Origin of the sequence: Anaerococcus sp. HMSC075B03, from assembly GCF_001815585.1 — a bacterium.
Lineage (GTDB): Bacteria > Bacillota > Clostridia > Tissierellales > Peptoniphilaceae > Anaerococcus > Anaerococcus vaginalis.
The window spans coordinates 57,672-115,342 of the sequence record NZ_KV821168.1 but is presented as its reverse complement, the minus strand read 5'-3'; the positions used below and the strand labels follow the sequence as shown (position 1 = coordinate 115,342).

The window sequence follows — 57,671 nt, the reverse complement described above, 5'->3', positions numbered from 1 at the left end:
TAATTTTACTGATTTCATTGGAAATATATGTCAAATCTTATAAAAATTCATAATAAAATGTTTTCAAATTTATAAATAAATATCTTTTTAAAAGAAAAATATTAAAATTTAAAGAAAATAATTAAAAATTTGTAAAAAACTTTAAAAAAGACTTAATAAGTAATCAAAAAAATGGTAAAATATAAAAGTACAGCTTTAAGGAGGAGTTATGGATATTTTAGTAATAGGATTTGCATTATTTGCAATGTTTTTTGGAGCGGGGAATTTAATTTTTCCACCAATGTTGGGATATACTTATGGAGATAAGTGGTTATTGGCATCTATTGCCTTTACAATTGTGGGAGTCGGATTAACTTTGCTTGCTGTAGTTAGTATGGCAAAAAGGCAAGGAAATATTTTTACTTTTACTTCACTTGCAGGAGATAGGCTTTCAAAAGCAATAGTTTTAATTATTGCTCTTTGTATTGGACCTTTAGGAGCAATTCCAAGAACTGCAGCTACAAGTTTTGAGATGGTACAATCAGCAGGCTTTAATGTAAATATTTGGGTCTTTACTTTAATATTTTTTGGATTATCATTGTTTTTGTCTTTGGCAAAAAATTCTGTTGTAGATTTAATTGGAAAATTTTTGACACCACTTTTATTAATTTCTTTATTTATAATGATAATTGTTGGAATGTTAAATCCAATTGGACAAATAAAAGAAATTAATATAGATTTAAGTAAAATATTTTCTGATTCAATGCTTGAAGGATATAATACAATGGATGCTTTGGCAGCTCTTGCATTTACACCAATAATTGTAGAAAGCGTGATAAAAAAAGGCTATAAAAATCAATTATTAAAAAAGACTATTCAAGCATCATTGATTGCAGTTTTTGGACTTGCTTTTGTATATATTTCACTTACATTTTTGGGAGCAAGTGCATCAACAAGTATTGATACAGATTCAAGAGTTATTTTATTAAATTATATTTCAGAAAAAATTCTTGGAGATAAGGGCAAATTTGTTTTATTGCTTGCGATTATTATGGCATGTTTTACAACATCTATAGGTTTGATTTCATCAATTTCTAATATTTTCGCAGAATTTTCTAAAAATAAATTTAATTATAGTTTTCTTGCAATAGCAATAGCTTTAGTGTCTTTGTTATTATCTGTTCTTGGAGTGGAATCAATAGTAAAGCTTACAGGACCATTTTTACAATTTGTGTATCCTTTAGCAATTGTTTTAGTAGTATTTAATTTGATTGGGAAAAATTCTCTCGATAAATTAGTAATTAGAAATTCTTTTATTGTGGTAACAATAGTTTCATTTATGGATGCTCTAGTAAGTTTGATAGACATTTTAAAAGAAATGTTTAATGTAAATGTTTCTTTGTTAGTTGGTTTAGAATCAGTATTGAAAAAAATTATACAAGTTATCTCCTTAAATATTGTAGATTTTCCATGGATAATTCCTCTAATTCTTATAATTATCCTAACTAGCCTATATTTAAAATTAAATAAAAATAAATAAATTTTTGCATCCAAATTAATTTTTGGATGTTTTTTATTAGAAATTTTTTGCAATTATTTTTTTATCCTGTATATTTTTATTGTAAGTAAAAATATTAGAAAAAGGATTTCAAAATCCAAATAAAAAATATTAGAAAATGTTTGATAAATTTTTAACTACATGTTATAATCGTATTGTAAGTTAAGATAACAATTTATCAGATATAAAATCGAAAGGGGAAATTATGACAAGAAAAGTAGTAATTGCAAGTGCAGCTAGAACTCCAGTAGGAAGTTTTGGTGGAGCTTTAAAATCACAAAGCGCAGTTGATTTGGGCGTTGTTGCAGCTAAAGCAGCTATCGAAAGAGCTGGAATTAAACCAGAAGATGTTGAAGAAACTGTTTTAGGATGCGTTTTACAAGCAGGACTTGGACAAAACGTTGCAAGACAAATTTCATTAGGAGCAGGAATCCCAATAACAACACCTGCAATGACAATTAATAAAGTTTGTGGATCAGGACTTAGAACTGTTTCACTTGCAGCTCAAATGATTTTAGCAGGAGATGTTGACGTTGTTTTAGCAGGTGGTGCTGAAAGTATGTCAAACGCTCCATTCTTATCTAATGAATCTAGATGGGGAGCTAGAATGGGCAACAAAAAATTTGTTGACGAAATGATTACTGATGGTCTTTGGGATGTTTATAATGACTACCACATGGGAGTTACAGCTGAAAATGTAGCTGAAAAATATGGAATCACAAGAGAAATGCAAGACGATCTTGCAGCAGTAAGCCAACAAAGAGCAAGCAAGGCTCGTGCTGAAGGAAGATTTAAAGATGAAATCGCTCCAGTAGAAATTAAAGATAGAAAAGGAAATGTTACAGTTGTTGAAGATGATGAATATATCAGAGACGGTGTAACACAAGAAGGAATTTCTAAATTAAGACCAGCATTTATAAAAGATGGTACAGTTACAGCAGCTAACGCATCAGGAATCAATGATGGAGCAGCTTGTCTTGTAGTTATGAGTGAAGAAAAAGCTAAAGAATTAGGCGTTAAACCATTAGCTACAATCGTAAGCTATGCATCTGCAGGAGTTGATCCAAAAGTTATGGGAACAGGTCCAATTCCATCAAGTAAAAAAGCTCTTGAAAAAGCAGGATGGAAAGTTGAAGATCTTGACTTAGTTGAATCAAACGAAGCTTTCGCAGCTCAATCATACGCTGTAAGAAATGAAATGGGATTTGACCCAGAAAAAACAAATGTAAACGGTGGAGCAATTGCTATAGGTCACCCAATCGGAGGATCTGGAGCAAGAATTCTAACAACACTTTTATACGAAATGGAAAAAAGAGATTCTAAAAAAGGTCTTGCAACACTTTGTATAGGTGGAGGAATGGGAACAGCTCTAGTAGTTGAAAGATAATAATTAAATAAAATTAAAAAATAAGGTTGTTAGAAATAACAGCCTTATTTTTTTAGAAATTTTCAGATATAAGTTATAAAAAATAAAAACTGCTCAATAAAGAGCAGTTTAAATTTCGTCTAGTGATATTTGATTTTTATTTTTTTCTCTATCTTTCATTTTTCTATTGTAGCATGATCTGCACAAAGGCTCGTATGAATCTTGAGCTCCGATTTCTATTCTTTCTTCATTGTAAGATTTTCTAAATGAAACCCAAGCATCTTCTCCGCATGATGCACAAATAGCATGGTGTTTTATTAATTCGTCAGCTATTGGCATCAGCTCTTTTACAACTTCAAATGGTTTTGTTTTATAATCCATATCAAGACCTGAGACAACAATTGTAATATGATTTTGCATAAGTTCTACAAAATAATCTACAATTTTTGATGGCTTATCCGGAAAAAATTGAACCTCGTCAATTCCTATAGCATCAATTTCATTATTTTTTGCATAATCCAAAATTTCTTTTATAGATTCTATTTTAATCGCATCAAGCTCCAAATTATCGTGGCTTATTATTTTTTCATCTTCATGTCTTGAATCGACTGATGGTTTGAATGCAATTGTTTTGTATCCTGCAACTTTCATCCTATAAAGCTCACGCCATAGGGAAGTGGTTTTGCCTGAAAACATAGAACCTGTATGAACAATAAGTTTAGCTTGTTTTTTCATATCTCACCTAAACATTAAATTTAAAATTGGTAATATCTCCATCTTTCATAACATAATCTTTTCCTTCCATACGAAGTTGACCATGTTCTTTTACTTTCGCCATATTACCATATTCTTTTAGAGTATCAAAACTTACGATTTCTGCTTTTATAAAACCTCTTTGTATATCTGTGTGGATTTTTCCAGCAGCATCTACAGCTTTTGTTCCATTTGTAATTGTCCAAGCTCTTGTTTCATCTTCTCCTGTTGTCAAAAATGAAATTAAATTTAAGGTTTTGTAAGAATCTTTTATAACTTGATCGCAACCTGATTCGCTAAGACCAATCATTTCCAAAAATTCTTTCTTTTCTTCTTCGCTTTCAAGCTCTGATATTTCTTGCTCAATTTTTGCGCTTACTACAGAAACTTGGGCGTTTTCTTCTTGGGCAAATTCTCTAACTTTTTGAACAAATTCATTATCATCGCCGTTATTTGCAACATCACTTTCATCGACATTGCAAACATAAATTATTGGTTTTGTTGAAAGAAGTTGGTAGGTTTTAAGAAGAGCTTTTTCTTCATCGTGCAAATTTAAAACTCTGGCAGATTTTCCTTCTTCCAAAACTTCTTTTATTCTTTTTAATAATTCAACTTCGCTTCTTGCTGATTTATCAGATTTTGCAACTTTTTCTCTTTTTACCAAAACTTTTTCAACAAGCTCAAGGTCTGAAAGTATAAGCTCAAAATTTATTGTTTCAATATCTCTTAATGGGTCAATGTTACCATCGACGTGAGTAACATTTGGATCGTTAAAACAACGCAAAACTTCTACAATTGCATCTGTTTCTCTTATATTTGATAAAAATTTATTTCCCAATCCTTCGCCCTTGCTTGCACCTTTTACAAGTCCTGCTATATCATAAAATTCTATAGCTGCTGGTACGATTTTTTTTGAATTGTGCATTTTTGCAAGATAATCAACTCTATAATCTGGAACATTTACAAGTCCTACGTTTGGATCTATTGTACAAAAAGGATAATTTGCAATTTCTGCTCCAGCTTTGGTTATCGCATTAAATAAAGTTGATTTGCCTACATTTGGTAGGCCAACTATTCCTAATTTCATTTAATCACTCTCTCTTTTTTATTCTTTATTTAGCATTATTAATTATATAGAAAGCGCCTAAAAAAATCAATTTTTATATTATGCAACAATGGTATAATATGAATAAGATTATAAAAATAAAGGAGAAATTATGAATATTGATCAAAAACTAGAAAAGCTTAGAGAGCTAATGGCTAGCAGAAAAATAGATGCTTATATTATTAATACATCTGATCCTCATCAATCAGAATATATTAGTGATTATTATAAAACTCGCGAATTTATTTCAGGTTTTACTGGCTCTGCGGGAGTTTGCGTTGTTACAAAAGATAAGGCAAGACTTTGGACAGATTCAAGATATTTTTTGCAAGCTGCAAATGAATTAAAATATTCAGAATTTGAATTTTATAAACAAGGTTTTGATGAAGATCCAACTATGGAAGAATTTTTGTTGGAAGAAGTTGGAGAATTTGGAAAAATTGGTTTTGATGGTACTTGTTATTCAGTGAAAGATTACAAATCTTTAAGTGAAAATATGGCATCACGTGCTTTGGTTTATGACATAGATTATATTTCTCAAATTTGGGAAGATAGACCAAGCCTTCCAAAAGAAAAAGTTTGGATTTATGATCAAAAATATGTTGGCGAAAGTTTAGAATCAAAAATAAATAGATTAAGAGAAGAATTAAAGAAAAAAGATTGCGATTATAATTTTATTGGTTCTCCAGAAGATATTTGTTACCTTTTAAATATTAGGGGAAATGATATTGGATATACTCCAGTAGTTTTGTCATATTTGTTGGTTTCAATGGATGAAATTCATCTTTGCATAGACCAAGATAAACTTGACGATGAAGTTTTGGAGTATTTAAAAGAAAATAAGATAAAAGTTCATTCTTATGATTATATTTACTCCTTGTTAAAAAATATTAAGGGAAAAAATAGAATTTATATAGATCCAGAAAGAACTAACGTTGCAATTTTTGATTCTATAAATTCAAATGTAAGAATTACTAGCGGTGTAAATATTTCAACTCAAATGAAAGCGGTTAAAAATGAAACTGAATTAGAAAATGAAAGAAAAGCTTATATTATTGATGGTGTAAGTTTAATTAAGTTCTTTAATTGGGTTGAAGTTGGAACAAGTACGGGTTCTTTGACAGAGCTTATAGCTAGCAAAAAATTGCAAGATTTAAGAAAAGAAAATGAATCATATATTGAAGATTCTTTTGAAACAATTGCAGGCTACAAAGAAAATGGAGCTATTGTCCATTATGAACCAACTTCACTTTCATCAAAAACTCTTGAAGAAAAATCACTTCTGTTGGTAGATTCAGGCGCTCATTATAAAGAGGGAACTACAGATATAACAAGAACAATTGCCCTTGGAGAATTGACTGATGAAGAAAAAGAAGACTATACCCTAGTTTTAAAATCTCATATAGCCTTGATGAGTGCAAGATTTAAAGAAAAAACCAAGGGACAAAGACTAGATGCAATTGCAAAATATCCATTGTGGAAAGCTGGAAAAGATTATTTCCATGGAACAGGCCACGGAGTTGGATTTAGCTTAACAGTTCACGAAGGCCCAAATAATATTTCTCAATTTAATGATGTAGAATTATTAGAAAATATGACAACATCAATCGAACCAGGTCTATATATAGCAGATAAACACGGAGTAAGAATTGAAAGCGAAGTTTATGTGAAAAAAGATTTGGAAAATGAATTTGGTAAATTTATGAAATTCGAATGTCTAACTTACGTGCCAATTGATACTAGACCAATAAATATGGATATGATGGATAAGTGGGAAATAGAATGGCTAAATGTATATAATAAAAAATGTCAAGAAGTTTTATCTCCATATCTTGAAGGATCAGATTTAGAATATTTGATAGAAAGATGTAAAGAGATTTGATGAATAATCAAATAAAGGAAAAATTAATAGAATTACCAGACCTACCAGGCGTTTATATAATGAGAAATAGCCAAGATGAAATAATCTATGTTGGTAAGGCTATAAATTTAAAAAAACGTGTAAGCCAATATTTTGACAATAATAAAAACAAGGGCAGAAAAGTCCTTGCCATGGTAAGTCACATAAATCATTTTGAATATATAATTGTAGAAAATGAAGTTGAAGCTCTTGTACTAGAATCAAATCTAATAAAGAAAAACAGGCCAAAATATAATATTGTACTAAGAGATGATAAGCAATATCCATATATAAAAATTACTAATGAAAAATTTCCTAGAATTCAAAAAGTAAGAAATGTAAAAAAAGATAAGGGCTATTATTATGGCCCTTATCCTGATGCTTATGCAGTAAATGATGTAATAGAATTATTTCATATACTTTATCCAATAAGAACTTGCAATCTAAATTTTGATAAGGGACAGCAATTAGATAGACCTTGTCTAAATTATTATATAAATAGGTGTAAAGCTCCTTGTGTTGGCAAGGGAAATGAGAAAGAATATATGGATAATATAAATAAAATCAAAAATTTTCTAGAAAATAAGTCTGATTATATTCCAAATTTAGTTATAAATAAGATGAATAAGGCAAGTGAAATTTTGGATTTTGAAAATGCTGCAAAATACAGAGATTACCATAGGGCCTTGTCAACCATTTCTCAAAAACAAAAAGTTACTACAACAAATGGTGATGACATAGATATAATTGCAATGTCCAAAGGAATATTTTATGTTACCATGCAGGTATTTTTTATGAGAGATGGAAAAATTGTCGATAGACAACATTTTATTATAAAAGATGATTACAGAGAAAAAGATGAAGATATAATTTCATCTTTTATGAAGCAATTTTACTTAAACCTTATGTATATACCAAAAGAAATTTTAGTTCACAAATTGCCATCAGATCTTGATGCCCTTAATTTATTTATTGAAAAGAAAAAAGGAATTAAGGTAAAAATTCATTGTCCAAAACTTGGCAAGAAAAAAGAATTAGTAGATATGGCTTTTAGAAATGCAAGCGATATGATGAAAAAATATGAAAAAAGGCTTGAAGAAAAAGAAAGAAAAAAGCATTCTGGCTTGAATGGATTAAAAGAAATTTTGAATTTGAAATCTTTAAACAGGATAGAAGCTTACGATATTTCTAATACATCGGGGGTCCAATCAGTTGGATCAATGGTTGTATTTCAAAATGGGATAGCAGAAAGAAAAGAATACAGAAAATTCAAAATAAAAACTATAGAAGGGCCAGATGATTATCATTCCTTGGAAGAAGTTCTTACAAGAAGATTTGAAAGAGCAAAAAAAGAAATTAAAAATAATAACACTTACACAGGTTTTGGAAAACTTCCGGATTTAATATTAATGGATGGGGGAAAGGGTCAAGTAAAGTCAGCAAAAAAAGTTTTGAAAGATTTAAATTTTTCAATAGAAGTTGCAGGACTTGTTAAAGATGACAAGCATACAACAAGAGCAATTATATATGAAAATGAAGAAATACAAATAAAAAAACGAGATCCAGTATATAAATTAATTTACGAAATCCAAGAAGAAGCCCACAGATTTGCCATAAATTATCATAGAAAATTAATGACTCAAACTATGAAAAAATCTGAACTTGATAATATTAATGGCATAGGAAAAAGAAAAAAAGAAAATCTTCTAAAACATTTTAAAAGCGTAAAAAATATAAAAAAAGCAAGCTTAGAAGAACTTATGGAAGTAGATTTGATTGGGGAAAGCCAAGCACTTGAAATAATTAAATATTTTAAATTAAACAATTAAAGAGGATAAAATGGGAAAACAAACAAGCGTAAAATTAAAAGACGTGGTTGAAATTTTAGGTCTTGAAATAGTTCACAAATCCACAGATTATGATGAAGTTATTTTGCAAAGTCCAGATATTAATAGGCCAGGTCTTCAACTTACAGGATATTTGGAAGAATTTCCTTATAAAAGATTACAAATAATAGGAAGCGTAGAATATACCTACCTAACAAGTCTTGACAATAGAATGCAATATGAAAGATTTAGGGGAATATTATCATACAAAATGCCAGCTATACTTTTTTCATACAATGCAGGATTGCCAAAAGATATATTAGATCTTGCTGATTATTATGATATTACAATTTTAAGGTCAAAACTTCCTACGACAAAATTAACATCAATAATTTCGCAAGAATTAGAATATATTTTTGCAGATAGAACTCAAATTCATGGAGAACTTCTAGAAGTTTTTGGTGTTGGAGTTTTAATTAGAGGAGAAAGCTCTGTAGGAAAAAGTGAAACGGCTTTAGATTTAGTAAATCGTGGTCACAGACTTGTCGCTGATGATGTTGTAGAAATGGCTGCTTATGATAATAAACTTGTAGGACAAGCTCCAGAAAATATAAGGCATTATACAGAAATAAGAGGTCTTGGAATTGTAGATGTAAGAAGACTATATGGTACAGGCTCTGTAAAAGTTTCAACTGACATAGATTTGGTAATAGAGCTTGAACATTGGAGAGAAGATTATGAATATGATAGGTTGGGACTTGACGAGCATTATACAGAAATTTTAAATGTTCAAATTCCAAAAATTTTAATTCCAGTAAGAGCAGGAAGAAATTTAGCAATGATTATTGAGGTTGCAGCTATGAACCAAAGAGAAAAATCTATGGGATATAACGCAGCAAAAGTAATGACAGACAATCTATTTAAAAATTCTGACAATGATAATTAGCTTGTGAAATTATTTGATATTTGCTTGACTAATGATGTGATATTTATTATACTAAAAATAGTGTTGACGATAATTGATTCATATAATTTTTAGGAGGTCTTAAATGACAATTAAGAGAGCTATGAAGACTATGGATGGTAATACTGCAGCTGCTCACGTATCTTATGCGTTTACAGATGTAGCAACAATCTATCCAATAACACCTTCATCACCAATGCCTGAAGCAGTAGATGTTTGGGCAGCAAACGGTAGAAAAAACGTATTTGGAAGACCAGTTGAAGTAAAGGAAATGCAATCAGAAGCTGGTGCAGCAGGAGCAGTACACGGAGCACTTGCAGCAGGAGCACTTACTACTACATACACAGCAAGCCAAGGATTATTATTAATGATCCCAAATATGTATAAGATTGCTGGAGAAAGATTGCCAGGTGTATTCCATGTTGCAGCAAGAACACTAGCAACTCACGCACTTTCAATTTACGGTGACCATTCTGACGTTATGGCAGCAAGACAAACAGGATTTGCTATGCTATGTTCAGGATCAGTTCAACAAGTAATGGACTTAGGACCAGTTGCTCACTTAGCAGCAATTGAAGGAAGAATTCCATTCTGCCATTTCTTTGATGGATTTAGAACAAGTCACGAAATTCAAAAAATACAAGTTTGGGACTATGATACATTAGCTCCATTAGTAAACTACGAAGCTGTAGATAAATTTAAAAATGAGTCTTTAAATCCAGAAAGACCAAAAACAATCGGTACAGCTGAAAAGAATATTTTCTTCCAAAGAATGGAAGCTTCAAACCCTGCATATACTGATATAGTAGGTATAACAGAAAACTACATGAACAAAATCAATGAATTAATCGGTACAAATTACGGATTATTCAATTATTATGGTGCAGATGATGCAGAAGAAATCATCATTGCTATGGGTTCTGTTTGCCAAGCAGCTGAAGAAGCTATTGATAAATTAGTAGAAGATGGCAAAAAAGTTGGTATGGTTGAAGTTCACTTATTCAGACCATTCTCAAAAGACCATTTATTAAAAGCTATACCAAAAACAGTAAAGAAAATTGCTGTTTTAGATAGAACAAAAGAAAAAGGTTCAGTTGGAGAACCATTATTACTTGATGTTAAATCAGCTTACTATGATGTAGAAGACAAACCACAAATTATAGGTGGTAGATATGGATTATCTTCAAAAGATACAATCCCTGCAGACATTGAAGCAGCATTTAACAATTTAGCTGGAGAAATGAAAGATGATTTCACATTATCAATTACAGATGATGTTACAAATAAATCACTTGAAAGAACAGATTTAAGAATCAGACAAGAAGGTACAAGCAGATGTAAATTCTGGGGATTCGGATCTGATGGAACAGTCGGAGCTAATAAACAAGCTATCAAAATCATCGGCGATAATACTGATATGTACGCTCAAGGTTACTTTGACTATGATTCTAAAAAATCTGGTGGACTTACAGTATCTCACTTGAGATTTGGTAAAAATCCAATTAGATCAACATATCTATTAGATGAAGCTGACTTTATTTCATGTTCAAAACCAGCTTACGTTAATCAATATGATTTATTAGCTGGACTTAAAGATGGTGGTACATTCTTATTAAACTGTCCATGGTCAGAAGATGAACTTGAACAACATCTACCAGCTTCAATGAAAAAATACATTGCTGAACATAATATTAACTTTAATATAATAGATGCTTCTCACATTGCTGCTAATATTGGATTAGGTTCAAGAACAAATATGATTATGCAATCCGCATTCTTTAACCTTGCAAATGTAATTCCAATAGATGAAGCTATCAAATACCTTAAAGATTCTATAGTTAAGGCTTATGGACACAAGGGTGATGATATAGTAAATATGAACTACAAAGCAGTAGATCAAGGAATTGATGCAGTAGTTAAAGTTAATGTTCCAGATTCATGGAAAGATGCAAAAGATGAAGTTAAAGAAGAAAAAGAACTTCCAGAGTTCATCAAAAACATCGTTAAACCAATGATTGAACAAAAAGAAGACGAACTTCCAGTTTCAGTTTTCAAAGATAGAACAAATGGAGACTTTGAACCAGGTACAACTCAATATGAAAAGAGAGGAATTGCTCTTAACGTGCCAGAATGGCAAATTGATAATTGTATCCAATGTAACCAATGTTCATACGTTTGTCCTCACGCTGTAATTAGACCTTTCTTATTAACAGAAGAAGAAAAAGCTAATGCACCAGAAGGATTTGAAACAAAGAAAGCAATTGGTAAGGGAATGGACGGATATGATTTCAGAATCCAAGTTTCACCACTTGATTGTACAGGTTGTGGAAACTGTGCTGATGTATGTCCAGCTCCAAAGAAAGCTCTACTAATGAAACCTTTCGAAGAAGAAGTTGAAAAAGAAAAAGATAATTGGGAATATGCTCATGAAGAAGTTGGATACAAAGAAGATGTTATGGATCCAATGACAATTAAAGGTTCTCAATTTAAACAACCATTACTTGAGTTCTCAGGTGCTTGTGCAGGATGTGGAGAAACACCATACGCAAAACTTGTTACTCAATTATTTGGAGATAGAATGTATATAGCTAATGCTACAGGTTGTTCATCAATCTGGGGAGCATCATCACCAGCTACACCATATACAACAAATGCTTGTGGACAAGGTCCAGCTTGGGGTAATTCATTATTCGAAGATGCAGCAGAATATGGTTATGGTATGAAACTTGCAGCTGATTCAAACAAACACCTTCTTGAAACATATATGAATCAATTCAATGAATTAGAAGCTGATAGTGAATTAAGCGAAGCATTCAAAGCATGGATTGAAGGAAAAGAAGACGTTAAAGCTTCAAAAGAAGCAACAGCTAAAATTCTTAACCTTGAAGAAAAAGCTAACAGTGTAAGTGATGAAAAACAAAAAGATTTACTACACAAAATATATTCACTAAAAGACTATATGATTAAAAAATCAGTTTGGATATTTGGTGGAGACGGATGGAGCTATGATATAGGATTTGGTGGAGTAGACCACGTACTAGCTAGTGGAGAAAACATCAATATCTTAGTATTCGATACAGAAGTTTACTCAAATACAGGTGGACAATCATCTAAAGCTACACCATTATCAGCAGTAGCACAATTTGCTGCATCTGGTAAAAAGGTAAGAAAGAAAGACCTTGGTTTAATGATGACTTCATACGGTTATGTTTACGTAGCACAAGTTGCTATGGGCGCAAACCAAAACCAAACAATCAAAGCTATGAAAGAAGCTGAAAGCTATGATGGACCATCTCTAATCATCTGCTATGCACCATGTATCAACCACGGTATAAGAATCGGTATGGGTAAATCTCAATTTAGAGAAAAACAAGCAGTTGATGCTGGTTACTGGCACTTATGGAGATTCGATCCAAGACTTGCTGATGAAGGAAAGAATCCATTCCAATTAGATTCAAGAGAACCTAAGGAATCATTCCAAGAATTTATCCAAGGAGAAGTTAGATACTCTTCACTCAAGAGATCATTCCCTGAAACAGCTGACCAATTATATCAAGAAGCAGAAAAAGCTGCAAAAGATAGATATCAAACATATAAGAGATTAGCTGGAAAATAAGATAAATTAAATAAAAATTTTAAAGGATGAGCTTGCTCATCCTTTTTTTGTGCGTAAAATTAATTTTGAAGATTTTATTTTTAAAATTTTACACAAAAATTTATATTGAAAACTTTTAAAACTTTTAAAAATTTTAAATTTAATTTTGCTAAAAGCGTACAATTATAATTATTTACTATTTATGGTATAATAAATTATATATAAAAAAATAAAATGGAGGAGTTTATGGCAATTAAGTATAAAAACAATTACGGTAAAGTTAGTATTTCAGAAACAGTAATTGCAAATATTGCTGCAGCTTCTGTTATGGAATCCTATGGTGTTGTAGGTCTTGCTAGCAGAAGTACAAAAGATGGATTTTATAAACTTTTAGGCATTGATAATATGAACAGAGGTGTAAAAGTTTTAAGAAATATAGATGGAACTGTGACTATAGATATATCATTGTTTTTAAATTATGGTGTAAGAATTGCAGTTGTATGCCAAAATATAATTGAAAATGTGAAATATAATGTTGAGCATTCTCTTAATGTTGGTGTATCTAGTGTAAATATTTTAGTTCAAGGAATTAGAAGTTAGGTGAAATATGAAAAAAATCGATAGTAATAAGTTCAAAAGCATTATTATTAAAGCTTTTGAACTACTTAATGAGAAAAGGGATGTTGTCGATAGCTTAAATGTTTTTCCTGTTCCAGATGGGGATACGGGAACAAATATGACTATGACAATGAAATCTGGTGTAGAAAGAGTGAAGGATACTGAAACTTCATCTTGTTATGATGTTGCTAAGGCTTTAAGCCAAGGCACTTTGATGGGAGCGAGAGGAAATTCTGGTGTAATTTTATCACAACTTTGTAGGGGAATGTCTAAAGCTATCAAAGGCAAGGATATTATTGATGCAGAAAGTATAAGAGATATTTTTACAGTTGCAAATAAAACTGCTTATAAGGCAGTAATGAAACCTACTGAGGGAACAATTTTAACTGTTTCAAGATTGATGGCAGAAGAAGCTAATAACGCTTTTGAAAATAACATTGATATTGATAAGTATTTATATAAAATTATTGCAGCAGGTCATAAGGCTTTGCTTGATACTCCAAATTTATTGCCAGTTTTAAAAGAGGCTAAGGTTGTAGATTCTGGTGGACAAGGATTGATGTTTTTGCTTGAAGGAGCTTTAAAAGCCTTAAATGGAGAAATTGATATTGAAACTGATTTATCAGAAATTGAAATTGAAGATTTGCCATCAAAAGACTATAATATCGACCTATCAGTAAGCATAAGTGAAGATGAAAAAGATGATTTACTTGAAAAATTAAATGAGCTTTCTACATCGTTGACAGAAGATTTTGATAATGGAATTTTGAGACTTTCATTTGATTGTGATGGTATTAAGGAACTTTTAGAAGTGGTTTCAAAATATGGACAAGTTTTGACGATGAATGTTGAAAATACTAATCCAGATGTATTGAATGATATAAAAGTAAACAAAAAACCATCTAAAAAATATGGATTTATAGCTGTTTCAAGGGGAGAAGGCTATGATAAAGTGTTTGAAAGTTTAAATGTTGATAGGATTATTGCTGGTGGGCAAACTATGAACCCTTCAACTGAAGATATTTTTAAGGCAATTGAGAAAGTAGATAGCGAAAATATTATTATCTTCCCTAATAATAAAAATATAATTATGAGCGCTAAACAAGCTTGTCAATTGTCTGATAAAACTTGTAGAGTAGTTGAAACTAGGTCAATTCCAGAATCTTTTTCTGCCCTACTCTCATTTGATGAAGATGAATCATTAGATGAAAATATGGAAAATTTCAACGATGCGATTGAAGATGTAAGAGTTTTGGAAGTTACTATAGCAGTTAGAGATACAAATGTGAACAATGTAGAAATTAGAAAAGATGAATATATTGGAATAGTTGATAATAGTATTGTTACAAGCAAAAAAACAATAGAAAAAACTGCTAGAGAAACTTTGGAGAAGGCGGTCGATGAGGACACATCTCTTATAACCATATATTATGGAGAAGATATAGAAGATAAAGAAGCCAGAAGACTCCAAAAATTTGCTCAAAAAAAATTCAAAGATTGCGATGTAGAATTGATTTATGGTGGACAACCTTTATATTATTACACTATTACCTTGGAGTAAAATAGATGGATCTTTTGGACCTAAAAGGTTTAGGCAAAAAGAAAAAAGAATATTTAGAAAAATTATCAATTTATAAGCTAGAAGACTTATATAATTATTATCCTAGGGAATATGAGGATAGGTCAAAAAAGTACGACTTATCCCATGGTCTTGATGGAAATAAACATTATTTTGAATGGAAAATAGAATCAAAGCTTTATACAAATTATAGTAAAAAATTTTCTATCTCTTATCTTTATGCGAGTGAAAATGATAAAAGAATAAAAATAGTATTTTTTAACGACAAATTTTCGCCAAGATCCTTGAAAATCGGACAAACATATAAATTTTATACAAAAATCGTAAAAAATGGTTATGAAATTGAATGCCATAATCCAGAATTTAAAGATATAGATGACGATAGAATTGGAAATATTGTACCTATATATCCGCTTACAAAATCTTTGACTAATAAAAATTTATCTGATTTTATAGGTCAAGCCTTGGAATTTTTTGATGAAAATGAAGTTTTATTAGATAAAAAAGTTCTTAATGACTTTAATTTTTCGGATAAACTTTCAAATTTGAAGGAAATTCATTTCCCAACTAGCCTTGAAAATTTAAAAAGTGCTAAAAGTCAAATTAAGATTATAGATTTATTAAAGGAATTGATTTTTATCTATGTAATGCAAAAAGAAAATTCCTACCAAGATTTAAATTTAAAATATAATCTAAATGATATTTTAAATAAGCTTGATTTTAAATTGACACCAAGTCAATATAAGTCTTTGATTGAAATTTTAAAAGATTCTACAAGTAAGTCTATTATGAATAGGCTTTTGTGTGGGGATGTTGGAAGTGGTAAAACAATTATTGCACTAATTGTAATGATTATTTTTTCTATAAATTCATACCAAACTTGTATGATGGTTCCTACTGAAGTTTTAGCTATTCAACAATATGAAAAAAATAAAGAATTTGTTGAAAGTTTTGGCTTAAAAATTTCTTTACTTACATCATCAACAAAAAATAAAGAAGACCTTAAGAATAAAATCAAAAATGGCGAAATAGACATTGTTATTGGTACACATGCACTTATTGTAGATGATGTGGAATTTAAAAATTTGAAATTAATTGTTGCGGATGAACAGCATAGGTTTGGAGTTAGACAAAGACAAGCCCTATACGAAAAAGGTAATGATGCAAATTACCTAACAATGACAGCAACTCCTATTCCAAGGACACTTTTTTTGAAGATGAAAAAATTATTAGATTTATCTCAAATTACTGAGCTTCCAGAAGGTAGAGGAGAAATTATAACTGAACTTGTTCTTTTGTCAATGGAAAATATCCTGTTTTCTAAAATAGAAGATTTTATAAATAGTGGTAGGCAAGTTTATGTTGTAAGTGATTCTATAGAGAGTGATGATATAAATTCTTTAGAGAATTTATATAAACGCTATAAAAAAAGATTTAAAAATATTAGAATTGAAAAACTTCACGGAAAGTTAAAGGCAAGTGAAAAAGAAGAAATTCTTAGAGATTTTTCTGATGGTAAAATTGATATTTTAATATCTACTACAGTTATAGAAGTTGGAATTGATGTATCTAATGCAAATTGTATGATAATTTATAATGCCAATAATTTTGGTTTATCATCACTACACCAACTTAGAGGAAGAATAGGTAGGGGCTCTTATAAATCATTTTGCTATTTGATTAGCGAAAAAGTTGATGAGAGAAGTAAGCTAAATATAATAAAAAATTCAAACGACGGTTTTGAAATTGCAAAAAAAGATTTGAAACTAAGAGGTGCTGGCAAGATTCTATCAACAATTCAACATGGAAAAAATCTTGATGATGTAAATTATTTCAATTTAAAAGAAGATGAAATAAATCTTTGCTTTAAAATATTTACATATCTTAAAGATAAAAATTTCGAAGGAGTTAATTTTTCTTATTTAGAAAAATATTTTAATATAGACAAAAGGATTGTGTTAAATTAATGAGAGTAGTAGCTGGAAAGTATAAAGGATTTAATATAAAATCTCCAAAAGCTAACAATTCAAGACCTACAGATAACAAGGTAAAAGAAGCAGTTATGGCTATGCTTTATCCTTACAAAAAAGATTTTACAGCCTTAGATTTATTTTCATGCACAGGACAAATGGGAATAGAATTTTTATCTCATGGTGCAAAAGAGGTTGTTTTTGGAGAATTAAATAATTCAAATTATAAAATACTCAAGGAAAATATAGAAAAAATTCAAAGTCAAAATGCTTTAACTATAAGAGGGGATTTTAGAAAAGTTTTGGAAATTTTAAAAGAAAATAATAAAACTTTTGATTACATATACCTAGATCCTCCTTATAAAGAAGATTATTTGAAAATTAGTCTAGAATATATATTGACCTATCATTTATTAAATAAAAATGGTATAATAATAAGCGAATCAGATAGGAATATTGATTTTTCTGATATGACTAATTTAAATTTGATTAAAGAAAAAAAATATGGAAGGAAAATCATAAAAATTTATTGCTATGAAAGTGATATATCCAGGTAGCTTCGATCCTATTACAATCGGACACTTAGACATAATAAAAAGATTAAATAAGATGTTTGATGAGGTAGTCATTGCTATATTGATAAATGAAGCCAAGCACTCTCTTTTCTCAATTAAAGAGAGAAAACAATTAATAGAAAATGAAATTAAAGAATTTCAACTAGATAATGTCAAAGTCAAAACTTTCGAAGGTTTGTTAGTTGACTTTGCAAAAAAAGAAAATTCAAAAATTATAGTGAGGGGTTTAAGGGCAGTTACAGACTATGAGTATGAAATGAATATTGCTCAATTTAATTCAAGCCTATATGAAGATCTTGAAACTATATTTCTACTTTCTGATCCGAAATTCTCATTTATAAGCTCAAGTGGAGTAAGAGAGCTAGCTAGTTTTGGTGGAGATGTATCTAAATTTGTATCAAAAAATGTAAAAAAAGCTATATATGAAAAAAATAAACTAGGAGGAAAAAACTAATGGCAAATATTAATGAACTAATTGATGAAATTGAAGATATAATGGATAATGCTAGTTCTGTTCCATTTTCAAGAAAGGTTTCAGTTGATCCAGATGAAATTTTTGAAATTGTTAGAGATATGAGAGATTCTCTTCCAACAGAGATCAAAAATGCTCAATGGATTAACGATGAAAAAGAAAGAATTTTGCAAGAAGCAGAAAACGAAGCAAGATCTAAAGTACAAAATGCAAATAATGAAATCAAAAATTTCAAAGAACAAGCTAAAAGCCAATATCAAAGAATGATTTCAGAACATCAAATAACAGCAGAGGCTAGACAAGAAGCACAAAGAATTCTTGAACAAGCAAACCAAGAAGCAAATAAAATAAAACAACAATCATACCAATACATTGACCAATTGTTTACAAAATCATGTGAAAATTTCAGCCAATTGGCTCAATCATTGGAAAAAAATAAACAACATATATTAAATCAAAAATAAAATTTGTAAAATAAAAATCCTCTAATATGAGGATTTTTTTATTGAGATTTTTTCTCTATAATCAATATCAAATTGTCTTCCTATAACCATTGAATATAAATTTGATGCTTTAATCATTTGCTCAAAAATTATTTTATTTTCTTTATTTAATTTCTCTATATCTTTTTTTTGCATAATTATATTAAGATTTGTTTCTTTAAATAATTTTGTAGCGTTCTCATTAAAAGCTAAAACTTTTATAAAATTTATATCCACTTCATTAAGTAAAGTTTTATTTTCTAATAGGTAATTTATCATAAGCCTTTTTATCCTAGATTTTGTAAATCTTTGGCTTGTAGAATTTTTAATAAAATCTTTATAAAATATTTCATCTTTTGCTATTTTTTTTAGATAATTTTCCATACCATTTTCGTAACATAAAATATCATCCATATTTTTTTCTTCTATTAGAATTTTATACCTAAAAATCTCGTACAATAAATCATTTTGTGGAAAAATATTGTATTCATTCTTAAATTCTTTTATATAATTATAAGAAAGACTTGGAAGATAATCTTTAATTTTTATATTTTCAATATTATTTCTAATAGAGCTAGAAGAAGAAAATGAATCTTTTCTTAATTCAACATCTTTATTCATAGAATTTTTTCTCTTGATTGGCACAATTTCAATATTTGCTTTTAAATTTTTTATAGCTCTGAGATATTCTAAAGCAAGTATATTATTTGCGGAAAAAAATTCTTTATTTTCTATATATTTAATTGAGGCAAGATATGATGCTTTTGCAAAAGACATTCCCTCATCTAGAAAATTTTTTGTATCAATATTTATTCTATTTTCATTTTCAAATATCTTATCACAAGTCTTTAAAAAATTATTTTCACTAATATTTTCAATTCCAAATGCAAGATAATCAATTTCTAATTTATTTAAAATTTCTATATTTTTTCTAGCAAAAAGATTTGCTGCTTGTAAAGAAATAAATGAAGGCATTTCAATAACTAAATCTGCAGAAAGCATTGCAGAATTTGCTCTTTTATATTTGTCTATTAGGCTTATTTCTCCTCTTTGAACAAAATCTCCACTCATTATTGCAATAACTATATCTGCATTTGTTATCTCTCTTGCTTTTTTTTGTATATAATTGTGTCCATTATGAAATGGATTATATTCTGAAATAATTGCTAATTTTTTCATGACAACTCCTTTTATTATTATATCAAATTGTAAAAAATAAAGTGAAAATTTATTTTGGATTATTACATAATTTTACATTTTTATTTAAAAAATAAAATATAAGTGGTATAATATTAGAAAACAACCTATTAGGAGGATATATGATATCAGCAAATGATTTAAGAAAAGGAATAACTTTTGAATATGATGGAGATGTTTATCAAGTAATAGATTTCCAACACGTAAAACCAGGTAAGGGTGCAGCTTTTGTAAGAGCAAAAATAAAATCTGTTATGCAAGGCGGAAATAAAGATGTAACTTTCAACCCAAATGAAAAGTTTGAACAAGCTATTATTTCTACAAAAGAAATGCAATACTTATACAACGACGGACATTTATATTATTTTATGGATCCAGAAACTTTTGAACAAATTCCTGTTGATAAGGATGCAGTTTCTGAAGCAATTCCTTATATAAAAGAAAATGATACTGCTACAATGAGATTTTATAAAAACAATCCATTTTCAATTGAGGCGCCTAATTTTGTAGAACTTGAAGTTGTAAAAACTGAACCAGCAGTTAAGGGAGATACAGCAACAAATGTAACAAAACCTGCAGAAGTTGAAACAGGTGCAATTATAAATGTTCCAGTTTTTGTAAATGAGGGAGATGTTATAAAAATTGATACTAGAAAAGGGGAATATTTATCCAGAGTATAAAGGAGATAAAATGACAAGAGCATTTAAATTTGGAAGTGTTAAAATTGCAAATGAAACTATTGAAGAAATAGCTAAAAAAGCTTGTAGCGAAGTAAATGGTGTAATTGAATCAAACACAAAATCCAATAAGGAAGCAAAAAAAGATACAAGAATTTCTGTAATGGATGGCTTTGTAATTATAGATTTAAATCTTGTACTTAGTGCAGATGTAAATGTGAGAAAAACAATAAAAAATGTCCAAGAAAATGTAAAAAGACAAGTTGAAACTATGACTGGCTTATCTGTAAAGAGAGTTAATGTCGAAGTAAATAGTTTAGTAATATAATGAATAGGGCAAAACAAAGAGACTGGGTATTTAAGTTGATATTTGAAAATCAAATAAAAAATATTGACGATATAGACCAAGCTTTTATTAATCATGAAATAGATTTAAATAAAGATTCTTTTTTATATAAGTCATTAAAATCATATATAGAAAATTACGATAATCTAGAAAATATAATTGCAGAACAAATAGGCTTAAAATCTTTACAAAGAATGGCAAAAGTTGATAGGTCAATTTTATTTTTGAGCGTTAATGAAATGGAAAATTTAGATATTCCTATAAGTGTTTCTATAAATGAGGCTGTAAATATTGCAAAAGAATATTCAACAAGTGATGGATATAAATTTATAAACAGCGTGTTAGGTAAAATTGCAGAAAAGAGAAAATAATTGAAATCTTTAAGCGTAAAACAATTTAACCAATATATAAAAACTTCTTTTAAGCACGATCCTTTATTTCAAAACGTAAGTGTAAAAGGTGAAATAGCCAACTACACAATATCTCACAATCACATATATTTTTCCTTAAAGGAAGAAAATGAAATTATTGATTGTGTGATTTATTATTATGAACAAAAGGATATAGAAGACTTTAATAATGGGGATGAGGTTATTGTAGATGGAAATTTGATTTACAATAGCTTTTTTTCCAAAATATCTATATCTGTAAATAATATAGAAAAAAAAGGCTTGTCAGAAGAATATTTAAATTTTCTAAAGATCAAAGAAGAATTTTTTAAAAAAGGTTATTTTGATAAAGGTACCAAAAAAACTATTTGCGATTATCCCAAAGATATAGGCCTTATAACTTCAGATAAATCAGCGGCTATAGTAGATTTTTTATCTGTAATAAATAAAGAAATTTCAGACATAAATATTTATCTTTATCCAGTAAAGGTTCAAGGACTTAGTGCAAAAGATGAAATAATTAATGCAATAAATGTTCTTGATAAAAAAAACTTAGATGCAATTGTTATTACCCGTGGAGGTGGTAGCAAAGAAGATTTAAAAGTTTTTAATGAAAAAGATATAGTAGAAGAAATATATAAGGCGAAAAGTCCAATAATTTCAGCTATAGGACACAAAATAGACTTGTCTTTAGCAGATTTAGTTAGTGATTTGTCCTTACAAACGCCAACAGAAGCAGGCTCATATTTGGTAAGAAATTATAAAAAAATCAGACAAGATATAAATAAAATATTTATAGACATCCAAAAAACTTTAAATAGAAATATTGAATTAAAAGAATTAAAACTTAATAATTTAAAATATAGCTTAGATTCTTATAGTTTAGATAAATTACTTGATGAAAAAACTAAAAATGTAAATGAAATATTTGAAAAAATCAAGAATAATTTAAATTTAAACATTGAAAAAAAAGAAAAAGATTTAGAAATTTTAAAATACAAGCTAAATTCTTTAAAATCAATTTTGGATATTAAGAAAAAAAGTATTTTTATTAAGGATTTTGATGGCAATTTTATTTATTCTAAATATTCCTTAAAAAATAAGGATAAGGTAAATATAGTTTTTAGTGACGGAGAAGTGAAAGCTGAGATTTATGATGGATAACACATTTGAAGCAAATTATAAAAAAATGGAATCTTTGTTAAAAGATTTAGAAGAAAATAAAGATAATATAGATAAAAGCCTTGAAATTTATAAAGAGGCTAAAGAAATCTATGATAAACTTAATAAAAAAATCAATGATTATAAGGCAAAGGTTGAAATAATAAATAATGACAAAAATGAATAAGGAAAAATTTGATAAAATTTTAATTGCTGACAAAAATATTATCGATAGGGCAATGATAAAAAAATTTGATGAAGATAATCCTTTAAGTAAGGCCTTGATTTATGCAAGTGATTCTGGAAAAAGAATAAGACCTGTAGTTTTTTTGGAAACTATAAAAATGCTTTTGGGAGAAGAGTCAGTTGATGAAAAAATAATTGATTTATCATTGGCACTTGAGATGGTTCATGCCTATTCTTTGGTACATGATGATATGCCTTGTATGGATAATGATGATTATAGGAGAGGAAAACTTACAGTCCACAAAAAATATGGAGAAGATCTTGCGATTTTGGTTGGAGATAGTTTATTGTCCTATGCTTTTGAAATCATTCTTGATTTGAGTATATATGACCAACGTTTTCTTGAAGCTGGAAAATATTTGGCTAAAGCTTGTGGCAAAGATGGAATGATAAAAGGGCAAGTTTTTGATATAAAGGCAAAAAAGGATGAAAATATAGAATATATTCTTGATGTTTATAAAAATAAAACTGCAAGACTTTTTATGGCTGCAATTATGATGGCAGCTTTGTATGCAAATGTTGAAAAAGATAAGCTAGAAAAATTAGAAAATTACGCATATTATCTAGGACTTGCTTTCCAACTTCAAGACGATATTTTAGACAAATATGATGAGTTTGAATTAAATATTTTATCATGTATTTCTATTGATGATGCAAAAAAATTACTACTAGACTTTAATAGAAAAGCTAAAGAAAATATTAATGACTTTAAAAACAATGATTTTCACATTTATTTAATTGATTATTTAACAGAGAGGATCAAATGAAAAAATACACTAGACAAAGACTTATATTAGATATTATTCAAAATAATGAAGTAAAAACACAAAGTCAACTTTCTAAATTATTAAGAGATCAAGGAGTAGATGCTACTCAAGCTACAATTTCAAGAGATATAAAAGAGCTTAGAATATCAAAAGTACAAACAGATGATTATGAATACAAATATACAGTAATAGATACTGTTTATGATTCATTAAATGAAAGAATGGAAAAAATATTTAAAGAATCTGTATTATCTGTAGAAAGATCTTACCAATTAGTTGTTATAAAAACTATTTCTTATACTGCAACAGTTTGTGGTTTGTATATAACAAATGCAAAACTTGAAAATATTGGTGGAATTGTAACAGGACTTGATACTATATTTATAACACCAAAAAATATAGATGAAATTGACGATTTGATTGAAACAATAAGAAGTATGGTGAAATAAGTGTTAGCTGAGTTATTTATTAATAACCTAGTGATTATCAAAAGAGATCACTTATTTTTTGATAGCGGATTTAATGTTTTATCTGGAGAAACTGGTTCTGGAAAAAGTTTGATTTTAGAAGCTATCAATATTGTCTTGGGAAAAAGAACAAATAAAGATATAATTGGAAAATTTGATGATAAAACAATTATAGAAGCAGTTTTTAATTTGGATGAAGATACAATAAAAAAATTAGAAGATAAAGATATTACATTTGATGATAATAAACTTATTATTACAAGAACCATAAACCAACAATCTTCATCAATTAGAATAAATGGAAGAGTAGCAAATCTTTCGTTGATAAAAGAAATTTCTTCATTATTAATTGATATTTACAAACAAGGCGATTCAAATATTTTTATGGATAAGGGAAATTATCTTGATATTATTGATGCCTACAAAAAAGATAAAGAAACTATCAAACTAAAAAATGAAATTAATAAATTATTCAATGAAAAAAATAATTTGCTTAAAAAGTTTGATGAATTTAATTTATCCCAAGAAGAAGTTTCAAGAGAAAAAGAATTAATTAATTATCAACTTGATGATATTGAACAAATTGATCTTTTAAATATTGATGAAGAAAAGATTGACCAAGAATATAAAAAATTAAATTCTATAACTGAGCTTAGAGAAAGTATTGAAAGTAGTGAAGAATTAATTTCTTCCTTTGATTATGACAAAGCATCTATTAGCTCATTACTAGCTAATTTATCTTCAAATTTATCGGATTTTTCAGAAATAGACAAGAGTATTGAAGAAGTTAATGATAAAATATATACTGTTATAGACTTAGTAAATGAAATTTATTCTGAGCTTGATAATTATAAGGATAAGCTTGATCAAAATCCTGAAAGATTATACGAGCTTGAAATGATTAATCAAAAACTTTTCGATTTGAAAAGAAAATATGGAAATGAAATTGAAGATATTATAGAATACTATGATAAAATTTCTTTGAGATTAAAAGAATTAGAAAAAATAAGTGATTTAAAGAAAAATATTGACAAAGATATAAAAAATATAAATAAAAATTTAGAAGAAAAATCCCTAGAACTTTCAAAAATTAGAAAAGAAAAATCAAAAAATTTGGAAAAGGAAATAAAAAATGAGATACAGTCTTTAAATATTATTAATGGGGATTTTAAGGTTTTATTTAAAAATAAAAATAAAATTGATTCTAAGGGAATTGATGATATAGATTTTCTCATTAAAACTAACAAGGGAGAAGATTTAAAATCTTTATCAAAAACCGCATCTGGCGGAGAAGTTTCAAGGATTGTATTGTCATTTAAAAAAATTTTTGCAGATTATGATAAAATTGATACCATGATATTTGATGAAATCGACCAAGGAATTAGCGGTAGAACAGCCCAAATTGTTGGAGAAAAAATTTTAGACTTATCAAAAGAAAGACAAATTTTAGCTATAAGCCATCTTCCACAAATAGCATCTTTATCTACTAATCATATTCTTATAGAAAAATTTGACCAAAAAGATTTAACTATATCAAAATCTACAAATATTAAAGGAAATGATAGGGTAAAAGAAATAGCTAGGCTTTTGGCTGGCGTTGATATTACAGATAAAACAATGGAATCTGCAAAAGAAATGATAGAAATGGCAGAAGAGTTAAGAAAAGGAAATTAGTATGGATAATTATGAAAAAACGATAAAAGTTGACAACATTTACGAAGGAAAAATTCTTTCTTTGAGAGTTGAAACTGTGGAAATGCCTGATAAAAAGTATTCAAAAAGAGAGATAGTTGATCACGTTAAAGGCGTAGGAATAATTGCTTTTGATGGGGAAGATTCTATTTATTTGGTACGTCAATATAGAAAGGCAATCGATGAATTCACTTTAGAAATTCCTGCTGGTTTGGTTGAAGTAAATGAAAAACCAATTGAAACTGCAAAAAGAGAATTGCAAGAAGAAATTGGTTATAAACCATTAGATATTGAATATTTGTTTGATATGCACGCATCTCCTGGTTTTACAAACGATAAATTATCATTCTTTTTGGCTAAAAATTTGGAAGAATCAAAATTAGAATTAGATGAAGATGAATTTTTAGAAAAAAAATCATATAAAATTGAAGATGTTTATAATATGGTAATTAATGGTGAAATCACTGATGCTAAAACAATAATAGCAGTAATGTATGCAAAAAGATTGATTGATGAAAAGTAATAGTTTAAATATTGATTTAGAAGTTTACACAGGACCATTTGATGTCTTGTTAAGACTTATAGAAAAACAAAAAGTAGATATTTATGACATAAAAATAGAAGATATAACAAGCCCTTACATGGAGGCTATCAATGAAATGGATATTCCTCTTGGTCAATTAAGTGAGTTTATTTATATATCTTCTATTTTGTTATACATAAAATCTAGTAAATTGATGCCAAAAGATAAAAATGATACAGTAGAAGAAGATTTTATTTCATATCTTATAGAATATAAAAAAATAAAAAGCGTAGAAGATGATTTAAAAATTCTTGAAAATGAGGCGAAATCTTATTATACAAAATACCAAGAAGATTTATCAAAATATAAGTCAAACGATGAAATAATTAGTAAAGATGTAAATATTTTAAAAAATGAATTTACAAAATTAATAAGAGCTTACAAGAATGAAAAAATAGAAAAACCAGATCTTATTAAATCGATTAAAAGACTTGATGTAAATGATTATATAAAAAAAATAAGAAATACTTTAAAATTTACAAAATCAATAAGGCTAAATAAAATTACAGATGAAATAAAATCAAAAGATGCTTGTATAGGAACATTTTTAGCACTTCTTGAGCTTGTAAGATTAAAGGAAATATACTTGGAAGAAGAAAATATAAATGAATTTTTGATAGTAAAAAGGGATAAGAATGAATAGTGATTACTTAAAGGGAATTATTGAAGAAATTTTATATATTTGGGGCGAGCCGATTGACATTAACGATCTTGGAAAAATTATATTTGACGCCGAAAAATCTGAAATAAGAAAGGCAATTAATGAGATGGTTGATGACAGGAATTTAAAATCTTCGGGACTTATTATAAAAAAATATGAAGATAAATACCAATTTGCAACCAGACCAGATCACGAAAAATATATTTCAAATATAGTAAAAAAATCGGAGAAAAATTTATCTAATTCTTCTTTAGAAACCCTATCAATTATTGCATACAAGCAACCAATAACAAGAGCAGAAATTGATAAAATAAGAGGAGTCAAATCCCAATCAACAATAGATTCTCTTTTAGATAAAAAACTTATAAAAGAAAATGGCAGACTTGATAAAATCGGAAAGCCTATTATATATGTTACAACTGATCTTTTTTTAAAATATTTTAATATTTCAAATCTTGACCAATTGCCAAAAATTGATGAAAAAATAGATGGAGAAATTGATGAGGATTAATAAATATATAGCAAAAACAGGATTTGCATCAAGAAGAAAAAGTGAAGAATATATAAAAAATGGCAAAGTTTTTGTAAATGGAAATAAATTAGAAGACTTATCATATCAGGTAAAAGAAACAGATGAAGTTAAAATTGATGGAAAAATTTTAAAAATCCAAAAAAATTTCTACTATAAATTAAATAAACCTCTTGGATATATCTCATCAAATTATGATCCTCACAACGAAAAAGATTTAAATAAGTTGCTTAATATTGATGAGAGATTTTTTTGTGCAGGAAGGCTTGACAAAGATAGCCATGGTCTTATGATAATTACTAATGATGGTAAAATAACAAATAAAATAATTCATCCAAGTAAAAAAATTGATAAAATTTATATAGTTAAGGTAGATAAAAAACTTACAGCTTACCAAGAAAAAAATTTTATGGATGGGGTAAAATTATCGCAAAAAGAAATAACATCGGATGCAAAAATTTCTTTAATAGATAAAGAAAAAAGTACTTACAAAGTTACAATTCATCAAGGTTACAATAGGCAAATTAGAAGAATGTTTGCATATTTCAAAATAAAAGTTTTAGATTTAAAAAGAATAAAAATAGGACAAATTTGTCTTGATGATTTAAAAGATGGAGATTATAAAAAATTAAGTAAAAAAGAAGTGGAATATTTAGAAAGTTTATAAAATGGATATTGGAATAATCGGAGCAGGTGCAGGCGGGATTTTTACTGCAATAAATGCTAAAAACGAAAAAAATAAAATAACTTTAATAGAAAAAAATGACAAAATTGGCAAGAAAATATTTATAACCGGAAAAGGCAGGTGTAATATTACTAATGCCAAATTTTTTGATGAATTTTTGGATAATATTCTTGTAAACAAGAAGTTTATGTATTCGTCATTTACAAATTTTGATAATTATGCTCTTATTGATTATTTGGAAAATAAGGGATTAAAACTTACAACCCAAAGAGGAGATAGGGTTTTTCCAAAAAGTGAAAAATCAAATGACGTGATTAAATTATTTGAAAAACTTATTAAAGAAAAAAATATAGATTTGAAATTAAATGAAAATGTAAATAAAATCTATAAAGACAAAGATTTAAATAAATTTATTGTTCTTACCCAAAAAAATTCTTATGAATTTGATAAAGTTGTAATTGCAACAGGAGGTCTTTCATATCCGTTGACAGGTTCAACTGGCGATGGTTATAAATTTGCAAAATATTTTTCCCATAAAATTATTAGTACAAAACCGGCTCTTTGTCCAATTAAATTTTTAGATGATGACTTGGATAGCTTAAATGGAATTTCCTTAAAAAATGTAAGCTTGAATGTGGAGTGCGAAGATAAAAAAATTAGTGAATTTGGAGAAATGCTAATAGGAAAAAAATTTATAACTGGACCTATTGTTTTAACTATGTCATCACTAATTAATAGAAAAAAAGTCAAAAATATGTATATTGACCTTAAAGCAAGTCTAGATTTTGAAAAATTAGATAATAGGCTTTTAAGAAATTTTGAAAATAATTCCAATAAAGATGTAGGAAATATTTTAAAAAAACTATTGCTAAATGCTTTTGTAGATGTAGTTTTAAAAAGATCAGATATAGATTTTCATACAAAAGCAAACCAAATTACAAAAGATGAGAGATTTAGATTAATAAAAGAAATTAAATATTTTCATTTAAAATTTAATGGATTAAGTGAAATAAAAAATGCTATTATAACCTCAGGTGGAGTTGATTGTAAAGAACTTGATCCGAAAAATATGCAATCAAAAATAGTTTCTGGTCTGTATTTTGTTGGGGAAGTTACAGATGTTGATGCTCTTACAGGAGGATATAATTTGCAAATTGCATTTTCACAAGCCTATGCTTGTGCTAAGGATTTAAGGAGGGAAAATGAGTAATTTTATTATAGCTTTAGATGGACCTAGCGGCTCAGGAAAAAGCACAATAGCAAATATTTTGGCTAAAAAATTAAAAATTTCATATTTAAATACAGGTTCAATGTATAGGGCAGTAACCTTATTTTTTTTAGAAAATAATATAAAAAAATCAGACAAAATTGATATAGATTTGCTTAGAAAAATTAATATCGACATAAAAGGTGACAAGGTATTTTTAAATGAAAAAGATGTAAGCGATAAAATTAGAAATAAGGAAGTAACTGAAAATGTATCATGGGTATCATCCATTTCATTAGTTAGAAAATATTTAGTAGATATGCAAAGAAAAATTTCTCAAAATAAATCAATTATTCTTGATGGAAGGGATATAGGCACAGTAGTTTTCCCTAATGCAAAATACAAATTTTTTCTAGTAGCATCAAGTGAAGTTAGGGCAAAAAGACGCTATGAGCAAAATGAAATTGATAAACCTTTAGAAGAAATTCAAAAAGATATAGAAAAAAGAGATTACTTAGATTCACACAGAGAAATTTCTCCATTAAAAAAAGCAGAAGATGCCATAGAAATAGATTCTTCAAATTTAACAATTGATGAAACTATAGAAGAAATTATAAATAAAATGGACAAAGAAGATGTTTTATAGATTTATATATTTAATATTAAGATTAATAGCAACACCTTTGTTTAGGATAAAAGTACACGGTTATGAAAATATTCCACAAGATAGAAAATTTATTGTTTGTGCAAATCACAAATCTTTTCTTGATCCGGTTTTTGTAGCAATGGCTTTAGATAGGCAGATTCATTTTATAGCAAAAAAAGAATTATTTGAAATACCAATTTTAAAAAATATATTAAAATCTTTAAATGCAATACCAGCTCAAAGAGATGGAAAAGATTTATCGGTTTTAAGAGATTCAATAAAATTAATAAAAACAGGAAAAATTTTAGGAATATTTCCTGAAGGAACAAGAGTTAAGGAAATAAAAAGAGAAAATATAAAAGATGGTGCAGGATATATTGCACTTAAATCAAAAACTGATATATTAACAATAGAAATTATATCTTCTTATAAGCCATTTTGTAAAACAGATTTATACATTAAAAATCTTATACAAATTGAAGATTTTGAAAAATATAAATCAAAAGATGCAATGGAAAAAATCATGGATGAAACTTATGAGAAAATGTATGAAAATCACAAATTTTTAAGAAAGGTTTGAGATGAAAGTAATAGTAGCGAAAAATTCTGGCTTTTGTAACGGGGTTAGAAGAAGTGTTGACCTTGCAAATAAAGCAAGCGAAAAAAATATAAAAACATATACACTAGGGCCTCTGGTTCACAATCCAACTCAAGTTAAAATGCTTGAAAAAAAAGGCGTAAGTGTGGTAGATGAAAATGAAGTTTTAGAAATAAAAAATTCACAAATAGTAATAAGAAGCCATGGAGTAAGTGAAAATCTAAAAGAAAATCTTAAAAAAAATTCTAATGAAGTTGTTGATGCAACTTGTCCAGTTCTTTTAAATATTTACAAAAAAATAATCGAAAAAGAAAATGAAGGATACACCGTAGTAATTATTGGAGATAAAGAACATCCTGAAATAAAAGCTATGGCATCTTACGTAAATAATGGTATAATAATAAAAGATGAGACTGAAGCAAAAAATATTACAAATATGTCAAAACTTTATGTTGTTAGTCAAACAACAAACAGAATTGATTTTTTTGAGAATATTGCTCATGAGTTAGAGAAGACGAATGATGATGTAGTAATAGAAAATACAATCTGCAATGCTACAAGATTAAGGCAAGAAGCATGTAAGAGCCTATCAAAAGAAGTTGATTGTATGATTGTTGTTGGTGGTTTTAATAGTTCGAATACAAACAAGCTTTATCAAATAGCACAAAAGTATTGTGAAAATGTTCAAAGAATAGAAACTGTTAAAGATCTACCTTTGCAAAAGCTCTCAAATTTTAATATAATAGGGGTAATCGCTGGTGCGTCCACACCAGATCAGGTTATCGAGGAGGTAGTTAATAGGATGGATGATTTAACAAATGAAGAATTAATGAACAGCATTGAAGATAGTATGAAAAAAATATATCCTAGAGATGTTGTAAACGGAACAATTATTGATGTGAAAGATGATGAAGTTTTCGTAGACATTCAATATCGTGCAGATGGTATTGTAAAATTAGATGAAATGACTGAAGAACAAAGAGAAAATCCAAAAGATAATTTTGAAATCGGTCAAGAAGTAGAAGTTTATGTTATAAAACTTGATGATGGAGAAGGCAATGTTTCATTATCTACTAGAAGAGTAGAAGGAATGAAAAATTGGAAAAACCTTAGAGAAGCTTACGAAAATGACCAAACTGTTGAAGGTGATGTAACAGGAGCAAACAAAGGTGGTCTTACAGCTAGAGTTATGGGAATCAATGGATTTGTTCCTGCAAGCCAAATAGCTCCATATTTTGTTAAAAACTTCAAAAAATTTGTTGGAGAACATTGGGATCTTAAAATCATTTCAATAGATGAGAGAAAAAATCGTCTAGTTTTATCAAGAAAAGACATTGTTGAAGAAAAACTTGATGAACAATGGGATGAATTAGAAGAAGGACAAGTTATAACAGGAAAAGTTGCAAGACTTACAGACTTTGGTGCTTTCATTGAAATAGGAAGTCTTGATGGATTACTTCACGTATCTGATATAGCTTGGACAAGAGTAGAACATCCAAAGGATGTTTTAAATATCGGCGATGATATTGAAGTTAAAATATTAAAATTAAACAAAGAAAAAAATAGAATTTCACTTGGAAGAAAACAACTTCTTGAAAAACCATTTGCAGAATTTACAAATGAACATGAAGTTGGAGATGTTATAACAGGAAAAGTTGTAAATCTTTTAGACTTTGGTGCTTTCGTTGAAGTTAGCGAAGGAGTTGAAGGATTAATTCACGTTTCTGAAATTTCATGGGATCATGTTGAAAAACCATCAGATGAATTAAATGTTGGCGATGAAGTAGAAGTTAAAATTTTAAGCATCGATCCAGAAGAAGAAAAAATTGGTCTTTCAATTAAAGCTTTAAAAGAAGCTCCAGAAAGAACTGAAAGAAAACCAAGAAGAAATAACGAAGAAAACAAAAACAGATCTAATGCTAAAGCTAAAAGAAAAGCTGAAAAGAAAGAAGCAAACAACGAATTTGGCGATAATGATTTAAATAATAACATTGGATTTGCTATAGAAGAAGTACTATCAGGTATAGAAATAGAAGACGAAGATTCTACTGAAGAATAATATCTGATAAATTACAATTATACAAAAAAGAGATGGTCTAGATCATCTCTTTTTTAGCTGTAAGGAGATATATGCAATTAAAAAATAATGAAAAATATAAGAATTATTTTGAAAATAAAAAATATAATATAACAACCTTTGGTTGTCAGATGAATGAACATGACTCTGAAAGAATATCTTATATATTAGAAGATTTAGGTTATACAAAAACTGATGATAGAAATGATGCTGATTTTATTTTATTTAACACTTGTCTTGTAAGAGAGAATGCTGAATTAAAACTTTATGGTCAAGTATCAAGTTTAAAAAAATTAAAAGAAGAAAATCCTGAAAAAATTATAGCAGTATCAGGTTGTATGATGCAAACTAGCGTTGCTAGAGAAGTTATAGAGAAAAAACATAAAGAAGTTGATATAATTTTTGGAACTAAAAATATAAATTCTTTGCCAGATCTTTTATTTAAATATTTAGAAACAGGCGAAAGAGTAATTGATGTTTCAGAAGATAATGTAAAAGATGATTACGTAAATTATAATAGCAAAAATAATTTTCAAGCTTATGTAAATATAATGAGAGGCTGCGATAATTTCTGTTCATATTGTATAGTTCCTCAATCAAGGGGAAGAGAAGAAAGTAGAAGACCATCTCACATTATTGAAGAAATTGAAAATTTAGTTAAAAATGGCTATAAAGAAATCACACTTCTAGGACAAAATGTAAATTCTTATGGAAACAAATCAGACTTTAATGTAACTTTTCCAGAACTTTTAGAAAAATGTGCAAAAATTGAAGGGGTTGAAAGATTAAGATTTACAACAAGTCATCCAAAAGATTTATCTGATGATTTAATTAGAGTTATTAAAGAAAATGATAATATATGTAATTATTTCCATCTTCCTATGCAATCAGGTTCTGACAAAGTTCTTAAAGATATGAATAGAAAATATAATAAAGAGCAATATTTAGAAAAAGCTAGAAAATTAAAAGAAGAGATTCCTGGTATTGCAATTTCTACGGATATTATTGTAGGTTATCCTACTGAAACAGAAGAAGATTTTCAAGAAACTTTAGATGTTTGTAGAAAAGTAGGATTTGATACTGCTTTTACTTTTAAATATTCTCCAAGACCAAAAACAAAAGCTGCTAAATTGGATCCAATTGACGATAAAATTGTTCAAGATAGGTTTGATAGATTACTGGATACTCTTTATCCAATATTTAATGAAAAAAATAAAGAATATGTAGGTAAAGTTGTTGAAGTCTTGTTAGAATCTGAAAGTAAAAATAATAAAGATGTTTTGACTGGTAGAACAGATACTTTTAAACTTGTTCATGTAAAAGCAGATAAGAAATTAATAGGGCAAATTGTCAAGGTAAAAATAACAGATAACACTTCATTTACAATATCAGGAGAACTAGTCCAAGATTAAATATTAAGAAAGAAGGCACTATGAAAGCTTATGTAGTAAAAGCAAAAGCTAAACTTGGGAAATTGCCTAGTAAAGAAATTTGTAGAGATTTATTGTACGAAGACAGTTTGGAAAGAAAATTAGATATTATTAGAGCAAATAAAAGTGAAATACCTAATATTTACTCTAAAAAAGATGTGGAAATTTTTCTTTCCAATAGCTTATATGACGATTTAAATTCATTTTTGAAATTTCTTAAAGGAGAAGAGAAAAATTTCTTTATAAAATATATTTCAAAATTCGAACTACAATTAATTCAATTAATTGTTCAGGCAATTTTAAATGAGCATTTGAAAGACAGTTTAGATATTATAAAAAGAGAAAAATTTTCTCAAAATATAAATGTATCAAAAGACGATGATTTTCAAACTTTTGTAGAAAAATCTAAGTCAACTAGGTACTATAGAACTCTTTATCCGTTTTTAAATGAAAATATGCAAAAAGATTCTATAATTTTTCTAATATCTAATTCATTAAATAAATTTTATTATAGAGATCTTTTAGAAGAAACTAAAAAACTTCCAAAAAATCTTGGTAAGGAGCTTAGAGAATTTATAGGTAAAGAAATTGATATTTTTAATATTGAAATGTTATTTAGATTAAAAAACTACTTTATTTTAAATGATTATGAAATATTTAATTATTTAATTGAAGGTGGAAAATATCTAAAAACAGAAGATTTAAAAAAATTATCAAAATTAAGTCTAGATAAAGTTAAGGAAAAAATATTAGGAAGTCCTTATAATTCATTATTTAATAATTCTTCTAATTTCTATAAGGCAAAGCAAGATTTATTGAGTGATAATTCAAAAAGGTTAAATAATTCAAAATATGATTTACTAAAATTAATTTATATAGTTGATATGATGGAAATTTCTAATAAAAATATCATAAGTATGCTTGAATTTGATGAAACTTTTGATAAGGATGAAAAGAAGCGTTATATAATAAAGAGGTGATAAAATGGCTGTCGAAAAAATGCACTTAGTTAATATAATGGCAAAACTTGAAAATTTAGATGATTTTCTTGAAGATTTAATTAACATTGATGAATTCGATCAAGTTGATGCTTTTAGACAAGTACAAAACAGAGAGTTTTCTATAAAAGCTAGCGAAGAAAATATCGATAAAACTGAAGATTTTAATGAGCTAGATAGCTTTGAAAAAATAGATTCTACTTTTATAAAAAATCTTGAAGATATTAAAGAATTTTTGAATTTAGAAGATTCCGATAATGGAAAAAGAATTAATGATGAAAAACTTAAAAATTTGCTAAAAATGCTTGAAGATAATATAGAAAAGAAAAAAGAATTAGAAGAAAGAAACAAAAAGCTTGAAGAATATATAAATAACTTACAAGCACTTGAAAATGAAGAAATAAATATAAATAAAATAACAAATTTAAATTATTTTAATTATAGATTGGGAGAAGTTAGTAAAGACGGTAGGTTTATATTAAAAAATAATTACGAATCGATACCATCATTAATTATCCATCTACAAAAAAATGATCCAAATATAAAAACTAATAAAGAAGCTTTAAAAAGTATTTATAGTATTGATGATGAAACGACAAAATTAAGAAATGATACTGATGTAATACTAAAAAATGAAAAAGAGAATGTTAATAAAGTTAGTCTTGAACTAAACAAAAATTATGATTCAAAAACTAAGGATGATTCCAATAAAATTTATGATGATATTTTAAAAGAAGCGGATTATAAGAAAAAAGAAATAGAAGAATTTTACGAAGAGCAAAAATTAGAAAGTAAAAAAGTTTTTAATGAAAAGAAAGATAAGTTAGTAAAAGAATTCTTTGAAAAGATTATTGACTAGAAGGCAGGTTTTATGAAATTATTGGAAAAATTAGGATTTAAAGATAAGAATGAAAATAATATAAACCAATCTATTGAAAGTGGGAATGAAGATTATCTTTTAGTTTATCCAAAAAGTGTTGAAGATGAAGTAAATAGAACAATTTCATCTTTGGGTTTTATTGATAAGGATATTCCAGAAAATAAAAGTTTAGAAGAAATAAAAAAAGAATACCAAGAAAATAAAATTGAGCTTAAAAAGATAAATGAAAATCTAGAAAAAATCAAAATTGATAATATAGATGAATTGAAAAACCTTCCAAAGACTATAGATTTTTATAAGAAGTCTTCTAAAATAAAAGATAAAATGTTAAAAGGTAGAAAGTATTTTTATCTTTCAGGTTGGGTACCAGAATCAAAATTACAAGTTGTAAAAAATTCTGTAGAGAAATATGAAGACAGTTTGGTAGATCAAAAAAAAAATAGCCAGACAATAGCAAACCCACCAACTAAATTAAAAAATAATCAACTAACCAGGCCCTTTGAGTTTTTGGTTAATATGTATGGAGCACCAAACTACAATGAAATAGATCCTACAGGATTTTTCGCAATAACTTATATGCTTTTGTATGGAATGATGTTTGGTGATCTAGGACAGGGATTAATTTTTATATTGGCTAGTTTTCTAGTAGAAAAGAAAAATAAAATATTTGGTCAATTAGTAAGAAGAATAGGATTTTCTGCTTGCTTTTTTGGCATAATGTATGGATCATTTTTTGGAATTGAAGATTTAATACCAACATTATTAATTAAACCATTTGATAATATTTTAAAAGTCTTAGTTGCTTCAGTTGCCTTTGGAGTTATTCTAATTCTTATATCCTATATCTTAGGAATTTATAATAAACTTCACAAGCAAAAAGATTTAGAAGAAGGAGTTTTTGGGAAAGAAGGTATAGCAGGATTAATTATGATGATTTCATTTATTTTAATCATTTTAAATATTGTAAAAATTAATCCATTGCCAATGAAATTTTCAATAACTTTACTTGTATTATCAATTATATTGATGATATTTAAACAACCAATTTCTAGAAAAATGTTAGGAATTAATCCAATATATGATCAATCTTCTGCTGATTATTATATAGAAAGTTCATTTTCTATAATTGAAGCTTTGCTTTCTGTATTTTCAAATCTTGTTTCTTTTACAAGAGTAGGTGCGTTTGCTATAAACCACGTCGGTTTATACATGGCTTTTGAAGTTATGAGTAAGCTTGTAGGCGGAGGAATTATAGGAATTATTATTTTAATATTTGGAAATATTTTAATAATAGGACTTGAAGGAATGATTGTATTTATTCAAGGTTTAAGATTAGAATTTTATGAAATGTTTAGTAAATATTACAAGGGAGATGGACAAAAATTTAGTCCAATAAGTAAATTATAAGGAGAAAATAATGATTTTAATTTCAATATTAGCATTAGCATGCGTTGTTATAACAATTTATTCAGGTTTGTACTTATTAAAAAATAATGAAGATAGCTCTAAAGAAAAAATAAGAAAAGCTTTAAAAATAAATTTATCTACATTTATTCCAATAATGGTTATGATTTTGGTTTTAGTTTTACCAAACGGTGTTAAAGCAGCTACAGCTGGAAGTGCTAGTGAAACAGCAAGTGGCTTGAAATATATTGGGGCAGCCTTATCAACAGGTCTTGCAACAATAGGAACAGGATATGCAGTAGGTCAAGTAGGCTCAGCAGCTCTTGGAGCAATTTCAGAAGATGCATCAATTCTTGGAAGAACAATAATTTTCGTAGGACTTGCTGAAGGTATTGCAATCTTTGGTGTAATTATTTCTATAATGATTTTATTTGCTTAAAATGAAAGCAAAAGTAATTACAAATGACTTATCTTTTCTTCTTGGCTTTAGGCTTGGAGGAATTGATGGTTTGATTTTAGAAAATGAAGAAGAAATATCTTATAATTTTAAAGATTTTACAAAAGAAAAAGACTTAGCTTTAATTATATTTTCAAAATATTGCTATGAGAAAATAAAAGATGAGGTAGAAAATTATAGGGTAGAAAATGCTACTCCTTTAGTAGTAGTTTTAGATTAGTAAAGGAGACTTAAATGCTAGATTTAAGTGCAAAAATTTCAAGCTTTAGGAAGATGGTTTGGTCAAATGAAAAAAGAAAAAGCGAAAAAGAATTATATGATTCAACAGACTTTTCTTCAAAAACTTTAAATGAAATTAAGGATAACTTAGATAAAAATTATAAGCTTTATATAGAAAAAAGAAAAGAATTTGCCAATGCAAGAAAAAATGAAAAAATTGCAAATATTTCTCAAAATAAAAAAACTTCATATAACAAATTCAAAGAATCTTTGCTTGATGAATTAATTGAAGAAATTAAAGATGAGTTAAAAAATTATTCAAATACTAATGAATATAAGAAAAAACTTGCAATAAAGGCAAATGAAATATATAAGAATTTATCTGAAAATGATAATGATTTGATATTGTGTGTAAAAAAATCTGACCAAGAATTATTTGATTTTAAAACAGAAGAAATGGATGATTCAAAAATAGGAGGCTTTATTATAAAAAATAAAGATTTTACTTATCAATATGATTATTCTTTAGAAAAAAAATTAGATAATTATAAATATGAAATAGGAAGCAAATTTTATAAAATAATTTCTGATGAATTTGAAAAAGAAATGGAGGATAAGAATGACTCCAACAATTAAATCTATAAATGGTCCCGTAATAAAGGCTAGAAATGCGTCAGATTTAAAAATAAGAGAGATGGTAACTGTAGGTAAACTTAAACTTATTGGAGAAGTTGTTTCGATAGATGGAGATTATGCAATAATTCAAGTTTACGAAGATACCTCAGGTTTGAAAATAAATGACGAAATAGTAAAAACAAATAGACCCTTATCAGTAAGACTTGGCCCTGGAATGATTGGAAATATGTTTGATGGAATCCAAAGACCGCTAGATAAAATTGCTTTAAATCATGGCTCTTTTATTCCATCAGGACTTGGGCTTTCAAATCTTGATGAAGAGAAAAAATGGGATGTAAAAATCAAAGTAAAAGTTGGCGATAAAATAAAAAAAGGTCAAATATATGCAACTATTGATGAAAGTCCAATAATTGAACATAGGCTAATGTCAAATTTTGATGGAGAAGTCCTAGAAGTTTTAAATGATGGAAAATATTGTATTGAAGATACAATTGTAAAAGTTAAAACTAAAGAAAAAATTGAAGATTTAAAATTGTATCAATATTGGCCTGTAAGAGTTCAAAGACCGATTAAAAGAAATAAACCTTTAAGTGAACTTTTACTTACTGGCCAAAGAGTTTTGGATATATTTTTTCCTATCGCAAAGGGAGGAACAGTTGCAATTCCAGGTGGTTTTGGAACTGGAAAGACTATGCTCCAACATCAATTGGCTCAATATTCTAATGCAGATATAATTATTTATATTGGTTGTGGAGAACGTGGTAACGAAATGACTCAAGTTCTCGAAGATTTTCCTAATCTTATTGATCCTAATACAGGCAGAGGATTAATGGAGCGAACAATTCTTATTGCAAATACTTCAAATATGCCTGTAGCTGCAAGAGAGGCGAGTATTTACACAGGAATAACTATGGCTGAATATTTTAGAGATATGGGCTATGATGTTGCTTTGATGGCAGATTCTACATCAAGATGGGCAGAAGCTTTAAGAGAAATTTCTGCAAGACTTGAAGAAATTCCAGCGGAGGAAGGATACCCAGCTTATCTTGGCTCACGACTTTCACAATTTTATGAAAGAGCAGGCGATTTTATAAATTTAAATGGAAGTCATGGTTCTGTTACTCTTATTGGAGCAGTTTCTCCAACAGGTGGAGATTTTTCTGAGCCCGTAACAGAAAACACTAGAAGAAGTGTAAATGTATTTTTGGGACTTGATAAAAATCTTGCTTATTCAAGACATTATCCTGCTATAAATTGGTTAAATTCATATTCAAATTATCTAAATCAAATGGCAAATTATTATGAAAATATTAGTGGGGAAGATATAGTTTCTTTAAGAAATAAAATGATGGAAATTTTAACTGAGGAAGACAAATTGCAATCAATAGTAATGCTGGTAGGAAAAGATTCCCTATCAGATAAGCAAAAAAATCTTTTGGATGTAGCAAGTATGATTAAAATTGCTTTTCTTCAACAAAATGCCTTTAATGATACCGATAAATATGTTCCATTAAATAAGCAAATTCAAATGCTAAAAGTTATAGAAAATTATTATAATATTTCAAAAAATTTAATCGAAGAAGGAATATCTTATAAAAATATTTACGATAAAACATTAATATCCAAAATTAATTCAATGAAATATGATATTAAAAATGATGAAATTGAAAAATTTGCATCACTAAATAACAATATTCAATCATATTTTCAAAGTGTGAAAGAAGGTAATAAATGAAAAAGCAATATACAAAAATCAAAAAAATTGAGGCCTCAATTATTGAACTTGATAAGGTAGAAGATATTGCTTACAATGCTGTGGTAAAAGTAAATACTTTGGGAGAAAATTTTATTGGTCAAGTTGTAAAAATTGATGATGATACAGTTACAGTAGAAGTTTTTGGAAATACACAAGATTTTTCTTTAAATGATATTGTTGTAGAATTTGAAGAAAAGCCTTTAGAAATTCCCTTAAACGAATCTATTTTAGGAAGAACTTTTAATGGGATTGCAAGACCTATTGATGATGGTGGAGAAATTTATTCTGATAAATTTTATTCAGTTGAAGGAAATCCTCTAAATCCTGTTGCAAGAGAATATCCAAGAAATTTTATCCAAACAGGAATTTCATCAATAGATATTCTTACGACATTAATTCGTGGACAAAAACTTCCAATTTTTTCTGGATCAGGAATGCCACACAACGAAATAGCAGCCCAAATCGTAAGACAAGCAAAATTAAAAACTGAAGAGGATTTTTGTTTTGTTTTTGCTGCTATGGGAATTAAAAAAGATGAAGCTATGTTTTTTGAAGATGCTTTTACCAAAGCAGGAGTTAAAGATAAGGTAGTAATGTATGAAAATTTGGCAGATGATCCAATTATGGAAAGATTAATTACACCAAAATGTGCCCTTACAGCTGCTGAATATTTGGCTTTTGAAAAAAATAAACACGTTTTGGTAATAATTACAGACATTACATCTTATGCAGAAGCTCTTCGTGAAGTGTCTTCAATTAGACAAGAAGTTCCTTCTCGTAAAGGCTATCCTGGATATTTATATTCAGATCTTGCAAGCTTATATGAAAGAGCTGGTATGATTGATGGAGTTAATGGTTCTGTAACTTTAATTCCAATTTTGACAATGCCAAACGATGATATTACTCATCCAATCCCAGATTTAACGGGATATATTACAGAAGGACAAATTGTAATTGATAGAAGCTTAGATCAAAAAGGAATTTATCCTCCAATAAATATTCTTCCTTCTTTATCAAGACTTATGAAAGATGGAATTGGAGAAGGCTTTACAAGAAGTGATCATGATGATTTGATGAATCAGCTTTACGAATCTTATTCAAAAGTTCAAGAAATTAGAAATATTTCTCAAATAGTTGGAGAAGATGACTTATCAGATTTGGATAAAAAATATTTGGATTTTGGTAAAAATTTTGAAAATAGATTTTTAAGCCAAGATTCTTATGAAAATAGGAGTTTGGAAGATTCTTTGGATTTGGGATGGGATATTTTAAAAATTTTACCAATTGAAGAAATTCACAGGGTAAGCAAGGAAAATAAGGAAAAATATTTGGGAGCTAAATATGACTGAAACAAAATTTGCCCCAACTAAGGCAAATTTGATGAAGGCAAAAAATCAATTAAGCCTAATCAATGAAGGTTATGATATTCTTGATAAAAAAAGAAAAGCTTTGATAGGTCAATATAATGCAAAAATAAATCAAAGAAATGAATTGAATAAAATTGTTAATTCTTGCATTAAAGATGTTAAAAAAAATATAAAAAAAGCAATTGTAACAACTGGGGAAGATAGGTTAAAATCGATAGCCTTATCAGTTCCCCTAGATGAATCCATTACTTTGAAAGAAAAAAAGTTTATGCAAACAAAAATTTTTGAAATTGATTTTGATTCGAAAAAATTGGACTTATCGTATTCATTAAATTTGACTAATTCTTTATTTGATGAGGCTCTTTTGTCATTGAATGATTTAAAAGAGAAAGTATATAAACTTGCAGAGCTTGATACAACTATTAAAAATTTGGATACAGAAATAAAAAAAACATCCAAAAAAGTAAATTCATTAGAAAAAGTTCAAATTCCAAATTATAAGGCTATAATTAAATCAATTTCTAGCCAAATTGAAGAGAGAGAAAGAGAAGAATTTTCTAAAACAAAAATGATTAAAGACAAAAAAATTAATAAGTAAAAGATAGGTGCTTATGTCATCTATCTTTTTTTATTGGGTATATTTCTAATAGAGTGATTAGGAGGGGTTATGGAAGATATAAAAAATGAAGTTAAAAAAGCTTGTTTGGAAATTCTTGAAAAATCTAAGGCAAAAGCGGGAGATGTTTTTATTCTAGGTGGATCATCTTCTGAAATTTTGGGATATAAAATTGGTTCACATTCGAGTGTAGAAGTTGGAGAGGAAGTTATTAAAACTTTACTTGAAATTTTAAATGAGAAAAAAATTTATCTTGGTGTTGGTGGATGTGAACATATAAATAGGGCGATTGTTGTTGAAAGAGAGCTTGCTTTTAGGGATAGATATGAAATTGTATCTGTCATTCCTCAAATACACGCAGGAGGTTCTTTTGCAACTGCTGCTTATAAATATTTTAAAGATCCTGTTGTAATTGAACATATAAGTGGAGATATTGGTATGGATATTGGAGATGCAAATATAGGGATGCATATAAAATTTGTCCAAGTTCCTCTTAGATTAGAAATTAAAAATATTGGAAATGCTCATTTGACTGCTTTAAAATCTAGACCAAAATTAATTGGTGGAATTAGGGCAAGATACGAATAAAAAAATCCTTGCAAATTAATTTTTGCAAGGATTTTTTTATTTATTCTCAGATAAATTTATATTTTTATTAGGTGTATTTTTAAATTTTATAGTTTCGTAATAACTTGTATCTTCAATATCATAGGATGATTTTTGCATTGATGCTGATAGGGCAAGTCCTATATTTATAAAACAAATTAGTAAGAATGTTCCACCTGATGAAAAAAATGGGAGGGGAATTCCTGTTACAGGCATAAGTCCTATAGTCATTGCCACATTTTCAAAAATATGGACAAAAAACATTGCACAGATTCCAGCAACCATTAAAGATATAAAGGAATTTCTTGAATTTTTGCTTATTGTTAAAAGTCTATAAATCATTATTACAAAGGCAATTAACATTAGTATAGCTCCAATAAATCCTAATTCTTCAGCAAGAACTGAGAATATAAAATCACTTTCTTTTTCTGGAATATAACCATATTGTGCTTGAGTTCCTTGCATAAATCCTCTACCAGATAACATTCCTGAAGCAATAGCTATTAAACCTTGTTGTTGTTGCCATCCACTTCCTGATGTATCTCTTGATGGGTCTAAAAAATCGTGAATTCTATCAGCCTTGTAGCCTTTTAGATTTAATAATAAAAACAAAGCTCCCAAAACTGACACAGCTAAAAGTCCAACAATCCATTTCCAAGAAAGTCCAGCCAAAAAAAGCATTACAGCTATAAAGAAAATATAAACCATAGCTGTACCAAAATCTGGTTGTAACAAAATAAAAACTATTGGCAAAAATGCAAAAATTAAAGTTTTTATAAGTCTTGATGGATTGTTAATTTCTTCCTTATATTTTTCTAAATATGCTGCTAAGGCAAAAATAATTCCTATTTTTGTAATTTCTGATGGTTGGATTTGAACAGGTCCAATAATTAGCCAAGAATTTGAACCCCATCTTTCAGCACCTTGTCCTAAAAAAATAGTTAAAATCAAAAGCAATAGAGAAACTCCATAAACGGGGTAAGCTGCTTTTTTTAAAACATCTAGATCCATTGTGCAAATAAGTATTATAAAAGAAAATCCTAAAATACTAGCAATAATTTGGCTTTTAATTTCTGAAAAATTTCCAGAAAAAGCAGAATAAAGGACAAATAGTCCATATATACTCAAAAAAGTTGTGCTCAAAAACAAAAGCCAATCAAATTTTTTGAATTCTTTTTTCTTTATATTAAACATTTAATCACTCCAATTCAAAAATAATTATATAATAGACAGAAAATTTCTTCAATTAATATTTTTATATTTAAGGGTATAATGATAAAACGATAAAGAGGTGATAATTATTTTAAACAAAAGTGAAATTAATGAAGTTGTTGATAGATTAGATCAAATGTATCCGAATTTAGATAAAAGTTTTTTAGATTTTACAACGCCATTTGAGCTTTTAATTGCAACAATTTTATCTGCCCAATGTACAGATGTTAGGGTAAATAAAGTTACAAGCAATATGTTTAAATTCGCAAATACTCCAGAAGATTTTTCTAATATGGATATAAAAGAAATTGAATCTTATATAAAAACTTGTGGTTTATATAAAAATAAGGCAAAAAATATAAAAAATGCCTCAATAATGCTTATTAGAGAATTTGATGGAAAAGTTCCAGATAATATGAAAGATTTAACAAAACTTCCAGGTGTTGGAAGAAAAACCGCCAATGTTGTAATGAGCAATGCTTTTGGCATTGATGCAATAGCAGTAGACACTCATGTTCAAAGAGTTTCAAATAGAATTGGACTTGCAGCTAGCAAAGATGTTTTGAATACAGAAAAAGATTTAAGAAAAAATTTGCCGAAAGAAAAATGGTCAAAACTTCATCACCAAATAATTGCTCATGGAAGAAAAATTTGTAAGGCAAGAAATCCCTTATGTGAAGAATGTGATTTAAGAGGTTTATGTGAAGATTATAAGGAGAGAAGATGATAAAATTATTTGCAATGGACTTGGATGGAACAAGTCTTGACAATAATTCGATTTTAAGAAAAGAAACAATAGATGCCCTAAAAAAATTAGATGAAAATGGAATTAAATTTGTATTTACATCAGGCAGAGCTATGCCTTCAGTTAGATATTTAATGTCTTTGACAGGTATTGACAATCCATTTGTTACAAACAATGGAGCACTTGCTATGATAAATAAAGAAAAACCAATATACACAAAAGGAATTGAAGATAAAAAAATCAAAGAGCTAATTAATTTTAGCGAAAACAATGAGCTTTCCTATCAATTTTATGACGTAGATACATACTATTCAAATAGAATTAGACCAGAAAGATTTAATCATTTGAAAAAAGATAGTCAGTACGGAATGAATTATCAAGTGAATTTTTCATTTTCAACAAATCCATTAAAAGAATTAAATAATAGAAAAAATACCGCCTTAAAATTTCAAATTTTTCCAGATATAGAAAAAAAAGAAGAAAAGATTATGGTCTTAGAAAAAGTTAAAGAATTAGACCTTTATGCTACAAGCTCAAATGAAAAAGTTATTGAAATTATGGAAAAAAATGTAAACAAGTTTAATGGAATAAGTGAGATAGGAAGTTTTCTGGGTATAAATAAAAATGAGATTGCAGCAATTGGCGATCAAGATAATGACATTCCCATGTTAGAAAATTCAATCTTATCATTTGCTATGGGAAATTCTATTGATAAGGTAAAGGAAGTTTGCGACTATACTGTTTCAACAAATGAAAATTTTGGCTTAGTTGAGGCAATAAATATAGTATTGGAGAAAAATTCCCATGTTTAATATAGTTTTAATTTCACCAGAACATCCTGGAAATGTAGGAAATATTTCAAGAACTTGTGTATTAACCGAATCAAGACTCCACTTAATAAGACCATTTAAATTTGATTTTTCAGATAAAAGTTTAAAAAAAGCAGGCATTGATTATTGGGATAAACTTGATTTAGTAGTTCACGACTCAATGGAAGAATTTTTGGAATATATAAAAGGGAAAAATATTTATCTTATTGAAACTGGCAGTGATAAAAATTATGCAGATATTTCTTACAAAGATGGAGATTATTTGATTTTTGGCAGGGAAAAAGAAGGGATTGATATAAAAATAATAGAAAAATTTAAAGATAGAGTTTATACAATTCCAATGACAAAAAATATGGATAGGTCACTTAATTTAGCCAATTCAGTTGCGATAGTTTTATATGAAGGTCTTAGGCAAAATAATTTTTTAATTAATAGAGGTGATTAAATGTTTGATGTAATTATTATAGGAGCAGGCCCTGCGGGACTTACAGCAGGTCTTTATGCAGGTAGAGCAAAATTAAAAACATTAATTTTAGAAAAAGATATTGCAGGTGGACAAATTGCTACAACAGAACATGTAGAAAATTATCCGGGATCAATGAAAGATGCTGGTGGACTTGCCTTATCTGACAGAATGGAAGAACAAGCCAAACAGTTTTGCGATATAAAATATCAAGAAGTAACAAAAGTAGAACTTTTGGGCGACGTTAAAAAAGTTTATACAAAAGATGAAGTTTATGAAACGAAAGTTGTAATACTTTCAACAGGAGCAAGTCATAGAAAATTAAATGTAAAAGGCGAAAAAGAATTTGCAAATCTTGGAGTTTCATATTGTTCAACTTGTGATGGTCCATTTTATCAAGGACTAGATATTTATGTAGTAGGTGGTGGAGAAGCTGCCCTTGAAGAAGCTTTGTACCTTACAAAATTTGGAAAAAGTGTAACAATAATTCACAGAAGAGAAGGACTTAGAGCAAGTCAAACTGTTATTGATAGATGCAAAGATAATGAAAAAATTTCTTTCTTATTAAATTACACAGTTGAAGAAATAAAAGGAGATAGCGAAGTAAAAGAATTAGTTTTGAAAAATACACAAACTAATGAATTAAAAACAATAAAAAATGATGACGATAGTCCAATTGGAGTTTTTGTATATATAGGGAATGTTCCACAAACAGATTTGTTTAAAGACCAAGTTGAATTAGAAAATGGATATATTCCAACAGATGAGGATATGAAAACAAATGTTAAAGGAGTATTTGCAGTTGGAGATACTAGAGTCAAAAAAATTAGGCAAATGGTAACAGCTGCAAGTGATGGATGTATTGCTAGCGAAATGGCAAACAAGTATATTGAAAATGGTAATTGGTAGAACTAACTTGACAAAAAAACGTCAATTAGTAAAATAATTATTGTAAAACACATTGAAAAAGCACTTAGGAGGAAATAATGACAACAAAAGTAGCTATTAATGGATTTGGAAGAATAGGACGTCTAACACTAAGAAGAATTTCTGAAGTAGAAGAAAATATTGAAGTAGTAGCAATCAATGACCTTATTGATAAAAAAGGTTTATTATATGCCTTTAAATATGATACTGCTCAAGGAAGATTTAACGGAGATGCTGAACTAACAGATGATGGATTTAAAATCAATGGCAAAGAAATCAAAGTTTTTGCTGAAAGAAATCCAGAAGATTTACCTTGGAAAGAATTAGGCGTAGATATAGTGCTTGAATGTACAGGATTCTTTACAGAAAAAGAAAAAGCAGAAGCACACATCAAAGCTGGAGCTAAAAAAGTTCTTATTTCTGCACCAGGAAAAGGAGATTTAAAAACAATAGTATTTGGAGTAAATCATGAAATACTTGATGGATCTGAAACTGTAGTTTCTGGAGCAAGCTGTACAACAAACTGCTTAGCACCAATGGTTAACGTTCTAAAAAATGAATTTGGATTTGTTTCAGGACAAATGTCAACAATCCATGCTTATACAGCTACACAAGCTATTCAAGATACACCAGCTTCTAAAAAAGATTTAAGAGGTGGTAGAGCTGCAGCACAAAATACAATTCCTGCATCAACAGGAGCTGCAAAAGCTGTAGGAAAAGTACTTCCAGAAGTAGAAGGAAAAATTGACGGTTCTGCATTGAGAGTTCCAACAATTACAGGATCTATTACAGAACTATACTCAGTATTAGAAAAGAAAGTTACAGTAGAAGAAGTTAATGCAGCAATGAAAAAATACTCATCAGATGCATTTGCTTACACAGAAGATGATATTGTATCAAGCGATATAATAGGTTATCCAGCAGGTTCAATATTTGATTCTCAACTTACAAAAATAGTTGAAGGAACAGATGGAACTCAAGTTGTTAAAACTGTTGCATGGTATGACAATGAAATGGGATATGTATCTAACCTAGTTAGAACACTTGATTACTTAGCAAATCTTTAAGAGTTAGACAGGCGAGATATTATTCTCGCCTTTTTTTAGAGGAGAATTATGAATAAAAAAACTGTAAAAGACTTAAATGTTGAAGACAAAAAAGTTTTAGTAAGAGTAGACTTTAACGTTCCTTTATCAAAAGACGGAAATCATACAATTTCTGATGATACAAGAATAAAAGCTGCCCTTCCAACAATTGACTACCTATTAGAAAATAATGCAAAAGTTATTTTGATGAGCCATTTGGGAAGACCAAAAGGAGAAGCAAATCCAGAATTTTCATTAAAACCAGTAGCAGAGTGGTTAGAAAATCACTATGGAGAAAAATTCCACTTTTTACCATCAGATGTAGTAGTTGATGAAAAAGTAAAAGAAGAAGTAGAAAAGCTTGAAAATGGAAATCTTGCTTTACTTGAAAATACAAGATATGTAAAAGGCGAAACAAAAAATGACCCAGAATTTGCAAAAGAGTTATCATCACTTGCTGATTTGTTTGTAAACGATGCTTTTGGAACAAGCCACAGAGCTCATTCTTCTAACGTTGGAGTTGCAAATAATCTTGAAAGTGCTGTAGGATTTTTAATTCAAAAAGAAATAGAAATAATGGGCAAGGCTTTGGAAAATCCAGAAAAACCATTTGTTTCAATCCTAGGAGGAGCAAAAGTTTCAGATAAGATTGGCGTAATAGAAAATTTAATTTCAAAAGTTGATTATATTTTAATCGGCGGAGGAATGGCCTATACTTTCTTAAAAGCACAAGGAAAAGAAATAGGAAAATCACTTCTTGAAGAAGACAAGATGGATTTGTCTTTAGAATTAATTAAAAAAGCTGAAGCTAATAATGTAAAAATACTTTTACCAAAAGATGTAGTTATTGCTGATGAAATAAAAGAAGATGCTGAAACTGAAATAGTTGATATTGATAATATCCCACAAGATAAAGAAGCTTTAGATATTGGACCAAAAACTGCAAAAGAATATGCTGATATTATAAAGAAAGCAAAAACAGTTGTATGGAATGGACCTATGGGAGTATTTGAAGTAAAAGTATTTGCTAATGGAACTAATGAAGTTGCAAAAGCCTTGGCAGATTCTTCTGCAACAACAATAGTAGGTGGTGGAGATAGTGCCCTTGCTATAGAAGAAGCAGGATATAAGGATAAAATTACTCACGTATCAACTGGTGGTGGAGCAAGTCTAGAATTTTTAGAAGGAAAAACTCTACCAGGAATTGATTGTATAGATGAAAAATAAGGAGTAGATATGCGTACACCTGTAATAGTAGGAAATTGGAAAATGAATATGACTCCTAGCGAAGCTAAATCTTTGCTAGAAGAATTAGTTGAACTTGACCTTGATGAAAGCGTAGAAAAAGGTGTTTGTGTACCAGCGATTGACCTTTTACTTGCAAGTGAAATTTTAAAAGATTCAGATATTAAATTTGGTGCTCAAAATATGTACTTTGAAGAAAGTGGAGCTTATACTGGAGAAATTTCTCCAAAAATGTTAAATGACATAAAAGCTGATTACGTAATTTTGGGACACTCTGAAAGACGTGAATATTTTAATGAAGACGATGAACTAATCAACAAAAAAGTCCTTTCAGCACTTGATCATGATATAGTTCCAATTCTTTGTGTTGGCGAAACTTTAGAAGAAAGAGAAGCTAACAAACAAGAAGAAAAAGTTAAAGAACAACTTGAAAAAGACCTTAAAGGAATCGAAGGTAAAGATATAACAAAAGTTATTATTGCTTACGAACCAATCTGGGCTATAGGAACTGGCAAGACTGCATCTGCAGAAGATGCTGATGACATGTGTGCTTTTATTAGAAATTATATAAAAGAAGCATTCTGTGAAGATTGTGCTGGAAAAATTAGAATTCAATATGGTGGCTCAATGAAACCAGCTAATGTTAAAGAATTATTAGCAAAAGAAAATATTGACGGTGGACTAATAGGTGGAGCAAGCCTTAAAGCAAATGACTTTGAACAATTAATAAATCACAAAAAATAAAAATATAAGGAGAATAAGATGAGCTTAATTTCAAGCGTATATGCTAGACAAATTTTAGATTCAAGAGGAAATCCAACAGTAGAAGTTGAAGTAGTAACAGAAGAAGGTGGCTTCGGTAGAGCAAGTGTACCATCAGGCGCATCAACAGGTGAATGGGAAGCAGTTGAACTTAGAGATGGCGACAAAGATTATTATTTAGGAAAATCTGTTCTTAAAGCTGTTAATAACGTAAATGAAATCATAGCTGAAGAATTAGAATTTACTTATGATGTTTCTGATCAAATTGGAATAGATAAAGCAATGATTGAACTTGATGGAACAGAAAATAAAGGAAAATTAGGAGCTAATGCTATTCTTGGAGTTTCTCTTGCAGTAGCAAAAGCTGCAGCAGATGAACAAGGTGTTTCTCTATATAATTATATTGGAGGAGCTAATGCAAAACTTCTTCCTACACCAATGATGAATATTTTAAATGGTGGAGAACACGCTGATAACTCTGTAGATATTCAAGAATTTATGATCTTCCCACTAGGAGCTGAAAGTTTTTCACATGCTTTACAAATGGGCGCAGAAGTATTCCACAGCCTTAAAAAAGTTCTTTCAAACAAAGGCTACAATACAGCAGTAGGTGATGAAGGTGGATTTGCTCCAAACTTAAAATCAAATGAAGAAGCTCTAGAAATTATCTGTGAAGCTATAAAAGAAGCAGGCTATGAACCAGGAAAAGATGTTTATATAGCTATGGACTGTGCATCAAGTGAATTTTACAATAAAGAAGATGGAAAATATCATTTAGATGGAGAAGGCACAGTTAAAACAGAAGATGAAATGATTGATTGGTTAGAAGAATTAGTAGGAAAATATCCAATTATTTCAATCGAAGATGGACTTGATGAAAATGACTGGGAAGGATGGGCAAAACTTACAAAAAGACTTGGAAATAAAGTTCAATTAGTAGGAGATGACCTATTCGTAACAAATACTAAAAAACTTGAAAAAGGAATTAAAGAAGGCGTTGCTAACTCAATTCTTATAAAAGTAAACCAAATAGGTTCTTTAACTGAAACATTAAATGCTATTGAAATGGCAAAAGAAGCAGGATATACTGCAGTTGTTTCTCACAGATCAGGAGAAACTGAAGATACAACAATTTCAGACTTAGTTGTAGCTGTTAATGCTGGACAAATTAAAACTGGAGCTCCATCAAGAACTGATAGAGTTGCAAAATATAATCAACTTCTAAGAATTGAAGATGAATTATTTGATACAGCACAATTTAAAGGACTCAAAGCATTCTATAATATTAATAAATAATATTATTATTTAATAAATAGAGGGGTAAAATAATAGAAAGCCCCTCTTTTTATTGTAAAATTTATATAATTGTGATATTATAAAATAGTATGAAAACGGAGGTGTCAGATGACAACAGTATTATCAGTATTATTGATGATAGCTTCTGTAATTTTGGTTATAGCAGTAACCTTACAAGAACCAAAAACTGATGGGCTTGGAACCTTAGCTGGTCAAGAAACAAACGTATTTGGTAGAAGCGCTCATAAATCAAAAAACGAAATGTTAGATAAGGTTGTAATTTTTGCAGGTGTTGTCTTATTTTTATTAAGTACAATACTTCTTGCAATAAACTAAGGGGTTTAGTAAAGATTTTTAATTTGTAAGGCAAGTTAAGAAGGCTTTCACTAGCCTCTTTTTTAATAGGAGAAAATATGAATTTTAAAGATTTAATTATAAATATAGTAAACGATAAAAATTACAAGCCAATGACTATTGATGAGATGTTAAGATATTTGGATTGTGATAAGTATATAAAAAAAGATGTAAAAAAAATTATTAAAAAACTTGCTAAAGAAAATGAAATCAAAATAAGCTCAAAAAATAAAATTCATCCATTAAGTAATGATGATAAATCACTTATGGGAGAAATTTCACTCGCTCAAGGTGGATATGGATTTTTTATTTCTGATAATAATGAATATATGGATGTTTTTATTTCTCAAAATAATTTAAATTCAGCAAATGACAAAGATAGGGTTAAAATTGAAATTATAAAAGAAAAAGAATATGGGAAAAATGCTGAAGGAAAAGTAGTAGAAATCCTTCAAAGAAATACAAGTCAAATTGTTGGACTTTATAAAAAAAATAAAGGCTTTGGATTCGTAATAAGCGATAAGGATAACCTATCTTCTGATATTTATATTGATGAAAAATTTTCAAAAAAAGCAAAAAATAACGATAAAGTTGTTTGTGAAATTATAAAATATCCAAAAAATGGCTCTCCAGAAGGAAGAATTGTAGAAATTTTAGGAAATAAAAATGATTTTAATGTTGATGTTTTATCAATAATAAGGTCCTACGGACTAAAAGATAATTTTTCAAAAAAAACAAAAAAAGAAGCTGTTTTTATAGATAAAGAAGTAGATATTACAAAAGAAAAAGATAGAAAAGATTTGAGAGATTTATTTACAGTTACTATTGATGGTAGGGATTCTAAAGATTTTGATGATGCAATATCAATAGAAAAAGATAAAGAAGATTTTATTTTATATGTTCATATTGCAGATGTAAGCCATTATGTAAAAGAAAATAGTGAAATTGATAAGGAAGCTTATCAAAGAGGAAATTCAACTTATTTATACAATATAGTTTTGCCTATGCTACCAGAGGAACTATCTAATGGAATATGTTCTTTAAATCCAAATGAAAATAGACTTGCTTTAAGTTTAAAAATGAGAATCAATAAATTAGGTAAAGTTGTTGATTATAAAATATATAAGTCTATGATCAAATCTAACTATAGGTTAGTCTACGATGATGTAAATGATTATTTGGATAATAAAGACAAAGTTTATGATGATGAAATTTTGATAGAAAAATTAGAATTATTTGACAAATTATACAAAATTTTAAAAAATAAAAGAGAAAAAAGAGGAGCTATAGATTTTAATTTTACGGAAAGTCAAATTGATGTAAATGAAAAAGGAGATGTTTTAAATATTTCTATTTTTGAAAGAGGATCTGCAAATAAAATGATAGAGGAATTTATGTTAGTTTCAAATGAAACTATAGCTAGTTTATTTGCTTACATGGATTTTCCATCATTATATAGAATTCATGAAAAGCCAAAAGATGAAAAGGTAGAATCTTTCAAAAATATTTTAAACACATTAGGCTATAATATTAAGGGAAAAGAACTTCATCCAAAAGATTTCCAAGAAATTTTAAAAGAAGTTTCAGGAAAAGATGATGAAAGTCTTGTAAATATGTTAATGCTTAGGACAATGAGAAAGGCTAAATATGCAAATTATATGGATATTCATTTTGGTTTAGCAACAAAATATTATACACATTTTACAGCTCCAATAAGAAGGTATCCTGATTTAATAGTTCATAGGCTTGTAAAAGATTTTCTTGATAATAAATTTGAAAATATAAGCCAATCATCATTAGAAAAACAATTAGCAAAAAATGCAGAACACTTGTCAATTACAGAAAGAAATAGTGAAGAATGTGAAAGAGATGTAGAAGATTTATATAAGTGTAAATATATGAAAAAATATATTGGAGAGAAATTTCAAGGAATTATTTCATCAATAACAGATTTTGGGATTTTTATTGAACTTGAAAATACGGTTGAAGGATGTTTTATGTATAAATTTTCTGATGATCATTTTGAATATATTGAACAAAAGCTATCTTGTGTAAATAGAGATAATAATAAAAGATATAAAATTGGACAAAAAGTTTTCATTGAAGTTAAAAATGTAGATCTTGAAAAAAGAAATATAGATTTCGATTTGTTGGAGGAAGAATTTGAAAATTTTAGCTAATAATAAAAAAGCAAAACATGATTATTTTTTGGAAGAAAAATATGAGGCTGGAATTGAATTAAAGGGAAATGAAGTAAAAAGTATAAGAGAAGGAAAAGTTTCGATAAAGGAATCTCACGTTGGGGATTATAAGGGAGAATTATTTATTTATAATATGAATGTTACACCTTATGAACAATCCTACGAAAAAAATATTGATCCAATTAGAACTAGAAAGCTTTTGCTTCATAAAAAAGAAATTGATAAATTAATTGGAAAAGTTTCTCAAGCAGGATATACTATGATTGTAAATAAAATTTACCTAAAAGATGGCTTGATTAAAGCGGAAATTGCTCTTGCAAAGGGTAAAAAAATCTATGATAAAAGAGAAACTATAAAGAAAAATGATGCTAAAAGAAAAATAGAAAGAGCACTCAAAAATTATTAATGATATGGCATATATAGAATTAAAAAATGTATACAAGTATTTTGAAGTTGGTAGAAATAATATTGTTGCAAATGATAATATTAATTTAAGTATAGATGAAGGCGAGCTTGTTATAATTGTAGGAGCAAGCGGAGCAGGAAAGACTACGCTTTTAAATTTAATTGGCGGAATGGATACTTTAAGTGATGGAGAAATAATTGTTGATAAGAAAAACCTATCAAAAATGAATGAAAAAGAATTGACTAAATATAGAAGAGATGACGTAGGTTTTGTTTTTCAATTTTATAATTTAATACCAAATCTTACAAGCATCGAAAATGTTGAGCTTGCTAGTGAAATCGCAAAAGATAATATGGATGCTGAAAAAGCCTTGGATGAGGTAGGACTTTCTCATAGAAAGAATTCTTTTCCTTCTCAACTTTCAGGTGGGGAACAACAAAGAGTAGCAATTGCTAGAGCAATTGCCAAAAACCCAAAACTTTTATTGTGCGATGAGCCAACAGGAGCTTTGGATTATAAAACAGGAAAATCAATTTTGAAATTATTGCAAGATACTGCAAAAAATTTAAACACTACTGTAATTATTATAACTCATAATGGTGCAATAAAAGATATAGCAGATAAGGTTTTTGAGCTAAAAGATGGTACAATTGTAAATTCTTATGTCAATGAAAATCCAGAAAATGTTGAAAATATAGAGTGGTAAAATGAAAAAAAATAATTATTATAGGTCAATTTTTAGGGATATAAAACAAACCAAAGGCAAGATTTTTTCGATTTTTGTTATGATAATGCTTGCTTCTATGGTTGTCGTTGCCCTTTTTATGACAGGACCTTCAATGCGAAAAACTCTAAATAAGACTTTAAATAAAAATAAACATCCAGATATAATTATTAGAGCAACTTATGGAATTAAAAACGAAGATAAGTTAATTATCGAAAAGGATGAGGATATTGATAAGCTTGCTTATAAAAAAAATTTGGATTTATATGCTAAAGATAAGCTTATTTCTGTAAAATCTTATGATAAAGATATTGAAAAATTAAGTATAATAAAGGGAAGAAAAATCAAAAATGATGAAGAAATAATTTTAGATGAATTATTGAAAAAAAATTATAAACTAGGCGATTTTATATATTTTAAGTCAATAGATGATGAAAAATTAGATGATTTACTAAAATATAAAAAGTATAAGGTTGTAGGTTTTGCAAATTCTTCTGAATATTTGATGGATGAAGTAAGGGATGTTTCTTATAAGGGAAAAGAAATGGTTTTTTCTTTTGCCTATATAAACAAAGATAATTTTAAAACTGATGAGATTAGTGAAGTTGATATTAGCTATAAAAAAACAAAAAATATGGATAGATTTTCTGATGAGTACAAATCTTATGTAAAAGAAAAAAGAGAAAATCTAAAAAAAGATTTTAAAAACAGGCCTAGTCAAGTTTTAAAAAGAGTAAAAGTTGATGCTAATAAAAAACTTAATGAAAAAGAAAATGAACTATCTTCTAGTGAGAAAAAATTACAAGAACAAAAAGATAAACTTATAGACGCAAACGAAAAATTGTTAGATGGTATAAATTCATATAACAAGGCAGAAGATGAATTTAAGGTTAAAATTAACGATGCCTATGAAAAGTTAGGTGCATCAAAAAAACAAATTGACCAAGGATTTTCTAAATTAAATAGTGGTAAAAAAAGCTACAATAAAAATTTTCTTTCTTTTAATGAACAAATGAAAAAAAATGAAGAAAAATTAAATGATTCAAAAGAGAAAATAGATAAGGCTTATGAAGAAATTGATAAAAATTATAAAAAGATAAATTCGAGCAAGTCTTTAATCGAAAATTCTTTTTTAGAAAAAAGGGCTATGCTTAAAAATTTGGAAGATAAAAAAAATGAGGAAAGTACATATCTAACAAATTATAAATCTGAATTAAATGAAATAAATTTAAAAATAGAAAATTTAAAGAAAAAATTAGAAGTATTATCAAACTTGAGTGATAATGAAGAAAATAAAAAAGAAATTGAAAATATAAAAAAAGAATTACATTATTTAAATGGAAAAAAAGAAGATTTAAATATTAAAATTTCTCAAAGTGAAATTATATTAGATAAATTAAATAAAGAATATTTAGCAAATAAAAATAAATTTGATGAAGCTTACCAAAAGGCTATGGATCCAATAAATGAAAACTTAAAAAAATTGGATAAAGCAAAAAGGGAGTTGGATGAAAAAAACTCTTTATATAAGCTATCAAAAGAGAAATTTGAAAATGAAAAAATCAATGCATCAAATAAATTAAAACAAGGAAAGATAGAACTTGATAATAATGAAAAAAAATTAAAGTCTGCTTTGATTTCTTATAAGAATGGAAAAAGAAAATTAGATGATGAAAAAATTAAGGGAGAAGAAAAGTTAAAGTCTTCTTTTAATGAACTTTTAGAAAAAGAAAGTGAGCTTGATAAGGCGAATAAAAAGTTTGAAGACGAAGAAAAAAAGGCTAAAAATAAAATCAAAAAGGGATATGAAAAAATTGATGAGGCTAGAGAAAATTTGGTAAATTTAATTGACCCTACTTATGAATTTGAAAGCATATTTTTAAATAAATCTATTGATAGCTATTACAAAAATAGTTTAAATATGGACGAATTATCAAAAGTTTTTCCAACATTTTTTTATTTTATCGCCCTTCTTGTTTCTCTTACAACAATAAAAAGGTATATTGAAGAACAAAGAATACAAAATGGAACTTTGAAAGCTTTGGGTTATTCTAATTTTGATATTGGTAGAAAATTTTTTATTTACGGATTAATTCCTACGATTTTTGGTTCTTTAATTGGTTCATTAATTGGAAAATATATAGTTTGTAAAGTTATTTTTAAAGCATATTCAACTGGATTTAGAGTTTTAGATTTGGAATTTATAAATTCGTTTTGGATAATTTTATTTACTATATTTTTATCTACTTTTTTAATTTCACTAACTGTTTATTTTACAAGCATAAGCGAAGTAAAAGAGCAAACAGCAGATTTATTAAGAGCTAAAGCTCCAAAAAATGGATCTAGGATATTTCTTGAAAAAATAAAATTTATTTGGAATAG

Annotated in this window: 56 protein-coding genes (1 of these 56 only partly in view); 52 read left to right on the top strand and 4 right to left on the bottom strand. The window is 28.0% G+C overall.

Translation table 11 applies throughout. The annotated features are described in order from the left end of the window. Positions 1-208: 208 nt before the first annotated feature. Complete coding sequence (brnQ, locus tag HMPREF3045_RS02240) at positions 209-1,519, top strand: branched-chain amino acid transport system II carrier protein (protein WP_070736931.1); 1,311 nt, start codon at positions 209-211, stop codon at positions 1,517-1,519. A 223-nt stretch (positions 1,520-1,742) separates the two neighbouring features. Continuing rightward, the gene (locus tag HMPREF3045_RS02235) at positions 1,743-2,924 is read left to right on the top strand and encodes an acetyl-CoA C-acetyltransferase (RefSeq protein ID WP_070736930.1); all 1,182 of its coding nucleotides are present in this window, start codon (positions 1,743-1,745) and stop codon (positions 2,922-2,924) included. Between the two features lie 108 nt (positions 2,925-3,032). Here HMPREF3045_RS02235 and HMPREF3045_RS02230 read toward each other — a convergent pair whose 3' ends face one another. Beyond that, a complete protein-coding gene (locus tag HMPREF3045_RS02230; protein WP_004838932.1) occupies positions 3,033-3,638 on the bottom strand; it encodes a thymidine kinase in 606 nt (201 codons plus the stop codon). Between the two features lie 7 nt (positions 3,639-3,645). Next, complete coding sequence (ychF, locus tag HMPREF3045_RS02225; RefSeq protein WP_070736929.1) at positions 3,646-4,743, bottom strand: redox-regulated ATPase YchF; 1,098 nt, start codon at positions 4,741-4,743, stop codon at positions 3,646-3,648. A 130-nt stretch (positions 4,744-4,873) separates the two neighbouring features. Between ychF and HMPREF3045_RS02220 the strand changes: the two genes are divergently transcribed. The 10 genes from HMPREF3045_RS02220 (at position 4,874) to HMPREF3045_RS02175 (ending at position 18,724) form a co-directional block, all read left to right on the top strand. Next, on the top strand, positions 4,874-6,643 hold the full coding sequence (locus HMPREF3045_RS02220; RefSeq protein WP_070736928.1) for an aminopeptidase P family protein: 1,770 nt from the start codon (positions 4,874-4,876) through the stop codon (positions 6,641-6,643). After that, positions 6,643-8,490 carry an excinuclease ABC subunit UvrC gene (uvrC, locus tag HMPREF3045_RS02215; protein WP_070736927.1) on the top strand — a complete coding sequence of 616 codons (1,848 nt, stop codon included), beginning with the start codon at positions 6,643-6,645 and terminating at the stop codon, positions 8,488-8,490. The genes HMPREF3045_RS02220 and uvrC overlap by 1 nt, the downstream gene beginning before the upstream one ends. Before the next feature lie 10 nt (positions 8,491-8,500). Next, a complete protein-coding gene (hprK, locus tag HMPREF3045_RS02210) occupies positions 8,501-9,433 on the top strand; it encodes an HPr(Ser) kinase/phosphatase (protein ID WP_004838928.1) in 933 nt (310 codons plus the stop codon). A gap of 103 nt (positions 9,434-9,536) precedes the next feature. Further along, positions 9,537-13,067, top strand: a complete 3,531-nt coding sequence (gene nifJ, locus HMPREF3045_RS02205) for a pyruvate:ferredoxin (flavodoxin) oxidoreductase (RefSeq protein ID WP_004838927.1) — start codon at positions 9,537-9,539, stop codon at positions 13,065-13,067. Between the two features lie 225 nt (positions 13,068-13,292). Then, the gene (locus HMPREF3045_RS02200) at positions 13,293-13,646 is read left to right on the top strand and encodes an Asp23/Gls24 family envelope stress response protein (RefSeq protein WP_019117587.1); all 354 of its coding nucleotides are present in this window, start codon (positions 13,293-13,295) and stop codon (positions 13,644-13,646) included. Between the two features lie 7 nt (positions 13,647-13,653). Continuing rightward, a complete protein-coding gene (locus HMPREF3045_RS02195) occupies positions 13,654-15,225 on the top strand; it encodes a DAK2 domain-containing protein (protein ID WP_070736926.1) in 1,572 nt (523 codons plus the stop codon). Positions 15,226-15,230: 5 nt separating this feature from the next. Then, entirely contained in the window at positions 15,231-17,210 is a 1,980-nt protein-coding gene (locus HMPREF3045_RS02190) for an ATP-dependent DNA helicase RecG (protein WP_070736925.1), read from the top strand. Continuing rightward, positions 17,210-17,770, top strand: coding sequence for a 16S rRNA (guanine(966)-N(2))-methyltransferase RsmD (gene rsmD, locus HMPREF3045_RS02185; protein ID WP_004838923.1), 561 nt, complete (start codon positions 17,210-17,212; stop codon positions 17,768-17,770). The genes HMPREF3045_RS02190 and rsmD overlap by 1 nt, the downstream gene beginning before the upstream one ends. Continuing rightward, the gene (coaD, locus tag HMPREF3045_RS02180) at positions 17,748-18,242 is read left to right on the top strand and encodes a pantetheine-phosphate adenylyltransferase (protein ID WP_019117590.1); all 495 of its coding nucleotides are present in this window, start codon (positions 17,748-17,750) and stop codon (positions 18,240-18,242) included. Before rsmD ends, coaD begins: the two co-directional genes overlap by 23 nt. After that, on the top strand, positions 18,242-18,724 hold the full coding sequence (locus tag HMPREF3045_RS02175; protein ID WP_019117591.1) for a H+-ATPase subunit H: 483 nt from the start codon (positions 18,242-18,244) through the stop codon (positions 18,722-18,724). Before coaD ends, HMPREF3045_RS02175 begins: the two co-directional genes overlap by 1 nt. 21 nt (positions 18,725-18,745) lie before the next feature. On the opposite strand, the gene HMPREF3045_RS02170 is transcribed toward HMPREF3045_RS02175, so the two are convergent. Further along, a complete protein-coding gene (locus HMPREF3045_RS02170; RefSeq protein WP_070736924.1) occupies positions 18,746-19,921 on the bottom strand; it encodes a nucleotidyltransferase family protein in 1,176 nt (391 codons plus the stop codon). A gap of 140 nt (positions 19,922-20,061) precedes the next feature. Between HMPREF3045_RS02170 and efp the strand changes: the two genes are divergently transcribed. The 27 genes from efp to HMPREF3045_RS02035 all read left to right on the top strand — a co-directional run bounded on the left by efp (position 20,062) and on the right by HMPREF3045_RS02035 (position 43,021). After that, the gene (efp, locus tag HMPREF3045_RS02165) at positions 20,062-20,619 is read left to right on the top strand and encodes an elongation factor P (protein ID WP_004838919.1); all 558 of its coding nucleotides are present in this window, start codon (positions 20,062-20,064) and stop codon (positions 20,617-20,619) included. A 10-nt stretch (positions 20,620-20,629) separates the two neighbouring features. Next, a complete protein-coding gene (locus tag HMPREF3045_RS02160; RefSeq protein ID WP_019117593.1) occupies positions 20,630-20,944 on the top strand; it encodes an Asp23/Gls24 family envelope stress response protein in 315 nt (104 codons plus the stop codon). Continuing rightward, on the top strand, positions 20,944-21,333 hold the full coding sequence (gene nusB / locus HMPREF3045_RS02155; protein WP_019117594.1) for a transcription antitermination factor NusB: 390 nt from the start codon (positions 20,944-20,946) through the stop codon (positions 21,331-21,333). Before HMPREF3045_RS02160 ends, nusB begins: the two co-directional genes overlap by 1 nt. Continuing rightward, positions 21,334-22,515 (top strand): exodeoxyribonuclease VII large subunit, encoded by a 1,182-nt coding sequence (xseA, locus tag HMPREF3045_RS02150; RefSeq protein WP_070736923.1) that lies wholly within the window; start codon positions 21,334-21,336, stop codon positions 22,513-22,515. It abuts the gene before it with no gap. Further along, complete coding sequence (xseB, locus tag HMPREF3045_RS02145; protein WP_019117596.1) at positions 22,505-22,699, top strand: exodeoxyribonuclease VII small subunit; 195 nt, start codon at positions 22,505-22,507, stop codon at positions 22,697-22,699. Before xseA ends, xseB begins: the two co-directional genes overlap by 11 nt. Then, on the top strand, positions 22,683-23,525 hold the full coding sequence (locus HMPREF3045_RS02140) for a polyprenyl synthetase family protein (protein ID WP_070736922.1): 843 nt from the start codon (positions 22,683-22,685) through the stop codon (positions 23,523-23,525). Before xseB ends, HMPREF3045_RS02140 begins: the two co-directional genes overlap by 17 nt. Next, positions 23,522-23,974 carry an arginine repressor gene (locus HMPREF3045_RS02135; protein WP_004838913.1) on the top strand — a complete coding sequence of 151 codons (453 nt, stop codon included), beginning with the start codon at positions 23,522-23,524 and terminating at the stop codon, positions 23,972-23,974. Before HMPREF3045_RS02140 ends, HMPREF3045_RS02135 begins: the two co-directional genes overlap by 4 nt. Then, a complete protein-coding gene (recN, locus tag HMPREF3045_RS02130) occupies positions 23,975-25,666 on the top strand; it encodes a DNA repair protein RecN (RefSeq protein WP_070736921.1) in 1,692 nt (563 codons plus the stop codon). 1 nt (position 25,667) lies between these two features. Continuing rightward, positions 25,668-26,207 (top strand): NUDIX hydrolase, encoded by a 540-nt coding sequence (locus tag HMPREF3045_RS02125; protein ID WP_004838911.1) that lies wholly within the window; start codon positions 25,668-25,670, stop codon positions 26,205-26,207. Further along, positions 26,197-26,910, top strand: coding sequence for a segregation and condensation protein A (locus HMPREF3045_RS02120; RefSeq protein ID WP_070736920.1), 714 nt, complete (start codon positions 26,197-26,199; stop codon positions 26,908-26,910). Before HMPREF3045_RS02125 ends, HMPREF3045_RS02120 begins: the two co-directional genes overlap by 11 nt. Next, positions 26,903-27,439, top strand: coding sequence for an SMC-Scp complex subunit ScpB (scpB, locus tag HMPREF3045_RS02115; protein ID WP_019117600.1), 537 nt, complete (start codon positions 26,903-26,905; stop codon positions 27,437-27,439). Before HMPREF3045_RS02120 ends, scpB begins: the two co-directional genes overlap by 8 nt. After that, positions 27,429-28,124 (top strand): pseudouridine synthase, encoded by a 696-nt coding sequence (locus HMPREF3045_RS02110; RefSeq protein ID WP_070736919.1) that lies wholly within the window; start codon positions 27,429-27,431, stop codon positions 28,122-28,124. Before scpB ends, HMPREF3045_RS02110 begins: the two co-directional genes overlap by 11 nt. Position 28,125: 1 nt before the next feature. Beyond that, on the top strand, positions 28,126-29,352 hold the full coding sequence (locus HMPREF3045_RS02105; RefSeq protein ID WP_070736918.1) for a BaiN/RdsA family NAD(P)/FAD-dependent oxidoreductase: 1,227 nt from the start codon (positions 28,126-28,128) through the stop codon (positions 29,350-29,352). Further along, positions 29,345-29,995 carry a (d)CMP kinase gene (cmk, locus tag HMPREF3045_RS02100; protein WP_070736917.1) on the top strand — a complete coding sequence of 217 codons (651 nt, stop codon included), beginning with the start codon at positions 29,345-29,347 and terminating at the stop codon, positions 29,993-29,995. The genes HMPREF3045_RS02105 and cmk overlap by 8 nt, the downstream gene beginning before the upstream one ends. Beyond that, complete coding sequence (locus HMPREF3045_RS02095) at positions 29,985-30,575, top strand: lysophospholipid acyltransferase family protein (protein WP_004838905.1); 591 nt, start codon at positions 29,985-29,987, stop codon at positions 30,573-30,575. The genes cmk and HMPREF3045_RS02095 overlap by 11 nt, the downstream gene beginning before the upstream one ends. Position 30,576: 1 nt before the next feature. Further along, positions 30,577-32,652 carry a bifunctional 4-hydroxy-3-methylbut-2-enyl diphosphate reductase/30S ribosomal protein S1 gene (locus HMPREF3045_RS02090; RefSeq protein WP_070736916.1) on the top strand — a complete coding sequence of 692 codons (2,076 nt, stop codon included), beginning with the start codon at positions 30,577-30,579 and terminating at the stop codon, positions 32,650-32,652. A 71-nt stretch (positions 32,653-32,723) separates the two neighbouring features. Further along, entirely contained in the window at positions 32,724-34,082 is a 1,359-nt protein-coding gene (gene miaB, locus HMPREF3045_RS02085) for a tRNA (N6-isopentenyl adenosine(37)-C2)-methylthiotransferase MiaB (protein ID WP_070736915.1), read from the top strand. 20 nt (positions 34,083-34,102) lie between these two features. Further along, complete coding sequence (locus tag HMPREF3045_RS02080) at positions 34,103-35,080, top strand: V0D/AC39 family V-type ATPase subunit (protein ID WP_070736914.1); 978 nt, start codon at positions 34,103-34,105, stop codon at positions 35,078-35,080. 4 nt (positions 35,081-35,084) lie between these two features. Continuing rightward, positions 35,085-35,957, top strand: a complete 873-nt coding sequence (locus tag HMPREF3045_RS02075; protein WP_070736913.1) for a V-type ATP synthase subunit I domain-containing protein — start codon at positions 35,085-35,087, stop codon at positions 35,955-35,957. Between the two features lie 12 nt (positions 35,958-35,969). Beyond that, a complete protein-coding gene (locus tag HMPREF3045_RS02070; RefSeq protein ID WP_070736912.1) occupies positions 35,970-37,385 on the top strand; it encodes a V-type ATP synthase subunit I in 1,416 nt (471 codons plus the stop codon). 10 nt (positions 37,386-37,395) lie between these two features. Beyond that, positions 37,396-37,821, top strand: coding sequence for an ATP synthase subunit C (locus HMPREF3045_RS02065; protein WP_004838899.1), 426 nt, complete (start codon positions 37,396-37,398; stop codon positions 37,819-37,821). A gap of 1 nt (position 37,822) precedes the next feature. After that, positions 37,823-38,059, top strand: a complete 237-nt coding sequence (locus HMPREF3045_RS02060) for a V-type ATP synthase subunit F (RefSeq protein WP_004838898.1) — start codon at positions 37,823-37,825, stop codon at positions 38,057-38,059. Between the two features lie 14 nt (positions 38,060-38,073). After that, a complete protein-coding gene (locus HMPREF3045_RS02055; RefSeq protein ID WP_070736911.1) occupies positions 38,074-38,694 on the top strand; it encodes a hypothetical protein in 621 nt (206 codons plus the stop codon). Continuing rightward, positions 38,678-40,429, top strand: a complete 1,752-nt coding sequence (locus HMPREF3045_RS02050; protein ID WP_070736910.1) for a V-type ATP synthase subunit A — start codon at positions 38,678-38,680, stop codon at positions 40,427-40,429. Before HMPREF3045_RS02055 ends, HMPREF3045_RS02050 begins: the two co-directional genes overlap by 17 nt. Next, positions 40,426-41,799 (top strand): V-type ATP synthase subunit B, encoded by a 1,374-nt coding sequence (locus HMPREF3045_RS02045; RefSeq protein ID WP_070736909.1) that lies wholly within the window; start codon positions 40,426-40,428, stop codon positions 41,797-41,799. The genes HMPREF3045_RS02050 and HMPREF3045_RS02045 overlap by 4 nt, the downstream gene beginning before the upstream one ends. Beyond that, positions 41,792-42,415 carry a V-type ATP synthase subunit D gene (locus tag HMPREF3045_RS02040; RefSeq protein ID WP_070640571.1) on the top strand — a complete coding sequence of 208 codons (624 nt, stop codon included), beginning with the start codon at positions 41,792-41,794 and terminating at the stop codon, positions 42,413-42,415. Before HMPREF3045_RS02045 ends, HMPREF3045_RS02040 begins: the two co-directional genes overlap by 8 nt. A gap of 69 nt (positions 42,416-42,484) precedes the next feature. Next, positions 42,485-43,021: a TIGR01440 family protein gene (locus tag HMPREF3045_RS02035; RefSeq protein ID WP_019117614.1), complete on the top strand. Its 537-nt coding sequence runs from the start codon at positions 42,485-42,487 to the stop codon at positions 43,019-43,021. A gap of 36 nt (positions 43,022-43,057) precedes the next feature. Here the strand turns inward: HMPREF3045_RS02035 and rodA are convergent, their stop codons facing one another. After that, a complete protein-coding gene (rodA, locus tag HMPREF3045_RS02030; RefSeq protein WP_070736908.1) occupies positions 43,058-44,233 on the bottom strand; it encodes a rod shape-determining protein RodA in 1,176 nt (391 codons plus the stop codon). A 97-nt stretch (positions 44,234-44,330) separates the two neighbouring features. Here rodA and nth point away from each other — a divergent pair, with 97 nt between their 5' ends. The 13 genes from nth to HMPREF3045_RS01965 all read left to right on the top strand — a co-directional run. Continuing rightward, positions 44,331-44,978 carry an endonuclease III gene (gene nth / locus HMPREF3045_RS02025; protein WP_070736907.1) on the top strand — a complete coding sequence of 216 codons (648 nt, stop codon included), beginning with the start codon at positions 44,331-44,333 and terminating at the stop codon, positions 44,976-44,978. Then, positions 44,975-45,808 (top strand): Cof-type HAD-IIB family hydrolase, encoded by an 834-nt coding sequence (locus HMPREF3045_RS02020; protein WP_070736906.1) that lies wholly within the window; start codon positions 44,975-44,977, stop codon positions 45,806-45,808. The genes nth and HMPREF3045_RS02020 overlap by 4 nt, the downstream gene beginning before the upstream one ends. After that, the gene (locus HMPREF3045_RS02015) at positions 45,801-46,271 is read left to right on the top strand and encodes a tRNA (cytidine(34)-2'-O)-methyltransferase (RefSeq protein WP_070736905.1); all 471 of its coding nucleotides are present in this window, start codon (positions 45,801-45,803) and stop codon (positions 46,269-46,271) included. The genes HMPREF3045_RS02020 and HMPREF3045_RS02015 overlap by 8 nt, the downstream gene beginning before the upstream one ends. Next, complete coding sequence (gene trxB, locus HMPREF3045_RS02010; protein ID WP_019117619.1) at positions 46,272-47,198, top strand: thioredoxin-disulfide reductase; 927 nt, start codon at positions 46,272-46,274, stop codon at positions 47,196-47,198. It abuts the gene before it with no gap. Positions 47,199-47,275: 77 nt separating this feature from the next. Further along, positions 47,276-48,283 carry a type I glyceraldehyde-3-phosphate dehydrogenase gene (gap, locus tag HMPREF3045_RS02005; protein WP_070607006.1) on the top strand — a complete coding sequence of 336 codons (1,008 nt, stop codon included), beginning with the start codon at positions 47,276-47,278 and terminating at the stop codon, positions 48,281-48,283. 48 nt (positions 48,284-48,331) lie between these two features. Then, positions 48,332-49,528 carry a phosphoglycerate kinase gene (gene pgk, locus HMPREF3045_RS02000; RefSeq protein ID WP_070736904.1) on the top strand — a complete coding sequence of 399 codons (1,197 nt, stop codon included), beginning with the start codon at positions 48,332-48,334 and terminating at the stop codon, positions 49,526-49,528. 9 nt (positions 49,529-49,537) lie between these two features. Continuing rightward, positions 49,538-50,290 (top strand): triose-phosphate isomerase, encoded by a 753-nt coding sequence (tpiA, locus tag HMPREF3045_RS09200; protein ID WP_019117621.1) that lies wholly within the window; start codon positions 49,538-49,540, stop codon positions 50,288-50,290. Positions 50,291-50,308: 18 nt separating this feature from the next. Beyond that, entirely contained in the window at positions 50,309-51,604 is a 1,296-nt protein-coding gene (eno, locus tag HMPREF3045_RS09195) for a phosphopyruvate hydratase (RefSeq protein ID WP_004838884.1), read from the top strand. Positions 51,605-51,712: 108 nt separating this feature from the next. Continuing rightward, positions 51,713-51,940 (top strand): preprotein translocase subunit SecG, encoded by a 228-nt coding sequence (secG, locus tag HMPREF3045_RS01985; RefSeq protein WP_004838883.1) that lies wholly within the window; start codon positions 51,713-51,715, stop codon positions 51,938-51,940. Between the two features lie 77 nt (positions 51,941-52,017). After that, the gene (gene rnr / locus HMPREF3045_RS01980; protein WP_070736903.1) at positions 52,018-54,138 is read left to right on the top strand and encodes a ribonuclease R; all 2,121 of its coding nucleotides are present in this window, start codon (positions 52,018-52,020) and stop codon (positions 54,136-54,138) included. After that, the gene (gene smpB, locus HMPREF3045_RS01975) at positions 54,122-54,565 is read left to right on the top strand and encodes an SsrA-binding protein SmpB (RefSeq protein WP_019117624.1); all 444 of its coding nucleotides are present in this window, start codon (positions 54,122-54,124) and stop codon (positions 54,563-54,565) included. Before rnr ends, smpB begins: the two co-directional genes overlap by 17 nt. Before the next feature lie 4 nt (positions 54,566-54,569). Continuing rightward, positions 54,570-55,271: an ABC transporter ATP-binding protein gene (locus tag HMPREF3045_RS01970; protein WP_070736902.1), complete on the top strand. Its 702-nt coding sequence runs from the start codon at positions 54,570-54,572 to the stop codon at positions 55,269-55,271. Position 55,272: 1 nt separating this feature from the next. Beyond that, positions 55,273-57,671, top strand: the 5' portion of a protein-coding gene (locus tag HMPREF3045_RS01965; RefSeq protein WP_070736901.1) for an FtsX-like permease family protein. It continues 1,102 nt past the right edge of the window; 2,399 of the gene's 3,501 nt are visible here — the first part of the coding sequence; its start codon is at positions 55,273-55,275; its stop codon lies off the right edge, out of view.

What these genes read in the sequence shown, in the direction of transcription:
- brnQ (WP_070736931.1), top strand. Translation starts at nt 209, where the DNA reads ATGGATATTTTAGTAATAGGATTTGCATTATTTGCAATGTTTTTTGGA.
- HMPREF3045_RS02235 (WP_070736930.1), top strand. Translation starts at nt 1,743, where the DNA reads ATGACAAGAAAAGTAGTAATTGCAAGTGCAGCTAGAACTCCAGTAGGA.
- HMPREF3045_RS02230 (WP_004838932.1), bottom strand. Translation starts at nt 3,638, where the DNA reads ATGAAAAAACAAGCTAAACTTATTGTTCATACAGGTTCTATGTTTTCA.
- ychF (WP_070736929.1), bottom strand. Translation starts at nt 4,743, where the DNA reads ATGAAATTAGGAATAGTTGGCCTACCAAATGTAGGCAAATCAACTTTA.
- HMPREF3045_RS02220 (WP_070736928.1), top strand. Translation starts at nt 4,874, where the DNA reads ATGAATATTGATCAAAAACTAGAAAAGCTTAGAGAGCTAATGGCTAGC.
- uvrC (WP_070736927.1), top strand. Translation starts at nt 6,643, where the DNA reads ATGAATAATCAAATAAAGGAAAAATTAATAGAATTACCAGACCTACCA.
- hprK (WP_004838928.1), top strand. Translation starts at nt 8,501, where the DNA reads ATGGGAAAACAAACAAGCGTAAAATTAAAAGACGTGGTTGAAATTTTA.
- nifJ (WP_004838927.1), top strand. Translation starts at nt 9,537, where the DNA reads ATGACAATTAAGAGAGCTATGAAGACTATGGATGGTAATACTGCAGCT.
- HMPREF3045_RS02200 (WP_019117587.1), top strand. Translation starts at nt 13,293, where the DNA reads ATGGCAATTAAGTATAAAAACAATTACGGTAAAGTTAGTATTTCAGAA.
- HMPREF3045_RS02195 (WP_070736926.1), top strand. Translation starts at nt 13,654, where the DNA reads ATGAAAAAAATCGATAGTAATAAGTTCAAAAGCATTATTATTAAAGCT.
- HMPREF3045_RS02190 (WP_070736925.1), top strand. Translation starts at nt 15,231, where the DNA reads ATGGATCTTTTGGACCTAAAAGGTTTAGGCAAAAAGAAAAAAGAATAT.
- rsmD (WP_004838923.1), top strand. Translation starts at nt 17,210, where the DNA reads ATGAGAGTAGTAGCTGGAAAGTATAAAGGATTTAATATAAAATCTCCA.
- coaD (WP_019117590.1), top strand. Translation starts at nt 17,748, where the DNA reads ATGAAAGTGATATATCCAGGTAGCTTCGATCCTATTACAATCGGACAC.
- HMPREF3045_RS02175 (WP_019117591.1), top strand. Translation starts at nt 18,242, where the DNA reads ATGGCAAATATTAATGAACTAATTGATGAAATTGAAGATATAATGGAT.
- HMPREF3045_RS02170 (WP_070736924.1), bottom strand. Translation starts at nt 19,921, where the DNA reads ATGAAAAAATTAGCAATTATTTCAGAATATAATCCATTTCATAATGGA.
- efp (WP_004838919.1), top strand. Translation starts at nt 20,062, where the DNA reads ATGATATCAGCAAATGATTTAAGAAAAGGAATAACTTTTGAATATGAT.
- HMPREF3045_RS02160 (WP_019117593.1), top strand. Translation starts at nt 20,630, where the DNA reads ATGACAAGAGCATTTAAATTTGGAAGTGTTAAAATTGCAAATGAAACT.
- nusB (WP_019117594.1), top strand. Translation starts at nt 20,944, where the DNA reads ATGAATAGGGCAAAACAAAGAGACTGGGTATTTAAGTTGATATTTGAA.
- xseB (WP_019117596.1), top strand. Translation starts at nt 22,505, where the DNA reads ATGATGGATAACACATTTGAAGCAAATTATAAAAAAATGGAATCTTTG.
- HMPREF3045_RS02140 (WP_070736922.1), top strand. Translation starts at nt 22,683, where the DNA reads ATGACAAAAATGAATAAGGAAAAATTTGATAAAATTTTAATTGCTGAC.
- HMPREF3045_RS02135 (WP_004838913.1), top strand. Translation starts at nt 23,522, where the DNA reads ATGAAAAAATACACTAGACAAAGACTTATATTAGATATTATTCAAAAT.
- HMPREF3045_RS02125 (WP_004838911.1), top strand. Translation starts at nt 25,668, where the DNA reads ATGGATAATTATGAAAAAACGATAAAAGTTGACAACATTTACGAAGGA.
- HMPREF3045_RS02120 (WP_070736920.1), top strand. Translation starts at nt 26,197, where the DNA reads ATGAAAAGTAATAGTTTAAATATTGATTTAGAAGTTTACACAGGACCA.
- scpB (WP_019117600.1), top strand. Translation starts at nt 26,903, where the DNA reads ATGAATAGTGATTACTTAAAGGGAATTATTGAAGAAATTTTATATATT.
- HMPREF3045_RS02110 (WP_070736919.1), top strand. Translation starts at nt 27,429, where the DNA reads ATGAGGATTAATAAATATATAGCAAAAACAGGATTTGCATCAAGAAGA.
- HMPREF3045_RS02105 (WP_070736918.1), top strand. Translation starts at nt 28,126, where the DNA reads ATGGATATTGGAATAATCGGAGCAGGTGCAGGCGGGATTTTTACTGCA.
- cmk (WP_070736917.1), top strand. Translation starts at nt 29,345, where the DNA reads ATGAGTAATTTTATTATAGCTTTAGATGGACCTAGCGGCTCAGGAAAA.
- HMPREF3045_RS02095 (WP_004838905.1), top strand. Translation starts at nt 29,985, where the DNA reads ATGTTTTATAGATTTATATATTTAATATTAAGATTAATAGCAACACCT.
- HMPREF3045_RS02090 (WP_070736916.1), top strand. Translation starts at nt 30,577, where the DNA reads ATGAAAGTAATAGTAGCGAAAAATTCTGGCTTTTGTAACGGGGTTAGA.
- miaB (WP_070736915.1), top strand. Translation starts at nt 32,724, where the DNA reads ATGCAATTAAAAAATAATGAAAAATATAAGAATTATTTTGAAAATAAA.
- HMPREF3045_RS02080 (WP_070736914.1), top strand. Translation starts at nt 34,103, where the DNA reads ATGAAAGCTTATGTAGTAAAAGCAAAAGCTAAACTTGGGAAATTGCCT.
- HMPREF3045_RS02075 (WP_070736913.1), top strand. Translation starts at nt 35,085, where the DNA reads ATGGCTGTCGAAAAAATGCACTTAGTTAATATAATGGCAAAACTTGAA.
- HMPREF3045_RS02070 (WP_070736912.1), top strand. Translation starts at nt 35,970, where the DNA reads ATGAAATTATTGGAAAAATTAGGATTTAAAGATAAGAATGAAAATAAT.
- HMPREF3045_RS02065 (WP_004838899.1), top strand. Translation starts at nt 37,396, where the DNA reads ATGATTTTAATTTCAATATTAGCATTAGCATGCGTTGTTATAACAATT.
- HMPREF3045_RS02060 (WP_004838898.1), top strand. Translation starts at nt 37,823, where the DNA reads ATGAAAGCAAAAGTAATTACAAATGACTTATCTTTTCTTCTTGGCTTT.
- HMPREF3045_RS02055 (WP_070736911.1), top strand. Translation starts at nt 38,074, where the DNA reads ATGCTAGATTTAAGTGCAAAAATTTCAAGCTTTAGGAAGATGGTTTGG.
- HMPREF3045_RS02050 (WP_070736910.1), top strand. Translation starts at nt 38,678, where the DNA reads ATGACTCCAACAATTAAATCTATAAATGGTCCCGTAATAAAGGCTAGA.
- HMPREF3045_RS02045 (WP_070736909.1), top strand. Translation starts at nt 40,426, where the DNA reads ATGAAAAAGCAATATACAAAAATCAAAAAAATTGAGGCCTCAATTATT.
- HMPREF3045_RS02040 (WP_070640571.1), top strand. Translation starts at nt 41,792, where the DNA reads ATGACTGAAACAAAATTTGCCCCAACTAAGGCAAATTTGATGAAGGCA.
- HMPREF3045_RS02035 (WP_019117614.1), top strand. Translation starts at nt 42,485, where the DNA reads ATGGAAGATATAAAAAATGAAGTTAAAAAAGCTTGTTTGGAAATTCTT.
- rodA (WP_070736908.1), bottom strand. Translation starts at nt 44,233, where the DNA reads ATGTTTAATATAAAGAAAAAAGAATTCAAAAAATTTGATTGGCTTTTG.
- HMPREF3045_RS02020 (WP_070736906.1), top strand. Translation starts at nt 44,975, where the DNA reads ATGATAAAATTATTTGCAATGGACTTGGATGGAACAAGTCTTGACAAT.
- HMPREF3045_RS02015 (WP_070736905.1), top strand. Translation starts at nt 45,801, where the DNA reads ATGTTTAATATAGTTTTAATTTCACCAGAACATCCTGGAAATGTAGGA.
- trxB (WP_019117619.1), top strand. Translation starts at nt 46,272, where the DNA reads ATGTTTGATGTAATTATTATAGGAGCAGGCCCTGCGGGACTTACAGCA.
- gap (WP_070607006.1), top strand. Translation starts at nt 47,276, where the DNA reads ATGACAACAAAAGTAGCTATTAATGGATTTGGAAGAATAGGACGTCTA.
- pgk (WP_070736904.1), top strand. Translation starts at nt 48,332, where the DNA reads ATGAATAAAAAAACTGTAAAAGACTTAAATGTTGAAGACAAAAAAGTT.
- tpiA (WP_019117621.1), top strand. Translation starts at nt 49,538, where the DNA reads ATGCGTACACCTGTAATAGTAGGAAATTGGAAAATGAATATGACTCCT.
- eno (WP_004838884.1), top strand. Translation starts at nt 50,309, where the DNA reads ATGAGCTTAATTTCAAGCGTATATGCTAGACAAATTTTAGATTCAAGA.
- secG (WP_004838883.1), top strand. Translation starts at nt 51,713, where the DNA reads ATGACAACAGTATTATCAGTATTATTGATGATAGCTTCTGTAATTTTG.
- rnr (WP_070736903.1), top strand. Translation starts at nt 52,018, where the DNA reads ATGAATTTTAAAGATTTAATTATAAATATAGTAAACGATAAAAATTAC.
- HMPREF3045_RS01970 (WP_070736902.1), top strand. Translation starts at nt 54,570, where the DNA reads ATGGCATATATAGAATTAAAAAATGTATACAAGTATTTTGAAGTTGGT.